Origin of the sequence: Accumulibacter sp. (assembly GCF_036625275.1) — a bacterium.
In the GTDB taxonomy this organism is placed as follows: Bacteria; Pseudomonadota; Gammaproteobacteria; order Burkholderiales; family Rhodocyclaceae; genus Accumulibacter.
Map to the genome: position 1 here is coordinate 1 of NZ_JAZKUD010000034.1, position 44,265 is coordinate 44,265.

Annotated in this window: 38 protein-coding genes; 12 read left to right on the forward strand and 26 right to left on the reverse strand. The window is 61.2% G+C overall.

Annotated features, from left to right (window positions below):
• The first annotated feature begins 888 nt into the window (after positions 1-888).
• The 3 genes from mutS (at position 889) to V5B39_RS12090 (ending at position 5,596) form a co-directional block, all read left to right on the forward strand.
• Positions 889-3,456 carry a DNA mismatch repair protein MutS gene (mutS, locus tag V5B39_RS12080; protein ID WP_332343145.1) on the forward strand — a complete coding sequence of 856 codons (2,568 nt, stop codon included), beginning with the start codon at positions 889-891 and terminating at the stop codon, positions 3,454-3,456.
• On the forward strand, positions 3,456-4,379 hold the full coding sequence (locus V5B39_RS12085; protein ID WP_332343146.1) for a metallophosphoesterase: 924 nt from the start codon (positions 3,456-3,458) through the stop codon (positions 4,377-4,379). The genes mutS and V5B39_RS12085 overlap by 1 nt, the downstream gene beginning before the upstream one ends.
• A gap of 83 nt (positions 4,380-4,462) precedes the next feature.
• Positions 4,463-5,596: an ABC transporter substrate-binding protein gene (locus V5B39_RS12090; RefSeq protein WP_332343147.1), complete on the forward strand. Its 1,134-nt coding sequence runs from the start codon at positions 4,463-4,465 to the stop codon at positions 5,594-5,596.
• Between the two features lie 202 nt (positions 5,597-5,798).
• Here the strand turns inward: V5B39_RS12090 and V5B39_RS12095 are convergent, their stop codons facing one another.
• Positions 5,799-6,305, reverse strand: a complete 507-nt coding sequence (locus V5B39_RS12095; protein ID WP_332343148.1) for an FKBP-type peptidyl-prolyl cis-trans isomerase — start codon at positions 6,303-6,305, stop codon at positions 5,799-5,801.
• Positions 6,302-6,772, reverse strand: a complete 471-nt coding sequence (locus tag V5B39_RS12100; RefSeq protein WP_332343149.1) for a peroxiredoxin — start codon at positions 6,770-6,772, stop codon at positions 6,302-6,304. Before V5B39_RS12100 ends, V5B39_RS12095 begins: the two co-directional genes overlap by 4 nt.
• Before the next feature lie 215 nt (positions 6,773-6,987).
• Here V5B39_RS12100 and V5B39_RS12105 point away from each other — a divergent pair, with 215 nt between their 5' ends.
• Positions 6,988-7,680 (forward strand): SIMPL domain-containing protein, encoded by a 693-nt coding sequence (locus V5B39_RS12105; RefSeq protein ID WP_332343150.1) that lies wholly within the window; start codon positions 6,988-6,990, stop codon positions 7,678-7,680.
• Positions 7,681-7,725: 45 nt separating this feature from the next.
• Here V5B39_RS12105 and ftsB read toward each other — a convergent pair whose 3' ends face one another.
• From ftsB to V5B39_RS12130, 5 genes are all read right to left on the reverse strand, one after another.
• Positions 7,726-8,082 carry a cell division protein FtsB gene (ftsB, locus tag V5B39_RS12110; RefSeq protein ID WP_332343151.1) on the reverse strand — a complete coding sequence of 119 codons (357 nt, stop codon included), beginning with the start codon at positions 8,080-8,082 and terminating at the stop codon, positions 7,726-7,728.
• A 26-nt stretch (positions 8,083-8,108) separates the two neighbouring features.
• On the reverse strand, positions 8,109-9,392 hold the full coding sequence (gene eno / locus V5B39_RS12115; protein WP_332343152.1) for a phosphopyruvate hydratase: 1,284 nt from the start codon (positions 9,390-9,392) through the stop codon (positions 8,109-8,111).
• Between the two features lie 57 nt (positions 9,393-9,449).
• Positions 9,450-10,334 (reverse strand): 3-deoxy-8-phosphooctulonate synthase, encoded by an 885-nt coding sequence (gene kdsA, locus V5B39_RS12120; RefSeq protein ID WP_332343153.1) that lies wholly within the window; start codon positions 10,332-10,334, stop codon positions 9,450-9,452.
• A complete protein-coding gene (locus V5B39_RS12125) occupies positions 10,331-11,974 on the reverse strand; it encodes a CTP synthase (protein WP_332343154.1) in 1,644 nt (547 codons plus the stop codon). The genes kdsA and V5B39_RS12125 overlap by 4 nt, the downstream gene beginning before the upstream one ends.
• A gap of 104 nt (positions 11,975-12,078) precedes the next feature.
• The gene (locus V5B39_RS12130; protein WP_332343155.1) at positions 12,079-12,621 is read right to left on the reverse strand and encodes an isochorismatase family protein; all 543 of its coding nucleotides are present in this window, start codon (positions 12,619-12,621) and stop codon (positions 12,079-12,081) included.
• A gap of 233 nt (positions 12,622-12,854) precedes the next feature.
• Between V5B39_RS12130 and V5B39_RS12135 the strand changes: the two genes are divergently transcribed.
• Positions 12,855-13,475 carry an ankyrin repeat domain-containing protein gene (locus V5B39_RS12135; RefSeq protein ID WP_332343156.1) on the forward strand — a complete coding sequence of 207 codons (621 nt, stop codon included), beginning with the start codon at positions 12,855-12,857 and terminating at the stop codon, positions 13,473-13,475.
• Between the two features lie 68 nt (positions 13,476-13,543).
• Here the strand turns inward: V5B39_RS12135 and fadD are convergent, their stop codons facing one another.
• The gene (fadD, locus tag V5B39_RS12140) at positions 13,544-15,220 is read right to left on the reverse strand and encodes a long-chain-fatty-acid--CoA ligase FadD (protein WP_332343157.1); all 1,677 of its coding nucleotides are present in this window, start codon (positions 15,218-15,220) and stop codon (positions 13,544-13,546) included.
• 118 nt (positions 15,221-15,338) lie between these two features.
• Positions 15,339-15,665: a ferredoxin FdxA gene (gene fdxA / locus V5B39_RS12145; protein WP_332343158.1), complete on the reverse strand. Its 327-nt coding sequence runs from the start codon at positions 15,663-15,665 to the stop codon at positions 15,339-15,341.
• Positions 15,666-15,853: 188 nt separating this feature from the next.
• Between fdxA and trxA the strand changes: the two genes are divergently transcribed.
• The 3 genes from trxA (at position 15,854) to V5B39_RS12160 (ending at position 20,062) form a co-directional block, all read left to right on the forward strand.
• Positions 15,854-16,180: a thioredoxin TrxA gene (gene trxA / locus V5B39_RS12150; RefSeq protein WP_332343159.1), complete on the forward strand. Its 327-nt coding sequence runs from the start codon at positions 15,854-15,856 to the stop codon at positions 16,178-16,180.
• A 217-nt stretch (positions 16,181-16,397) separates the two neighbouring features.
• A complete protein-coding gene (rho, locus tag V5B39_RS12155; protein WP_332343160.1) occupies positions 16,398-17,654 on the forward strand; it encodes a transcription termination factor Rho in 1,257 nt (418 codons plus the stop codon).
• Positions 17,655-17,896: 242 nt separating this feature from the next.
• Entirely contained in the window at positions 17,897-20,062 is a 2,166-nt protein-coding gene (locus V5B39_RS12160; protein ID WP_332343161.1) for a 3'-5' exonuclease, read from the forward strand.
• A gap of 137 nt (positions 20,063-20,199) precedes the next feature.
• Here the strand turns inward: V5B39_RS12160 and V5B39_RS12165 are convergent, their stop codons facing one another.
• The 3 genes from V5B39_RS12165 to V5B39_RS12175 are packed head-to-tail and all read right to left on the reverse strand — an operon-like array spanning position 20,200 to position 24,163.
• Positions 20,200-21,879 (reverse strand): hypothetical protein, encoded by a 1,680-nt coding sequence (locus tag V5B39_RS12165; RefSeq protein ID WP_332343162.1) that lies wholly within the window; start codon positions 21,877-21,879, stop codon positions 20,200-20,202.
• A 45-nt stretch (positions 21,880-21,924) separates the two neighbouring features.
• Positions 21,925-23,340, reverse strand: coding sequence for a caspase family protein (locus tag V5B39_RS12170; protein WP_332343163.1), 1,416 nt, complete (start codon positions 23,338-23,340; stop codon positions 21,925-21,927).
• Between the two features lie 58 nt (positions 23,341-23,398).
• On the reverse strand, positions 23,399-24,163 hold the full coding sequence (locus V5B39_RS12175; RefSeq protein ID WP_332343164.1) for a ParA family protein: 765 nt from the start codon (positions 24,161-24,163) through the stop codon (positions 23,399-23,401).
• 233 nt (positions 24,164-24,396) lie between these two features.
• Between V5B39_RS12175 and tagH the strand changes: the two genes are divergently transcribed.
• The 3 genes from tagH (at position 24,397) to V5B39_RS12190 (ending at position 29,397) form a co-directional block, all read left to right on the forward strand.
• Positions 24,397-26,061: a type VI secretion system-associated FHA domain protein TagH gene (tagH, locus tag V5B39_RS12180; RefSeq protein WP_332343165.1), complete on the forward strand. Its 1,665-nt coding sequence runs from the start codon at positions 24,397-24,399 to the stop codon at positions 26,059-26,061.
• 187 nt (positions 26,062-26,248) lie between these two features.
• Positions 26,249-26,722, forward strand: coding sequence for a Crp/Fnr family transcriptional regulator (locus tag V5B39_RS12185; protein ID WP_332343166.1), 474 nt, complete (start codon positions 26,249-26,251; stop codon positions 26,720-26,722).
• 23 nt (positions 26,723-26,745) lie between these two features.
• Positions 26,746-29,397 carry an FAD-dependent oxidoreductase gene (locus tag V5B39_RS12190; RefSeq protein ID WP_332343167.1) on the forward strand — a complete coding sequence of 884 codons (2,652 nt, stop codon included), beginning with the start codon at positions 26,746-26,748 and terminating at the stop codon, positions 29,395-29,397.
• A gap of 41 nt (positions 29,398-29,438) precedes the next feature.
• Here V5B39_RS12190 and truB read toward each other — a convergent pair whose 3' ends face one another.
• The 12 genes from truB to V5B39_RS12250 all read right to left on the reverse strand — a co-directional run bounded on the left by truB (position 29,439) and on the right by V5B39_RS12250 (position 42,115).
• Positions 29,439-30,332 carry a tRNA pseudouridine(55) synthase TruB gene (truB, locus tag V5B39_RS12195; protein ID WP_332343168.1) on the reverse strand — a complete coding sequence of 298 codons (894 nt, stop codon included), beginning with the start codon at positions 30,330-30,332 and terminating at the stop codon, positions 29,439-29,441.
• A 218-nt stretch (positions 30,333-30,550) separates the two neighbouring features.
• Entirely contained in the window at positions 30,551-30,937 is a 387-nt protein-coding gene (gene rbfA / locus V5B39_RS12200; RefSeq protein ID WP_332343169.1) for a 30S ribosome-binding factor RbfA, read from the reverse strand.
• Positions 30,938-33,817, reverse strand: coding sequence for a translation initiation factor IF-2 (infB, locus tag V5B39_RS12205; protein WP_332343170.1), 2,880 nt, complete (start codon positions 33,815-33,817; stop codon positions 30,938-30,940).
• Between the two features lie 20 nt (positions 33,818-33,837).
• Positions 33,838-35,310 (reverse strand): transcription termination factor NusA, encoded by a 1,473-nt coding sequence (gene nusA / locus V5B39_RS12210; RefSeq protein ID WP_332343171.1) that lies wholly within the window; start codon positions 35,308-35,310, stop codon positions 33,838-33,840.
• Between the two features lie 131 nt (positions 35,311-35,441).
• Positions 35,442-35,909 (reverse strand): ribosome maturation factor RimP, encoded by a 468-nt coding sequence (gene rimP / locus V5B39_RS12215; RefSeq protein WP_332343172.1) that lies wholly within the window; start codon positions 35,907-35,909, stop codon positions 35,442-35,444.
• A 146-nt stretch (positions 35,910-36,055) separates the two neighbouring features.
• Complete coding sequence (locus V5B39_RS12220; protein ID WP_332343173.1) at positions 36,056-37,030, reverse strand: pseudouridine synthase; 975 nt, start codon at positions 37,028-37,030, stop codon at positions 36,056-36,058.
• On the reverse strand, positions 37,020-37,607 hold the full coding sequence (gene scpB / locus V5B39_RS12225; protein WP_332343174.1) for an SMC-Scp complex subunit ScpB: 588 nt from the start codon (positions 37,605-37,607) through the stop codon (positions 37,020-37,022). Before scpB ends, V5B39_RS12220 begins: the two co-directional genes overlap by 11 nt.
• Positions 37,591-38,433, reverse strand: coding sequence for a segregation and condensation protein A (locus tag V5B39_RS12230; protein WP_332343175.1), 843 nt, complete (start codon positions 38,431-38,433; stop codon positions 37,591-37,593). The genes scpB and V5B39_RS12230 overlap by 17 nt, the downstream gene beginning before the upstream one ends.
• A 297-nt stretch (positions 38,434-38,730) precedes the next feature.
• Positions 38,731-39,933, reverse strand: coding sequence for a tryptophan--tRNA ligase (locus V5B39_RS12235; protein ID WP_332343176.1), 1,203 nt, complete (start codon positions 39,931-39,933; stop codon positions 38,731-38,733).
• A 9-nt stretch (positions 39,934-39,942) separates the two neighbouring features.
• Positions 39,943-40,596, reverse strand: a complete 654-nt coding sequence (locus V5B39_RS12240) for a site-2 protease family protein (protein ID WP_332343177.1) — start codon at positions 40,594-40,596, stop codon at positions 39,943-39,945.
• 9 nt (positions 40,597-40,605) lie between these two features.
• The gene (locus V5B39_RS12245; protein ID WP_332343178.1) at positions 40,606-41,232 is read right to left on the reverse strand and encodes an L-threonylcarbamoyladenylate synthase; all 627 of its coding nucleotides are present in this window, start codon (positions 41,230-41,232) and stop codon (positions 40,606-40,608) included.
• A 16-nt stretch (positions 41,233-41,248) separates the two neighbouring features.
• A complete protein-coding gene (locus V5B39_RS12250; RefSeq protein ID WP_434735690.1) occupies positions 41,249-42,115 on the reverse strand; it encodes a 3',5'-nucleoside bisphosphate phosphatase in 867 nt (288 codons plus the stop codon).
• A gap of 76 nt (positions 42,116-42,191) precedes the next feature.
• Here V5B39_RS12250 and V5B39_RS22195 point away from each other — a divergent pair, with 76 nt between their 5' ends.
• Positions 42,192-42,296 (forward strand): BrnA antitoxin family protein, encoded by a 105-nt coding sequence (locus V5B39_RS22195; RefSeq protein WP_434735691.1) that lies wholly within the window; start codon positions 42,192-42,194, stop codon positions 42,294-42,296.
• A 288-nt stretch (positions 42,297-42,584) separates the two neighbouring features.
• On the opposite strand, the gene V5B39_RS12255 is transcribed toward V5B39_RS22195, so the two are convergent.
• Entirely contained in the window at positions 42,585-43,139 is a 555-nt protein-coding gene (locus tag V5B39_RS12255) for a Smr/MutS family protein (protein WP_332343179.1), read from the reverse strand.
• A gap of 31 nt (positions 43,140-43,170) precedes the next feature.
• A complete protein-coding gene (gene trxB / locus V5B39_RS12260; protein ID WP_332343180.1) occupies positions 43,171-44,136 on the reverse strand; it encodes a thioredoxin-disulfide reductase in 966 nt (321 codons plus the stop codon).
• Positions 44,137-44,265: the final 129 nt, after the last annotated feature.

Sequence of the window (44,265 nt, forward strand, 5' to 3'; positions counted from 1 at the left end):
TCCGGTGGTAACAGCTTCGCTACCACCCGATCCTTCATCACTTGTCCGTATCTTGCCATTTCCTCACCTCGTTATTGCCCCCGGTTTCAGATCCTATCGAGGCGACAACTAGTCTGACACAGGGGGTTTCTTCCTGAGCACGCTGAAAGCACTATCCATTTTGTTCCTCCTTACCGCATACCATGCCGCCAGTCCCAGGGCGATACCGGGTAACCATCGGTCCACAGTCCAACATGCTTCGCCCGCGCTTCCTGCTCGGCGAATTGATACCGCCCAGCATCCTGGGGCAACTGTTACAACACATCACTTTTGTCGACCAAATTCTGATCACCCCCGTGATGGCACTTTGAACACTCCATCACTATCAATTCGCTCCCTAATGAGGCCACGAATTTTCGGCGTAATGCGGCCAGCAGAAGATACTGTTTTTCCGCTTTCGGACGGGTCCGTTTTTACCTGTTTTTTTGGGTTTTTAGCAAACCGAATGTGGATGTCTCGCACGCAATAGGGATAGTTGGGGCACAGGGGATCTCCGTGCTGGTAAGATGTTGACCTGGCTGCGGCAGCTTGATTGCCCTCGCATCGAACCCCATGGCGCCCTTGATCTGGCGGTATAGGTTCTCAAAAATACACCAAAAAACCTATACTGGAAAGCCAAGTATAGGGCATAGGCGGTCGTGAAGAAGTCTTCCGACATTCCAACAGCCAATTCATGAGGAAGGGTGGCCTCGGAATGTCGGATAACTTGTCCCAGACCGCTTAGTGGGACGTAGTTGAACCTTCAGGCATCGGCAACATGACCGATGTTACGATACAAATCAACGGCTTGACTGGAATATGCCGAAAAATCAAGACGCCAGAGAAGGCGATGTAACGGGGCACACCCCAATGATGCAGCAGTACCTGCGCATCAAGGCCGAGCATCCAGGCATCCTGTTGTTTTACCGGATGGGCGATTTCTACGAACTGTTCTTCGACGACGCGGAAAAAGCAGCGCGGCTGCTGGACATTACGCTGACGACACGCGGTCAGTCGGCAGGACAGCCGATCAAGATGGCCGGGGTACCCTACCACGCCGTCGAACAATATATGGCGAAGCTGGTCAGGCTCGGCGAATCCGTCGTGATCTGCGAGCAGATCGGCGATCCGGCGACCAGCAAGGGGCCGGTTGAGCGCGCGGTGACACGCATCGTTACGCCCGGCACGCTGACCGACGCGGCCTTGCTCGACGAAAAGCGCAACACGCTGTTGCTCGCCTTGTGCGCCAACAAGCAACTGGCCGGTCTGGCCTGGATCAACCTCGCGAGTGGCGACTTCCGCGTCTGTGAAGTGGCGCCCGGCAAGCTTGCCGCCACGCTTGAACGTGTCCGTCCCGCCGAGATCATCGTGCCGGAAAGCTTCGGCCTGGCTTCCACCACCGTCACTCCCGAGGTGGCGGTGACGCGTCAGCCGGACTGGCATTTCGACGTCGAGGCCGCCAGCCGCGAACTCTGTACGCATTTTGCCACCCGCTCGCTGGCTGGTTTCGGTGCCGGTGCGCTGCGCCCGGCCATTGCCGCTGCCGGCGCCCTGTTACGCTATGCGAAGGCCACCCAGACGCGCGCCCTGCCGCACCTGCGGGCGCTGATCGTCGAACGCGATGCCACTTTCCTCGGACTCGACACGGCGACACGACGCAATCTCGAACTCACCGAAACCCTGCGTGGCCAGCCGGCGCCGACGCTGTGCAGCCTGCTCGACAACTGCGTCACCGCGATGGGCACGCGCCTGTTGCGGCATGCGCTGCACCACCCCTGGCGTGACCCGACCATCCCGGCCGCCCGCCACGCCGCGGTGGCGATGCTGCTCGACGACGATGGCCATACCCTGCGTGCGTTGCGGCAAGCGCTACGCGGCTTTGCCGACATCGAACGTATCGCCGGCCGAATCGCACTCTGCAGTGCCCGGCCGCGCGATCTGTCGGGCCTGCGCGACAGTCTGCAGCGCCTGCACGAACTGCGCGCGCCACTGGCAGCCATGGCTCCGAACACGGCGGCAGCCCCGCTCCTCGTCGAACTGCATGCGCAACTGGCCACCCCGGACGCCGCGCTTGACCTCCTGAGTCGCGCCATCCTGCCTGAGCCGGCCGCGCTGATCCGCGACGGTGGCGTCATCGCCCACGGCTTCGACGCCGATCTCGACGAGCTGCGTGCACTCAACGACCACTGCGGCACCTTTCTGGTCGAACTCGAGGCGCGTGAACGCGAGCGCACGGGCATCAGCAACCTGAAGGTCGAGTACAACCGTGTGCACGGCTTCTACATTGAAGTCAGCCACGCCAATGCCGCCAGAGTGCCCGACGATTATCGCCGCCGGCAAACCCTGAAAAACGCCGAGCGCTACCTGACACCGGAACTCAAGGCCTTCGAGGACAAGGCCCTGTCGGCGCAGGAGCGCGGCCTGGCACGTGAAAGGCTACTCTACGAAGGCGTTCTCGCCACCCTGCAGGGCGACCTGCCGCAGTTGCAGCAGATCGCCCAGGCAGTTGCCGGCATCGACCTCCTGAGTGGATTCGCCGATACCGCACAAAGGCGCCACTACTGCCGACCCGTGTTTTCATCCGAACCGGGGCTGCTGATCGAGGGCGGTCGGCACCCGGTCGTCGAAGACCAGCTCAATGGCAGCGGCAGCTTCATTGCCAATGAGACACGCCTTGGCGACGAGCGGCGATTGTTGCTGATCACCGGCCCGAACATGGGCGGCAAATCGACCTACATGCGCCAGACTGCGCTGATCGCCCTGCTCGCGCATGTCGGCAGCTATGTGCCGGCAACGCGCACGGTCATTGGCCCGCTCGACCAGATCTTCACGCGTATCGGCGCCGCCGACGACCTCGCCGCCGGGCGCTCGACGTTCATGGTCGAAATGACCGAATCGGCAGCCATCCTGCACCACGCCACCGAAAACAGCCTGGTGCTGATGGACGAAGTGGGCCGTGGCACCTCGACCTTCGACGGCATGGCGCTGGCCTTCGCCATCTGCCGCCATCTGCTCGAAAAAAATCGTTGCCTGACGCTGTTCGCGACCCACTACTTCGAACTGACGCTGTTGGCGAACGAGTACCCGGACCTGGCCAATGTGCATCTGGACGCCATCGAGCACGGCGAACGCATCGTCTTTCTGCACGCCGTCGAGGAAGGCCCGGCCAACCAGAGTTACGGGATTCAGGTTGCCGCACTGGCGGGCATTCCCTCCGCGGTCGTGAAAGCAGCCCGGCGACAGTTGCGCGAGTTCGAGCAACGGGCCTCGATCAATCCCCTGCAACCTGATCTCTTTGCCACGGCACTGGCCGATGCCGCAGAAGCGCAGGAGCCCCCCACCCCTCCGGCCATCGAGCGGCTACGTGCGCTCGATCCTGATCGGCTGACCCCCCGCGAGGCGCTCGATGCTCTCTACGAACTCAAATCGCTGCTTTGATGACCCTACGCGCGTATGCATTGCTGCTTGCCGGCCTGTGGCTTGCCGCTTCGGTACACGCCGAAACCTGGCGTTTCGCCGTGATCGGCGATACCCCATACAACGCTTATGAGCGCAGCGAACTACCGCGCATGCTCGACGACATTGCCGACGAGCACCCCGGCTTGATTGTCCATGCTGGCGACTTCAAGGATAGCCGAACGATCTGCAGCGACGAGTTGTTCCGCGACCGGCACACGCTCTTCGCCGCGTCGCGAGTGCCGCTGCTCTACGTCGTCGGCGACAACGAATGGACCGACTGCCGGCAATTGGCTGCCGGCCACTTCGACCCGCTTGAGCGGCTGCAGAAGCTGCGCGAGCTGTTTTTCGCAGAACCGCGTTCACTGGGAAGGCAGACGCTGCCAGTCGAACAGCAGGCCAAGGCCCCGGAGCACCTGCGCTGGCGTCTTGGCCCGGTGCTCTTCCTGTCGCTCAACGTTCCTGGTCCAAACAACCATTTTGGCCTGGGGAAAACGCCCAGCGAGGAATATCTGGCACGCAATCCCATGCTCATCGACTGGCTCCGACAGGGATTTGCCGTTGCACGGCGAGAACAGGCCGCCGGCATGGTCATCGTCATGCAGGCCAACCCAGGCTTCAAACACCACGCGGCCGGCCTGACGCACGCCGGCTACCGGGATCTGCTGGAAACCCTGCGCACGGAAACCCTGGCTTTTTCTGGTCAGGTCCTGCTGGTACACGGCGACACACACTGGCAGCGCATCGACCAGCCACTGCGCGATCCGAAGACGAAGCTGCCGATCAGCCACTTCACTCGCCTGGAGACCTTTGGCTACCCAGTCATGGGCTGGGTGAAAGTCATCATCGACGACGAACTGCCGCAACTTTTCCGCTTCGAGGTTCATCCCTACCGCCGGCGCTGACTACCGCAGCGAACAAGACCGTCGACAGCAGCGCCAGCAAGTCCTACACTCGGCATGCTTAACTGCATCAGGAGGACTGGACCATGCCGCTGCTCTCCTTTATTCGCGCGACCCTGGCGATCATCTTGTTCGCTCTGGCGCTGCCCAGCGCTGCCCAAATCGTCATCGGCCAGATTGCCGCATTCAGCGGCCCTCTGGCGCCCACAGGCACACATATGCGAGCCGGGGCACAACTCTACTTCGACGCGATCAACGCCGAAGGCGGTATCCACGGGGCCAGGATTCAACTGCTCTCAAAGGATGACGGCTACAAAAGCGAGGAGACGGTTCGGCTAGCCCGCGAGATGCTCAAGGAATCGCAACCTCTGGCGTTCATCGGCTTCGTCGGCACGGGCAACATCGAGGCCATTCTCGACCAGAAGGTCCTCAGTGAAGCCGGCATTCCCCTGGTCGCCGTGCGCACCGGCACTGAATCGCTGGTGCGCAGGAACGACCCCTTTCTGTTCATGACCCGTGCCAGCTACGCGGAAGAAATCGAAAAAATCACCGACCAGTACATCACCACCGGTTACACCCGCTTTGCCATCCTCTATCAGGACGACGCCTTCGGCCAGGGCGTACTGCAGAGTGCCGAGCAGGCAATCAAGAATGCCGGCGGCACCCTGGCCGCCAAGGGCGCCTACGCCAAAAACACGACCGAGGTCGGCGCTGCCGTCAAGATCATCGCTGCGGCCAAACCACAGGCAGTGATCCTGATTGCCAATACCGCGGCTAGCGCCGAGTTCCTGAAACAGTCACGCGAGGCAGGAAATCTCGCCCAGTATGTCGCGCTGTCGACCACCGATGCGGCCCAGGTCGTACAGCGAATTGGCGCCAGCAAGGCAGAGGGATTGGCACTGACGCAGGTCGTTCCGGATCCGAACAGCCAAACCGTTCCGATGATCCGGGAAATCCAGAACAACTTCGCGAAGTTCAAACCCCGTGACGTGGCGCTCAACCATACCTTCGTCGAAGGTTACCTGGGGGCCATGGTGCTCGGCGAAGCTCTGCGCCGTAGCGGACCCAACCCAACGCGCAAGAAGCTGCGAGACACCCTTGAAGCGCTGAAAAACTATGACGCCGGCGGCGTCTTCATCAGCTTTTCGCCAAAGCGACACGCCGGCTCGCGCTTCGTCGACATCACCATCCTCAATCGCGCCGGCAAGCTGCTGCGCTAGGCCCGAAGCGCCAACGAGAGAGCCGGCAATGTTACTGTGAAAGTCGCGTCAGCGACTCACGAATCTCCCCTCCCCCTCGCGGGGGAGGGGCCGGGGGAGAGGGGAACGTTCATGACTTTCATGATCGGGGGTGCCTGGAAAAAAAGTCATGACCGTTTGGCGTAGTAACGGCTGGCAGCGCCCTGAGTACCCCGCAGAATGGTCATTCGTCGTCCTCGCAACTGTCGTCGTGCGTATGCCCGTGACTGATTTCCTCGGCCGTCGCCGGGCGAACGGCGGTGACGGTACAGGTGAACACCAGGGCCATGCCGGCCAGGGGATGGTTGGCGTCGAGAACGACCTTGTCGCCAGCGATTTCGGTCACCCGGTAAATCAGCACATCATCCTCATCGTCTTCGTCATCGACACCCTCCGGCATCCCTTCAAACTGCATGCCTACCTGTAGTTCCTGGGGAAACTGACTGCGTGACTCGAGTTGGACAAGTTCGGCATCGTACTCACCGAAGGCGTCGTCGGGCTGCATCTTGACCACCACCGACTCGCCAATCCGCTTGCCGTGCATGGCTTCTTCGATCATCGGAAAAATGTCATCGTAGCCGCCGTGCAAATAGACCAGCGGCTCCTGACCCGCATCCACCAACTGTCCGTCGACATCGGTCACGTTATAGTCCAGGGTAACTACCATATTCTTTGCAACTTGCATGTTCATTGCTTGAGTTCCTTCACCGTGCGCAGCATTTCAAGCGCGTGGCCTTTGGCATTCACTCCGTAGGATGCAAAACGGAGAACACCTTGTTTGTCGATGACAAAAGTCGAGCGAACGATGCCGTGTTTCCTGACCCCATTCACTTCTTTCGCCTGCCAGACACCGTACTGTTTGCACGCCGAACCCTCGGCATCCGAAAGGAGACGCACGGAAATACCATGCTTGTCCCGGAACTCTGCGTGTTTGATGCAGTCATCACGGCTGATGCCAATGATCAGGCAGTCCAGTCGCGCAAATTCGTCCTCATGATCGGAGAAATCAGTTGCCTGCAGCGTACAGCACGGTGCGTCATCTCTCGGATAGAAAAAGAGAATGATATTGCTCTTGCCCTGAAACTGGGCGATATCGATGAGTTCCATATCCGCATCGGGGAGGACGAACATCGGAGCTGCCTGTCCTGCTTTCAGCATGGTGCCCCCTCAAAGACCCTTCCCGATCGCACACAAGCGAGCGGGTGACGCAGATTCTAACCAAGCTTCTGCCGTCTGACTACAAGAAGCGACACTCGTACCGGCTACAATATGCCCGGCCTGTGGCAGTCACTCTCACCCCACCTTCCCTCGATTCCGGATGAGGGTCTGCAGGATACTCGCCATTTTCGAAGACAGCAAACCCGGAGACTCCCATGAAGCGATTTCGACCTCTGCTGCACACCCTGCCCCTGCTCGCCTGGCTGGTCGCCCTACCGGCACCGGCAGATCCCGGCAGTGGCACGAGTATCGACCTGACCGCCGAAGCCAGTCGGCCTGCCACCAACGACCTGGCACGTGCAACGGTCTTTGCCGAAGCGGCCGGTGCAACGCCGAGCGAATTGGCGAAACGGGTAAATGGACTGATCGCCGACGGTCTGAAGACCGCACGCGCTTACAGCAACGTCAGGACCCAGAGCGGTGCCACTTACACCTATCCGGTCTACGCCAAGGGCGGCAAGATCGAAAGCTGGCGGATGCGCTCCGATCTCACGCTGGAGTGCTCTGATCCGGCTGTGCTCTCCGAGTTGCTGGGAAAGCTCCAGGCATCGCTGGGCGTTGCCAGCCTAAGCATGCTGCCAGCGCCGGAAACCCGAAAAAAAGCCGAAAATGAGGCGATGCTCGACGCCATCACGGCCTTCAAGGCTCGCGCCAGGCTGATCGCCGATGCTTTCGGCAAGCCTTACCGGATCAGGCATCTGGCCATCAACAGCAGCGGTCGCCCACCACCGCTGCCCATGCTGCGCGCGGCATCGCTGGCTGCGGCCGAGACCGCAGCCATGCCGATCGAGGCCGGCGAGACCCTGGTCACCACCAGTGTCTCGGGCCAGATCGAACTCCCGGAATAAGGGCAAAAAGGGGTAACAGGGACTCCTGATGGGCGAGATTGACGGCTAGCGTCTTGCAGGTCTTGCCGGGGCAGTTCCGATGGCGGGTTTCTCGGCGGCCGGCGCGGCGGCTACGGCTTTTTCGTTCACAGGCTTGTCGGGGATCTGAACAAAAACTTCATCCTGCTTGACCATGCCAAGTTCGAAACGTGCGCGTTCCTCGATCGCATCGTATCCCTGCTTGAGATCGCGGACTTCGGCATCGAGCCCGGCATTGCGCATCTCCAGCCTGCCATTGCTTTCCTTCTGTTGCTGCAACTGCCGATCGACCTCCCATACCCGCAACCAGCCGCCCTTGCCGAGCCACAGCGGATGTTGCAGCAAGGCAATCAGCGACAGCAGGGCAACCGCCAGCAAGCGCACGGGAGCGGATGTCGAGACTCAGTCGGTCACGACAGATTGTAGAAGGCGTCACGACCCGGATAGCCAGCGGTGTCTCCGAGGTCCTCCTCGATGCGCAACAACTGGTTGTACTTGGCAATCCGATCGGAACGTGAGAGCGAACCGGTCTTGATTTGCAGCGCGTTCATGCCGACGGCGATGTCGGCAATGGTGCTGTCTTCGGTTTCACCGGAGCGGTGGGAAATCACCGCCGTGTAAGCAGCGCGCTTGGCCATTTCGATGGCCGCAAAGGTCTCCGAGAGCGTGCCGATCTGATTGATCTTGATCAGGATCGAATTGGCGATGCCCTGCTTGATGCCCTCTTTGAAAATCCGGGTATTGGTCACGAAAACGTCGTCGCCGACGATCTGTACGCCTTTGCCGAGACGCCCGGTGAGCATTTTCCAGCCATCCCAGTCGTTTTCGGCCATACCATCCTCGATTGAAACGATCGGGAAGCGGTCGGCCAGACTGGCCAGGTAATCGACCAGTTCGTGCGAGCTCAGCTGCAGGTTTTCGCCAGCCAGATGATAGCGGCCATCCCGGTACAGCTCTGAGGCCGCACAGTCGATACCGACCAGCACGTCATCGCCAGGACAGTAACTGGCGTTCTCGATCGCCTGGGTGATCAACTGCAAGGCTTCAGCATGGCTGCCGAGGTTGGGCGCGAATCCCCCTTCATCGCCAACGGCGGTCGAGAAGCCTTTCTTGTGCAACAGTTTCTTGAGCGCGTGAAAAACCTCGGCACCACAGCGCAATGCTTCGCGAAACGAGCTCTGACTCACCGGGAGAATCATGAACTCCTGGAAATCGAGACTGTTATTGGCATGTTCCCCACCGTTGATGATGTTCATCATCGGTACCGGCATCTGCATCGGTCCGGAACCGCCAAAATAGCGGTAAAGCGGCAGACCCGATTCCTCGGCGGCGGCCTTGGCCACCGCCATCGAAACCGCCAGCATGGCGTTGGCACCAAGACGGGCCTTGTTGTCGGTACCGTCAAGATGAATCAGTGTCTGGTCGATGAATGCCTGTTCCTGGGCATCGAGACCGATGATCGCCTCGGAGATTTCGGTATTCACATTCTCGACGGCCTGCAGCACGCCCTTACCCAGATAGCGGGCGGTATCGCCATCGCGCAGTTCGATGGCTTCACGCGATCCGGTCGAAGCGCCGGACGGCACCGCCGCACGCCCCATGACCCCGGATTCGAGCAGAACGTCACATTCGACGGTCGGATTGCCGCGCGAATCGAGCACCTCACGGGCGACGACATCAACCACAGAGCTCATGATCTTTCCTTTTTATTCATAATGTTAAATAGAGGCAAGCGGGCAATCCCCGGAGGTTCATTGCGGCCGCATGGCGGCACGTGACTCTGGCTGCCCGGGATTCGTGGACTGGAGTTCATCCAGATGGTTCGCCTTGACCAGGCGATCAAGCGCGACCAGCGTCGTCAGCAGGCCTTCCATGCGACTCAGGGGCCAACTGTTCGGCCCGTCGGAAAGCGCCATTTCCGGGCGCGGATGCGTTTCCATGAATAGCCCGGCGATGCCCACGGCCACCGCCGCGCGTGCCAGCACTGGTACAAACTCGCGCTGCCCTCCGGAAACCGCGCCCTGCCCACCTGGCAACTGCACCGAATGCGTGGCATCGAATACCACCGGCGCAGCGCTCTCACGCATGATCGCCAGACTGCGCATATCCGAGACTAGGTTGTTGTAGCCAAAGGAAGCGCCGCGCTCGCAAACCATGATTGTATCGGCACCGGCAGCGGCATCCCTGGCTTTGGCGACGACGTTTTGCATGTCGCCCGGCGCGAGAAACTGCCCTTTCTTGATATTCACCGGCTTGCCGGTGGCGGCAACGGCCTGGATGAAGTCGGTCTGACGACAGAGAAAGGCTGGTGTCTGCAACACATCGACGACCGCGGCAACGGCGGCGATGTCCTCTTCGCGATGCACATCGGTCAGAATCGGAACGCCAATCTGACGGCGCACTTCCGAGAGGAGCTGCAGGCCACGGTCGATCCCTGGACCCCGCGGAGATTGACCGGAACTGCGGTTGGCCTTGTCATAGGAAGCCTTGAAGATGTACGGCAGGGCAAGTCGGGCACAGATCTCCTGCAACTGTCCGGCGACCTCGATGCACAAGTCCAGCGACTCCGCCGTACACGGGCCGGCGATCAGAAACAGCGGCCGGTCGAGTCCGACCTCGAAGTGGCAGAGTTTCATGTCCTTGACCGGCAGGCGATGGCGGCCTGAACAAAAGACGTGAACAGCGGATGTCCTTTGCGCGGCGAGGAAGTGAATTCGGGGTGGAACTGACAGCCAAGAAACCATGGGTGCGCGTTCGGCCCTTCTTTCGGCAGCTCGATGACTTCGCAGAGATCGGTGACCGGTGCACGACCGGCGACCACCAGACCGCTCTCTTCCAGTTCTCCGAGCAGCGTATTATTGACCTCGTAACGGTGGCGATGTCGTTCGACGATCTCTGCCTGCCCATAGATCGCGCGCGCCATCGTGCCTTCATTCAGTTCGCAGCGCTGGCCACCCAGACGCATGGTGCCACCCAGGTCGGAATTTTCGTCACGTATTTCGTGTCGTCCGGAAGCGTCCCGCCATTCGGTGATCAAACCCACCACCGGATATTGCGTATCCTTGTCGAACTCGGTGCTGTGCGCCCCGCTCATGCCGGCCACGTGGCGAGCGAACTCGACGACTGCGAGTTGCATGCCGAGGCATATACCGAGAAAGGGAATACCGTTTTCGCGGGCATGACGAATCGCGGCGATCTTGCCCTCGGTCCCGCGTCGCCCGAAGCCGCCCGGAACGAGGATGGCATCCATGCCCTGCAGGGCACCACAACCGTTCTTCTCGATCTCCTCGGAATCGAGGTAACTGACCTTGACCTTGCTGCGCGTCGCAATGCCGGCATGCACCAGTGCTTCGGTCAGCGACTTGTACGATTCGGTCAGGTCGACATACTTGCCGACGAAAGCTACGTTGACCTCCCGCTCGGGGTGTTCAAGCGCGCGCACGATCGTTTTCCACACCGTCAGATCAGCCGCCTTGGCTAGAATACCGAGTTTGTGGCAAACGATCTCGTCAAGCATCTGGTCGTGCAACATCGCCGGTATCTTGTAAATCGAATCCGCATCCCGCGCTTCGATTACCGCTTCGCGCTGCACGTTGCAGAACAGGGCCATCTTCCGCTTGTCGTCTTCCGGAATCGGGCGATCGGTGCGACAGAGCAGAATGTCCGGCTGGATGCCGATCTCCCGCAGTTCCTTGACCGAGTGCTGCGTCGGCTTGGTTTTCAGCTCACCGGCCGTGGCAATATAAGGTATCAGCGTCAGATGCATGTAGCAGGCGTTGCTGCGGCCTTCCTGCAGACCCATCTGGCGGATCGCTTCCAGAAAGGGCAGCGACTCGATGTCGCCGACCGTGCCGCCCACTTCGACGATCGCCAGATCGGCGCCCTCGGCGCCGCGTCTGATATGCGCCTTGATCTCGTCGGTAATGTGCGGAATCACTTGCACCGTCTTGCCCAGATACTCGCCGCGCCGTTCCTTCTTGATCACCGAATCGTAGATCTGTCCGGTCGTGAAGTTGTTGCGCCGCTCCATCCTGGCATTGGTGAAACGTTCGTAGTGTCCGAGGTCGAGGTCGGTTTCAGCGCCATCTTCGGTGACAAAGACCTCGCCATGCTGGAACGGACTCATCGTTCCAGGATCGACGTTGATATAGGGGTCGAGCTTGAGATGGGTGACTCGGATGCCGCGCGATTCGAGGATCGCCCCCAGGGATGCGGCTGCGATACCCTTGCCCAGCGATGAAACCACGCCGCCAGTAACGAATACGTATTTGGTCATGGAGATAACTGCAGCGGGAAATTCAGATTGTAGCGGAAAACGCCGCCACGCTCAAACCGGCACGGCTGCTCACGGATTGCCGAGGCCGACAAAAGCCGCCCTGCTCAGCGGATAAACTCGTGACTGATCTGGCGAAACAGATCGCTACCGGCCTGCCGAAGCCATTCGAAAGCGACCATTTCGCGCGAAACGATGTCGGCACCGTGTGCGCGCATCCGTTCCAGTGCCAGTGTTTTGTCCGTATTTCGCCGCGATCCAACGGCCTCCTCGACAACGAATACGCTTCTGCCGACGGCAAGCAGATCGAGCACCGTCTGCTGAACGCAGACATGCGCTTCGGTGCCGGCCACCACGAACTGTGCGCGGTCGCCTCCTGGCAAACTGAACACTCCCCCCTCGGGAACCGCCGAGAACTGGATCTTTTCAACGATGCATGCGTCCGGCAGCAAAGCCCTGAGCGCAGGCATCGTCGAACCCAGTCCTTGTGGGTACTGCTCGGTGCAGATCACTGGCACCCCCAGTCGCTGGGCCACCCTGGTCAGCCACACGCTGGCATCAAGCACACGTTCGGCAGCGTCGATGGCCGGCTGCAACCGCTCCTGCAAATCAACGAGCAACAAGACTGAACGATCAGTACACATCAACATGAAAAAACTCCTCCGGATTCATGTCAAGGTCGCGTCAGCGACTGATGAATCTCCCCTCCCCCTCGCGGGGGAGGGGTTGAGGGAGAAGGAAACGGGCATGACTTCCATGATCGGGGGTGCCCGGAAAAACCATCACCGTTGGCAACTGTTCTGCGCAAGAAACTGGAGCAGCACTTTACTGGAAATTGGGATAAAGTGAGCAACGGCTTCGTCCCGGCAGGAGAATATCGCATATGAATAAACCCCCATCGTGTACCACGCTGCTTGCCATGGCAGTGCTCTTATTGTCCCTCGGCGCATGTAGCCAGGAGCCTGAGAACAGTCCCGTCGCGAAAACCGAACCGCCTACAACCCAGGTCGAAGACATCCCGACCGCAGCGTCTCCACTGGCAAAGGCTGCCATACGAGGCGACCTGGCGGAGATCAATACTTTGCTGGAAACCGGTGCCGGGATCAATGTCACCGACGCCCTGGGCAGGACGCCACTCCACATGGCAGCCTTTTACGGACGCGCCAAAGCTTCGGAACTTCTGCTCGCCAGCGGCGCGAATATCAACGCCAAGGACCGCGTCGGAATGACGCCGCTGCACGCAGCGGTACTCTCGGGTGGCAGGTACGAAGTGGAACTACTCCTCGAGAGAAAGGCCGATGTCAGTGCCACTACCGATACCGGGCAAACGCCACTCCATCTGGCCGCAGCAACCGGCCAGCCCAAGGTGGCACGCGTGCTCATCGAACGCGGCGCCAACCCGCAAGCAAAGGACAAGAACGGCAAGACGCCCCTCTTCTACGCCTCACAGAACAAGCACCCGGTAACCACCGAAGTACTTCAGCAGTACGCCGCGAAGAATTGACGTCGTGCGGATGGGCGATACCATCACCACACGACGCAGTAGACGACCCAGCCAGACCCTCTCGCCAATCAGGTCTTCTTGATCGCCTCGTCACGCAATTCGCGGCGCAGGATCTTGCCAACGTTGGTCTTCGGCAACTCGGTCCGGAACTCGACCTGACTCGGCACCTTGTAACCGGTCAGGTGCTCCCGACAATGAGCGATCAGCGCCTCGGCGGTGAGTGCCGAGTCCTTCTTGACGACGAAGATCTTGACCGCCTCTCCTGACTTGTCATGCGGCACGCCGACCGCCGCCACTTCCAGCACGCCTGGGTGCTGTGCGACGACATCCTCGACCTCGTTCGGGTACACATTGAAACCGGAGACCAGAATCATGTCCTTCTTGCGGTCGACGATGCGGACGAAGCCCGTGGGCTCCATCACCGCAATGTCACCGGTCAACAGAAAACCGTCCGGGGTAATCACCTTGGCCGTCTCTTCCGGACGATTGTAATAACCCTTCATCACCTGCGGACCACGGATGCAGAGTTCTCCACGCTCGCCCAGCGGCACATCGGCGCCGGCGTCATTGCGAATCGCCACTTCGGTGGACGATATCGGCAAGCCAATGGCGCCGTTATATGCGGGAATATCGAGCGGGTTGATGGTCGCGGCCGGCGACGTCTCGGTCAGGCCATAGGCCTCGATCAGCGGTTTGCCGGTGACCTGTTTCCACTTCTCTGCCACCGCTTTCTGTACGGCCATGCCGCCACCGAGCGTGACTTTCAGCTTGCTGAAGTCGAGCGTGCAAAAGGTGTCATTGTTCAGCAAAGCGTTGAACAGGGTGTTGACGCCGGTCACCACCGTGAATGGATACTTGCCCAGATCCGCAACGAAGCCCGGAATATCCCGCGGATTGGTAATCAGCAGATTGCTGGCGCCAATCTTGAAAAAAGTGAAACAGTTTGCCGTCAATGCAAAGATATGGTAGAGCGGCAGCGCAGTGACCACCAAATGCTGCTCGTCGCCCAGCTCAGGCTTGATCCAGGCATGTGCCTGCGCCAGATTCGCCAGGATGTTGCGATGAATCAGCATGGCCCCTTTCGAGAGACCGGTTGTTCCACCGGTATATTGCAAAAAAGCCAGGTCTTCCTGCCCGACGGGCACCGATTTCAATTCCGCCGCGGCACCTTTGGCAAGCGCAGCCCGGAAATTGACTGCTCGCGGCAAGCTCCACGCCGGCACCATCTTCTTGACATACTTGACGACGAAGTTAACGACGGCTCCTTTCGGAAAGCCGAGCATGTCGCCCAGGCGAGCCACCACGATGTGTTTGACCGGTGTTCTGGCCAGCACCTGCTCCAGCGTGACCGCGAAATTTTCGACAATCACGATCACCTCGGCTCCCGAATCCTTGAGCTGATGTTCGAGTTCTCGCGGCGTGTAAAGCGGGTTGACGTTCACCACCACGTAACCGGCACGCAAGACACCGAAAATACAAACCGGATACTGAATGATGTTCGGCATCATCAGCGCCACGCGGGCGCCTTGGGGCAACTTGAGCACCGATTGCAGATAGGCGGCAAAATCCCGTGACAACTTGTCGAGCTCACCGTAGGTGATTTCGGCGCCCATGTTGATATAGGCCACGCGGTTGCGATACTGCGCAACGCTTTTTTCGAAGAGTTCGCCCAGCGACTGAAATTCGTTTAATTCAATCTCGGCAGGAACACCCTTCTGATAGCTCTTCAGCCAGATCTTCTCCACCTGTTCTCCTCGTGAATGAAATTCTCCAGATGAAAACTCGCATTTTCATCGCCAGTCCTTTCCCGGCCAGCCGTTCGTCGATCTGCAGCACGCGCAGGCTGTGGTTCTTATTCTAAGTCTAAGATCGCTGCAGGTACTTCAGCTTGTCCGGCTTGTGGTTCCACTCATCGGCGTCGGCCGGGGGTTCCATGCGCTCGACGATGACCGGCCATTCCTTGGCCAGTTCGGCATTGATGGCGATGAATCTGCGCTGTGCTTCCGGCACATCGTCCTCGGCAAAAATGGCCTCTGCCGGGCACTCGGGGACACACAGCGTGCAATCGATGCACTCTTCGGGGTCGATCACCAGGAAATTCGGGCCTTCGTGGAAGCAATCCACAGGACAGACATCAACGCAGTCAGTAAATTTGCACTTGATACAGTTTTCGGTAACAACGTACGTCATCGTCGTGTTTTTACAAGTTTGAACGAACCAAACTATAACTGATTTGACGTCTCCGAGACAGGCCTACAGCTTCCCTTGGCGAGGTTTTTTCGCTAGCATTGGAAAAGCTGGCCGACCATCAGGGTTCGGCTTGCCATGTAACCCACTTTCACGACCTACTCCCTCCCAGATCACGCAAGAGGCTTTTAATGAGCGAACATATCCATCACGTTACGGACGACAGTTTCAGCACCGATGTACTTCAGTCGGATGAACCTGTTCTCGTTGATTACTGGGCCGAATGGTGCGGTCCGTGCAAGATGATCGCACCCATCCTTGACGATATCGCCAATGACTACGCCGGCCGCCTGAAGGTCGTCAAATTGAACATCGATGACAACCAGAAAACCCCTGCCAACTTTGGTATCCGTGGCATTCCGACTCTGATGCTGTTCAAGAATGGCAGCGTCGAAGCCACCAAGGTCGGTGCCCTGTCCAGATCGCAGCTGGTCACCTTCATTGACAGCAACCTCTAAAGTCGCTACCCTCTCGGCCTGAAGGTTCGCTGGGCGCAGCGCAGCAGCTAGCCCGCAGCAATCCACGAATCCGTATCGAATCCATACGAGCCTTCAGGCGCCCTCTCCCTTTAGCAGCAGCTCCTGCCCTGCCGGTTTCACGGCATTCCGCTTGGCGCACATTGCATTTCCGGCGGCGCGCAGCGCGTTTGATTTTTCCCCTCTTCGTCTCCAGCACATGCACCTATCCGAACTCAAAGCACTCCACGTAAGCCAGCTTCTTGACATGGCCATCACCAACAACGTCGAGGGCGCCAACCGGCTGCGCAAGCATGAACTGATCTTCGCGCTGCTCAAGAATCAGGCCAGAAAAGGTGAAAGCATCTTCGGCGACGGTACGCTGGAAACGCTCTCTGACGGTTTCGGCTTCCTGCGTTCGCCCGACACCTCGTATCTGGCCAGTACCGACGACATCTACGTCAGCCCGAGCCAGATCAGGCGCTTCAATCTGCATACCGGTGACACCATCGAGGGCGAAATCCGCACGCCGAAGGATGGGGAACGCTACTTTGCCCTGGTCAAGGTCGACAAGATCAACGGTGAAGTACCCGAGGCATCGAAGAACAAGATTCTCTTCGAAAACCTGACGCCTTTACACCCGGCAGAACATCTGCGACTCGAGCGTGACATCCGCGGCGAGGAGAACATCACCAGCCGCATCATCGACATCATCGCACCCATTGGCAAAGGGCAACGCGGTCTGCTGGTGGCCAGTCCGAAGAGCGGCAAGACGGTGATGATGCAGCATATTGCGCATGCGATCACTAGCAACCACCCCGATGTCACGGTGATCGTCCTGTTGATCGATGAGCGCCCCGAGGAAGTCACCGAGATGACTCGCTCGGTTCGCGGCGAAGTCGTTGCCTCGACTTTCGACGAGCCGGCGACGCGCCACGTACAAGTTGCCGAGATGGTCATCGAAAAGGCCAAGCGGCTGATCGAACACAAGCGGGACGTGGTCATTCTCCTGGATTCGATCACGCGCCTGGCGCGTGCCTACAACACCGTTCAGCCGGCATCCGGCAAGGTCCTGACTGGCGGCGTCGATGCCAATGCCCTGCAAAAGCCCAAACGTTTCTTTGGTGCGGCCCGCAACATTGAGGAAGGCGGTTCGCTGACGATCATCGCCACCGCGCTGATCGACACCGGCAGCCGCATGGACGACGTGATCTACGAAGAGTTCAAGGGCACCGGCAACATGGAAATTCACCTAGATCGCCGCATGGCAGAAAAACGCGTGTACCCGGCGATCAACGTTAATCGCTCCGGCACCCGTCGCGAAGAACTGCTGCTCAAGCCGGATGTTCTGCAAAAGATGTGGATCCTGCGCAAGCTGCTGTACAACATGGATGACCTTGAAGCCATGGAGTTTCTTCTCGACAAGATCAAGGCCACGAAGAACAACGCCGAGTTCTTCGACTCCATGCGCCGCTGATCGGACGGCGAACGCGCTCGGTGAGCCGGGGCCGGGTGGCCTACAGCAGCCGAGGGTGTGATTCGAAGTGATGCGCCAGCGAAATGCTCTGGTGATTCGACCTGTTTTTCGACTTCCTTCCAGGAAGCAGCCCATTCCCGGTTGGCGCGGTTGATCCGTCGGGCCGCATGGTTTCGATATTTCTAGGTGCCTACCAGACGCCGGAGAGCTTGAATCGTTCCGCAATGACATCACTCCAGAAAATGAACGCTCGCATCCGTTTCATTCTTGCGGTCATCATTCTCGGTCTGCTGATGACCGGCCCTTTCGTGGTAACGGCACTGCTGATCTGGGTGAGTGCGCAACCCGCCGAGCAAGCGTTGCTCGTCCAGTTGATCGTGCCGCACCTGTCTCTCGGCGCGATGATGACCCTCTTTGGCTTCATTGTCGGCTTGCTGGTCATCCACCAGTTGTTTCGCCAGTATGTCCAGGGCTTGCTCAAGATGGCCGAGAACCTGCACCTGATGCTGTCGGCGAACCGCGATTTCAGGGTGACGCCAGAAGGGCCACCGGAAGTCCGCTTGCTGGCGCAGGCGACGAATGACCTGGCACAGCAGCGCGATGGGCTGATGGACGATGTCGAAGCCCAGATCGCTGCTGCCAAATCCTCGGTGGAGGATGAGAAGAACCGTCTGGCGGCACTGATGTCCGAGCTGGCGCAAGCGGTGGTGGTCTGCAACCTGGATGGTCGTATCCTGCTCTATAACAGCCGTGCCAGACTGCAGTTCAAGGCCCTGGCACAAGGCAGCACGGCCGGAACGGGCGGCGCGCTGATTGGCCTGGGTCGCTCGATCTTCTCGATCCTCGAACGGAATCAGATCGACCATGCGCTCGAGGTGGTTCGTCAGCGTCTGAACAAGAGCGCTGCCGCCGCCATCGCCAACTTCATTACCGCGGCGCGGGGCGGGCAGCTCCTGCGCGTCCAGCTGGTGCCCGTATTGTCTGCCAGCACGGATTCCCGGCAGCGGCAGATGACCGGCTACGTGCTTACCGTTGAGAACATTACACGCAGCCTGGAACAGGAATCCCGTCGCGATCAGGTGCTGCAGTCGCTGACCGATGGCAGCCGTGGCAGCCTGGCCAACATCCGTGTTGCCGTCAGCAACCTGACGGACTATCCGGACATGGAAGCAGAAATACGCGAACGTTTCGTCGGCATCATCAGCGACGAAGTCCTGCGCATGAGCCAGCGTCTAGATCAGACCATGAGCGAGTTTGCCGACTCGCTGAAAACCCGCTGGCCGCTCGAAGACGTGCTCGGAGTCGATATCATCGCTGCAGCCCAGCGTCGCATCAAGGAACAGCTGAAACTATCCAGCAAGACCGAGGAAGTCGACGAAGCCCTGTGGCTGCGCGCCGAGAGCTTCTCCCTGGTGTTCTCGATCTGTTTCCTGGCATCGCGTCTGGTCGATCATTATCAGATCAAGGAGTTACGCTTTCGGCTTCTCCCTTTTGGGAAACTCGCCTACCTGGATCTCATCTGGGCCGGGCACGCGATGTCATCGGAGACTTTCTACACCTGGGAAAACGATGCCATGCAGATGAAGAAGGAGAGTTCGCCATTGTCACTGCGGGATGTCATTGACCGCCACGGCGGCGAGATCTGGTACGAGCGTGAAAAAGCTGCGCATCGGGCCTTCTTCCGCTTTGTCCTGCCGGTCGCCTCTCCGGAGACCATGGCACCTGGAGAACTGGTCGACGACAGCGGTGCTCGCCCCGAGTATTATGACTTCGACCTGTTCCATTTCAGCGATCAGAGTATCGACCTCGACCGGCCACTGGCGGATCTCAGCTATACCGTGTTCGATACCGAGACCACCGGCCTGGAGCCTGCGGCTGGCGACGAGATCATTCAGATCGGGGCAGTGCGCATCGTCAACGGCCGTCTGTTACGTCACGAGATTTTCGACCAGCTGGTGAATCCGGAGCGCTTTGTGCGACCCGACGGTATCCGCATTCACGGCCTCACCGACGACATGCTGCGTGGGCAACCGAACATCGACGTGGTTCTGCCAGCCTTCCATGATTTCTGCAGCGAAACCGTTCTGCTTGCGCACAATGCGGCTTTCGACATGCGCTTCCTGCAACTGAAGGAAGCGCGTACTGGCGTGGTTTTCAGCCAGCCGGTCCTCGATACCTTGCTGCTCTCGGGGGTGCTGCATCCCAACCAGGACTCACACCAGCTCGACAGCATCGCTACGCGCCTGGGAATCGCCATTGACGGCCGCCACAGTGGGCTTGGCGACGCCTGCGCCACCGGTGAAGTATTCCTCAAGATGCTGCCCTTGCTGGCCCGGATGGGAATCACCACGCTGCGACAGGCGCTTGAGGCTTCCGAGAAAACCTATTTCGCACGCGTCAAGTACTGAGAGGCTTTCACTCCCGGCCGGCGAATCGCAGACCGATGGCCATCCTGTCGACTGGTCAATGCCGGCAGGGCAGGCGCCAACCGCATGCTGCCCGCTGTGCCCCGTTGTCCGGTCGATGCACAGCGATACTGATTCCGTCAGGCGTGGCCGAGCCCGAACGTCGGTGAGGCATCCGGGTTGACGCCAGGCAGCGTCACCTCGACGATACCGGCAGGTGCCGCCACCACGGGCAGCAGCCCTCCACTGGCAAGATCGTCCTGCAGCAGCGCGTTCAGCCAGTCTGCGATGGCGCCCAGACTCGCGTTCGGATTGCCGTCCTCGTTGAGCACACGCCCTTTCTCAATCTCGAAGCCGAGATGGTAGAGGCCATCGGCGATGGTGTCGACCGCGTTCCGGTCATACAGCCTGGTCGTCGCACCATCTCTCTGCACCAGGTGAAATCCGGTCTCCAACGCGTCCTCATCGTCACCGTGCAGATCCTTCCATTCGACGAGGTGATTCGTCCGGATCCAGGCGTTCATCTCGCGCACCTCGTTTACGTCGATTACACCACCGTCTGCGGCGCCGGTTGCACGGATCGACTCGATGATCAGCCCGTTCATTGCGTCCGCGGCGGTAGCGCCAGCCCGAATCTCGCTGGTCGAGATCTTCATGTTCAGGCCCGGATCCGTCGTGATGATCGACACGAGCTGGTCAAGTCCGGTGCCCGTGTGCCCATTGACGTAAGGGTCGAATGACGCGTTCTTCAGCGTCCCCGCCGCCAGGTCGGTGCTCAACAGGGAGTTGAGCCACGTCGCCACCTGCGTCACCTTCACGTTGGCGTTCCCGTCTTCGTTGAGCAACTGACCGTCGCAGATCTCGAAGCCCAGATGGTAGAGGCCATCGGCAACGGTATCGACCGCCTTCTTGTCGAATAGCCTGGTGGTTGCGCCGTCGCTCTGCACCAGGTGAAAGCCGGTCTCTGTCGCGTCCTCGTCGTTACCATGCAGCGTTCTCCACTGCTCTGCATGATGGCTGCGCAGATACGCATTGAGGTCGCGCACGTCCGCAGCACTGATGTCGCTGTTGTTGGCCACGCCGGTCGCGCGGATCGCTTCGATGATCAGTGCATTCATCTGGTCGGCAGCGCTTGCGCCGGCCCGGATGTCGGCGTTCGAGATTTTCATGTTCAACCCCGGATCCGAGCTCACGATCGACACCAACTGGTCCAGCCCGGTATGTGTCGTGCCGTCGACATAGGGGTCCACCGACACGTTCTGCAAGCGGCTTCCTGACAGGTCTGTTGCCAGCAGGCTGCTCAACCAGCCCGCGACCTGAGTCAGGCGGGCATTGGCATTGCCGTCCTCGTTGAGCAACTGACCGTTGCAGATCTCAAAACCCAGGTGGTAGAGACCGTCAGCGACGGTGTCGACCGCATTGCGGTCGTACAGCCTGGTTTTCGCACCATCGTTTTGCACCAGATGGAAGCCCGTTTCGGACGAAGATTCGTCATTGCCGTGCAACACACCCCAATCGGCGAGATGCGTCAAGCGCAAATAGGCGTTCACATCGTACAGGTCGGCGGCCGTGATGTCGCCGTTGTTGGCTACGCCGGTTGCGCGGATCGCTTCGATGATCAGCGCATTCATCTGGTCGGCCGCGCTCGCGCCGGCGTCGATGTCTGCGACCGGGAGCCTGCGAATCAGCCCTGGGTCGGTGGTGATGATGTCGACCAGCAAGTCCAGCCCGGTAGCCGTCGACCCGACCGGCCTGGAAGCCAAGGGAAGGCTGTCCGTTGCAAAGCTTGCGGGTGTTTCGCTGTTGCTGTTCGTTGTCATGGCATTTCTCTCATCGATGGTGAATGGTGTGGTAAATGTCGCCGATCAGTTGGACGTCCTCGAATGCAGGCGAAAAATCCCTTGCTGAACCAGACCTGGGCTCTCGGCCTGGTATTGGCCGGAAAAACCGCTCGCCGAACACGCCCCGACCATTTTCAGCAGAAAGCCTTCGTTCATCCATCCCTGCATCATACATTGCCCTTCCTGATACTGTCCCTGCAGGACTCCGGTGGCGAACAAGGGCGGGAAAACCCGGATTGCAGCCGTCACGCCGGTGCCGAAACGACGCAATTGAAACTGCACCTGGGCGGTCGTGCCGACGGTGAGATTGGTGGCGGTTCCTTGCATCATGACGTCGAAGCCGGTCTGTTTATCGGGCACCGCGACCGGCGGCAGCGCGGGCTGGCGCTCCACGGGCGGCTCCGACCTGGCTGACTGGGATTCCTGTCGCACCGGCTGACGTTCCTTCTGCGAGGCGCTTTTCAGCGCGGCCAGACGACGCCGGGCAACGGCAGCAAACTTGCCATCCGGGTACTGTTTGAGGTAGTCCTCGAAATCGGCGGGGTCCTGGCTGGTGCGCACCGACTCCCAGAGCGACAACTGGACCGCCATCGGGTCGACGCCCGCCACCGGCGGCGGCTGGACGGCAGGCGCCGCCGGCGACTGGACGACCACCGTGGTCGGCCCAATGAAATAGAAGTCCTGGGTCAGCGACGAATGATCCCAGGGAATCTGTTTGCCGTTGGTCTGTTCCTTGACCTGCTGGCGTACACGGGTCAACATCTGCCGCACCTCCAGTCCGGGTGCTGCCAGATTTTTCAGCAAGGCTTCGGTGAACGGGCTATGGTCGGTCTGCCCGTCTTCCGCCACATTGCCTGGCTGGGTGGCGAAAACGATCAGCGATCCCTCGCCGGCAGCAATCTGGGCCAGACCGCGGCCAACGGCGGCTGAACGGGTCCCCATGCTGCGTGCCAGGGAACGAGAAAAGGGGTTGTCGCGACAAGCGTCGAGAAAAATCAGGCTGACCGGGGTCGAAGTTTCCATCTGCGTCAGGACCAGGTCGGCGTCGACGGCAGCAAAAGGCAGCGAGCGCTCGTTTTCGATCTTGGCATCTGCCGGCACCAGGTAATTCCGGCCGCTAACCTGGAGGCCATGACCCGCGTAGAAGAAAAGACCGACCTTGGCGCCCTGCAACTGGTCACCGAAGCGCTTCACCGCCTGTTCCAGGCGGGTCTTGTCCGGATCGACGGCCAGTTCCACCTGGAAACCGAGTTTCTTCAGCGAATCGGCAACGGCGCGAGCGTCCCTGGGCGGGTTGGGTAGTGCCGGGGCATTCTGATAGGCGCCGATCCCGACGACCAGTGCAACCTGGCCCTTGGCCGGGGCAGCCACCACCGCACCCCAGCCAAGCAGCATGAAAAGCGTTGCCAGCAGCCGCAGGCATGGTCGTACCGCAGGCATATCGATCTCCCGCATCAATGACAAAGGGAAATCATACACCCGGCAGAGCCGGAGACGCTCACTGCGACAGCAGGTCGTAGAGGGCAGAGAACTCACCGGTCAGCTTGTGCCGGGGATCGAGGTGGATCATCGGCAGAGCCAGATGGTGCGACTCCCGGATCTTGATCGATGCTGAAAGGAAAGCGTCGAGGATCGGCAAGCCCTCGCCACGCAGTTCGTCAACCAGGCGCAGCGGCAGATTGGCCCGTGCCTGATACTGGTTGACGACGATGCCTTCGACGCGCAGGGAACGATTGTGGTCGCTCTGAATCTCGCGCACATTGGCGATCAGCGTATACAGGGCACGGCGTGAGAAATCATCGCAATCGAAAGGGATCAGGCAGGTATCGGCGGCAATCAGAGCCGAACGAGTATAGAAATTCAGCGCCGGCGGGGTGTCGATCCAGATTTCGTCGTAAGCTGCAATTTTCTCCAGTGCCTCGCGCAGCTTGTACATCTTGTAGCGCGATTCAAGCTTGGACTGCAATTCCTCGAGCCTGGGGTCGGCGGGCAGGAGGTCGAGACCCGGGAATGGCGTATGAATCACATAGGCACTCAACGCCTCGGGAAGCAAACGGTAGCCAAGAATATCCTCGAAGAAGTGAGCCAGGGTTTTCTGCTGCTCGTCCAGCGCCTTGCCGAGCAGGTAGCGGGACGCATTGGCTTGTGCATCCAGATCAATCAGCAGCGTTCGTCGACCTCGTGCTGCAGCGATGGCAGCCAGGTTGCTCGCGATGGTGGACTTGCCCACTCCCCCTTTTTGGTTGAAGACGACCCGGCGCATGATCTTTCCCAGTCCAGTCATAAGGATTTTAGGACAGTTTAGCCAACTCCGAGGCACCCGTCGAGGAGCAGGGACAGAAACCTGGGGGCTGGTCGGCAAGGAATGCAGGAAAGCGCTTGCCCCCGACAAGCCCTTTGTCCGAGAATTCACAGGGTAAGTGGTCGCCTTCGCAGCAAGGACAGGCACAGATTTGCCGGCGTGGCGCCGCTCCGACTTCTTTCAGGGAATTTCTCATGAAGCTGCGCCTGACGCTGGAGAACGCCACGGGATTACCAGCCACCGCCACTGCGAGCATCGAGTTCGGTGCCCGCGAGAGTCTCAGCATAGGACGCTTGCCGGGACTGGACTGGACCTTGCCGGACCCCAGCCGACTGATGTCGGGCAGGCATTGCGAAATCCGCCGCTCGCCTGAGGCTTACCTGCTCTACGACCTGTCGACCAACGGAACCTTCATCGATGGCAACACAAACCGGCTGACCAGTCCGCATGCCTTGCAGGACGGCGAGCGGCTGCGGGTCGGCGCCTACCTGATCCGCGTCGAACTCAGGAACGACGGCGAGCCAGTCAGACACGACGACCTGGCCAACAGTCATTCTCCGCCGGCCACCGAACCGCTGCTGCGATTGACGATCGAGAGCAAGCCCAGCGCTGCCGACCAATATCCTTTGACGAAAACGCTGGATCACCAAGGAGTGCTCAGGATCGGCCGGGACGACAGTAACGACTGGACGCTCCCCGACCGAACCGGCGGAATTTCCCGGAACCATTGCACGATCCGCTTCACAGACGGCGCATTCGTTCTCCAGGACACCTCTTCCAATGGAACCTTCGTCAACCACAGTAGCGACCGCATCAACGACCGCGTCAGCGGCAGTTACCCACTATGCGACAAAGACCTTCTGCTGGTTGGCCCTTACCTGATTGCCGTACAGATCACTGGCCTGGGGAACACTCCCCCGGACGACACGACCACCAGCGGCGGCACCGACCAACCCGCGCCTGCCCCGGTCGCAGTCGAACCACCCCCTGCCCAGGCAGCACTCGTGCGTCCCGCCGGCGGTGCGCGGCGCGGCGGTGACCCGGCATTGCTGCTTGCCGACCTGCCGTCGCTTGCCCTGCCGCCGGCCGAGCGCGGCACCGACGGGACGCCCGCGAGCGTGCCTGCAGCCGACGACGGCATGACCCTCCTCGCGCGGGTGGCCAAGACACCGCCAATACTGTTGAGCGAACCGGTGGTCACCCGGATTGTCGCGGAAGCCGCCCCTTCGCCCTCACCCGCCGCCGCCACCGACCCCACGCCGCCAGCGCAAGCGGCGACCGGCGACTACGTACTGGCCAGCATGGCCAGAGGACTCGGGCTGTCGCCCGAAGACCTCGACCAAACCGATGCCGCCGCGCTGGGCGAACGACTGGGGCAACTGCTTCTCCTGATCACCGACGAGATCCGGCCATTGCTGGCCTTGCGCAACGCCGCCTTCGAGCAGCCGCCTGGGGTACGCCCCGGCCCGGCCCCCAGCAATCCGCTCAGCATCATGCCGACCAGCGAGGAAGCGCTACGCGTACTGTTCGGCCCGCCCCGGCGGGCCTACCTGGACAGCCATCAGTCTTTTCAGACCAGCCTCGCCGAACTGGCCGAATACTTCCGGCAGACTGATGCTGCCATTCGGGCCGCGGTACAGATACTGGCCAACGAACTGGCCCCCGAGGCCATCGAGCGGGCGGCGTCGGCCGAGAACCGCATTGGCCAATTGCTGAGCTCGCGCAAGGCCAGGCTGTGGGACCTCTACGTCGAGCGTTGGGGCAGCCGTCAATCCTTGCAGCCACACCGGCCGGTCAGATCCTTCGTCGCCACCTTCGCTGGCGAAACGGCTCGCGGCGACAAAGGGGAAGAGAATTGATCCGCTCGGCGCTTCGGCAACTCGAGATCAGCGGCCCTTGCGCGCACTCGCCTGCCGACCAGCAGCTGGCCAGGCAAGATGAGCGCGAAGCCGGCGCAGTCGACCCGGATCGGACGAGGTTCCCTTCAGGATTGGCTTTTCCTTATGGCAATGATCAGCGCCAGCACGCGGGCGCAGGAAGGCTCCGATGAAGTTTTTCAGCTATACCGATCCCGACCAGCAGGTCACCGAAAAAGTCACTCCGGCGAGCGTGCGGCCAGTTCTGCGAGAGTTCTCGGACGATGAACTCGACAGCCTCGACAGCTTCGTCGCGGGGTTGCGCTTTGCCACCGGCAGCCGGATCATCACTGCTGGCGAGCGCAGCGATGCCTTGCTGATCATCGTTTCCGGCAGCATCCGCCTCACCGCTGGCGCAAGCGGCCAGGCCGAGCGCGAGGTGGACGTTCTCGTCGAAGGCGAAGTATTCGGGATCTCGTCCTTCCTCGATGGCGAAGCCAGCGCGATCACCGCCACCGCCCTACAAAGTACCGAGCTGCTGGCCTTGCGACGGGATTCCTTCGCGCAGTTGGCGGCCTGGAAGCCGGCGCTGGCGATCGCCCTGCTCCAGGATCTGGCGGCCTATACCAGTCGGCGCCTGCGCCAACTGCAGACCGCGTTTTGAGCCTTGACCCGCGAAACCATGCCATGAGCCCAGAGCACTTCTTCGCCAATTACACCAAACGCACGTCAGCCCTGCCCAAACCGGTGTGGCAGGTGTTGCGCGTCCTCACCCTGCTCGCCACCCTCGGCTTTGCCGTCCTGCTGGCGGTCGATCCCGCCGTCGGGCTGAAGCTCTGGTGGGGTCTGGCCATTCCGGTCCTGCCAGCGGTGCTGGTGATTGCACCCGGACTTTGGCGGCAGGTCTGCCCGATGGCCTTCCTCAACCAGATTCCGCGCATGACCGGCACCAGCCGCAGCCTGCCGCTTCCTGGCAAATGGAAGGAACATGCCTTTCTCATCGCCGTCGCTATCTTTCTTGCCTGCGTTGCCGCCCGCTCACCGGTTCTCAACCATGCGGGCGGACTGGTGGCCGCCGGCATCGTCGGCGTGCTGATCGCGGCCTTGGTCGGCGGCCTGGTGTTCGCCGGGCGCAGCGGCTGGTGCGGGACCTTCTGCCCGCTGGGGCCGATCCAGCGTACCTATGGCCATGCCCCACTGATCGTCGTCCCGAACGGCTATTGCCCAACCTGCGTCGGCTGCCAGAAGAACTGCTACGACTTCAATCCGCGCGGCGCAATCTTTGCTGACCTCGTCGATTCCGACCCGCGCTACGCCAGCCAGCGCCGCCTGTTCATCGGCCTGCTGCCGGGACTGATCGGTGCCTATTTCCTGCAGGGACCGACGCAGACCTATGGCTACGGACTCTATCTGGCGATCCTGCTCGGTGCCTGCTGCGCATCCGCCGGTCTGTACGCCATCGCCACCAACTGCTTCCCGCTGTCGCCGCATCGCGTCGCGGCCACTTTCGCCGCCGTCGCGTTGGCCATCTTCTACTGGTTTGGCGGCCCCATCGTGCTCGGCACCCTCTCTTACTTCCTCTCCTTCACGGCGCCGGAATGGCTGACGGCCGCGAGTCGCGGTGTCGGCGTGGTCGGCGGACTGATCCTGCTCGGCGCCAGCCTTTACGCCGAAGGCCTGTTCGCCAAAGCCGCTGCCAAACCCGCCCAGCGCGTCCCGGATTCGAGCGGCAAGACGCAGATGCATACTCGTTTCGGTGGCAAGCAGGGAGCGGAGGTGACCGACCGGGAAACGAAGATCGCCTTCCCGGTCCCGAAAGGGGCAACCCTGCTCGATGCCATCGAGGGCGCCGGTCTCAAGATCAACTACGGTTGCCGCGCCGGCCTCTGCGGTGCGGATGCGGTGGTCGTGTGCGCAGGCAGCAAGTACCTGTCGCCAGCCGGGGACGACGAACTGGCGACGCTGCGCCGACTCGGGCTGGAAGGCAAAGCACGGTTGGCATGCATGTGCCGGGTCAGCGGCCCGGTGCTCATCGACCGCGACCCGAATGCCGCAACAGCGGAACAAACCGAGGCAACATCTGCCACGCCGGAAGTCGACCATGCGCTCGGCACAGGCGTTTCCCGGGTAGTGATCATCGGCAACGGCATCGCCGGCACCAGCACCGCGGAACAATTGCGCCGCCTGAGCGCCTCGTTACAGATCGACATGATCACCAGCGAACCGCTCCACTTCTACAACCGCATGGCCATCGGCCGGCTGATCTACGGCCGCACCGGCATGGACGGACTGCAACTGATCCCGGATAACTGGTATGCCAGGAACCGCGTCGAGGTCTGGCGCAACTCGATCGCCCGTGCAGTGGATCGACAGGGCAAGACCGTTCTCCTGGCTACCGGCGAATCCCTGCCCTACGACAAGCTGATCCTTGCCACGGGAGCCCACTGCACGACACCGGACCCCGACTTCCTGTCGTTCGACAACGCCTTTGTCCTGCGCTCGGCGGAAGACGCACAGGCACTGCGCAATTACGTACAACTGCGGCGTGCACGTCACGCGCTGGTCGTCGGCGGTGGCGTACTCGGCGTCGAAGCCGCCGACGCCCTGCACCACCTCGGGCTGCAGGTCACGCTCCTGCAGCGATCGGATCGACTGATGAACGCGCAGCTCGACCATCAGGGCGCCGCCCGACTGACCGCTTACCTCGAAGGCATCGGTATTCAGGTCCTCACCGACGTCGCCATCAGCCGCTGGGAAGGCCAGGGTGAGACACTGCGTGCCGCCTGGCTGGCGCATGGGCCGTGCGCGCGGGCGGACTTATTCGTCGCCTGTCTCGGCATTGGCACCAACGCGCAACTCGCCCGCGCCGCCGGTCTGGAAGTCGGCCGCGGCATCAAGGTGGATTCGTGCATGCGCACCAGCGACCCCGACATCTATGCCGTCGGCGACGTTGCCGAACTGCCTGGTGCCATTGGCGGCCTGTGGACCATCGGCGCTGCCCAGGCGGCAACAGCCGCCAACGCACTGCTCGGCAAAAAGCAACCGTATCAGGCGCCACGCATCGTCCTGCAGCTCAAGTGCGACGGGATCGACCTGCGCAGCTTTGGCGAGATCGCTGCCAAGCCTGGCGATGAAGAATACACGGCGGGGCCAAACGACGCGGCATGGTGGCGCCTGATCCTGCGCCAGGGCGAATTGGTCGGTGCCCTGTACGTCGGCCCGCCGCGTTCGGCCAAGGATTTCACCCGCGTCGTGCAGGCCGGCGCCGACCTGACACCGATCCGGGCGGATTTGCGGCGCGGAAATCTGTCAGGTCTCGCAAAGCTGGTGACGGATTGATCCGCTTGCCATGCTCCGGGACGTTGCTGGTGTCAAGGACCCTACGGCGTACCCAGCACGCGCCGCGGCTGCAGCCTGCCCGCGTCATCGAGTTCGCCGAGACCCAGAAGTTGCTTCCCAGAATAGACTCGGCATCGCCCTGGCGAACCGACGATGCAGACCGGATTACCATGGACAAAGCGCAAACCTGCCGCATCGTCCAGATGCACTGCCGGCAGGCTCTGGAGCAGTGTGTCCGGCGGTAGCAGCCAGTCTGCACGGGCTTCTTCGGCCAGCGTAGCCAGTTGATCGAGCGTTATCGCATCGGCAATCCGCAACGTGCCAACGGCGATCCGACGCAGAACCGTCAAATGCGCGCCGCAAGCGAGTGCCGTGCCAAGATCCTCGGCCAGGCTGCGAATATAGGTGCCCTTGCTGCAGGCCACCCGCAGACGACAGCGGTTCTGCGAGAAATCAAGCAGGCACAGTTCGTGGATCGTTACCGCGCGTGCCGCACGCTCGACTTCAATTCCCTGCCGCGCCAGTTTGTAGAGCGGTTGGCCGTCGCGCTTGAGCGCCGAGTACATCGGTGGGGTCTGGAGAATCGAACCGCGGAAACGGCTCAGTGCGGCTTCGAGTTCGGCGCCCCCGAAGGTCACCGGGAACTGCATCACGACCGTACCGTCGGCATCGCCGGTATCGGTCCGGATACCGAACAGGAGTTCCGCTTCATAGGTCTTGTCGGCCGCCAGCAGATCGACCGAGAACTTGGTCGCTTCGCCGAAACAGACCGGCAGCAGCCCGCTGGCCATGGGATCGAGTGTGCCGGAGTGCCCGGCCTTGGCTGCCGAAAACAGCCGCCTGGCCGTCTGCAGCGCAGAATTCGAGGACATCCCAGTCGGCTTGTCAAGGAGCAACACGCCATCGACACGGCGCCAGCTTTTCCTAACGGTCATGACTTTTCCAGGCACATCCGATCATGAAAGTCATGACCGTTTCCCTCTCCCCCGACCCCTCCCCCGCGAGTGGGGAGGGGAGATTCGTGAGTCGCTGACGCGACTTCCACATGAACGGTCATGACTTTTCCAGGCACCTCCGATCATGAAAGTCATGACCGTTTCCCTCACTTGCCGGGTGGATTCGGGTTGGCGCGCCAATTCAGATCAAGCCCAACTCAGGCCTGGTCCGGTTCTTCGCTGTGATCCGAGATCGCCGCTGCGTCGCTGATCAGCTTCGCGATCTGTGCGCCACGCTCCAGCGAGTCGTCGAAAACGAAATGCAGTTGCGGGATCATGTGAATGCTGATGCGCTTGCCCAGCTCGCTGCGCAGAAACCCGGAGGCCTGCTGCAGGCCGGCCTGCACCGAGTCGAGCGTCTCGCTACCCGCCATGCTGCTGAAGTACACCCTGGCATGCGCGTAGTCCGGACTGACCTCGACCTCGGTGAGGCTGATCATGCCGACGCGGGGATCCTTGAGTTCGCTCCTGATCACCTCGGCCAGCTCGCGCCGGATCTGTTCCGAAACCCGGTCTCGCCGTGAAAATCCCTTGTTCGAAGACACTTAGAGAGTCCTCGCGACTTCCGTGACGTCGTACACCTCGAGTTGGTCGCCTTCCTCGTAGGCACTGAAGTTCTTCAGCGAAAGACCGCATTCGAAGCCCGCCCGTACTTCCTTCACGTCATCCTTGAAGCGCTTCAGCGACTCGATCTCGCCATCCCAGAGGACGATATGGTTGCGCAGCAGGCGCGCGCGCGAACTGCGCTTGATGAGGCCTTCGAGTACATAACAACCGGCGATGGTACCGATCCGGGTAGCGCGGAAGACCTGTCTGATCTCGACCAGGCCGGTGACGTCTTCGCGCTTCTCGGGGGCAAGCATTCCCGACAGCGCAGCCTTCACTTCGTCTACCGCATCGTAGATGATGTTGTAGTAGCGAATATCGACCCCGGCAGCTTCGGCTGCCTTGCGTGCGCCAGCGTCGGCACGCGCGTTGAAACCGATGATGACCGCTTTCGAGGCCTGCGCAAGGTGTACGTCAGACTCGCTGATCGCGCCCACAGCGGCGTGGATGACGTTGACCTTGACTTCACCGGTCGAGAGTTTCTGCAAGGACTGAACCAGCGCCTCCTGAGAACCCTGAACATCGGCCTTGATGATCAGTGCCAGAACCTTGGCCTCGGCTTCGGTCATCTGCTCGAGAATGCTCTCGAGATTGGCGGCCTGCTTCGTAGCCAGCTTGACGTCGCGGTACTTGCCCTGGCGGAACAGGGCAATCTCGCGCGCCTTGCGTTCGTCAGCGAGCACCACGGCTTCCTGTCCGGCGGCGGGCACATCGGAGAGACCCAGGATCTCGACCGGAATCGACGGTCCAGCCTCCTTGATCACTTTGCCGTTTTCGTCGAGCATCGCCCGTACCCGACCAAATACCTGACCGGCGAGCAGGATGTCGCCCTGGCGAAGCGTTCCCGAGAGGACCAGCATCGTCGCCACGGGTCCGCGCCCGCGGTCGAGGCGTGCCTCGATGATCAGGCCCTTGGCTGGCGCATCCCTGGGCGCTTTCAGTTCGAGCACTTCCGCCTGCAGCAGAACGTTCTCGAGCAGTTCGTCGATACCGACACCGGTCTTTGCGGACACCAGGACAAAGGGTGCATCACCGCCGTACTCCTCGGGCACCACCTGTTCGGTGACCAGTTCCTGTTTCACCCGATCGGGCTGGGCACCCGGCTTGTCGATCTTGTTCACGGCCACGACAATCGGCACTGCCGCCGCCTTGGCGTGGTGAATTGCCTCCCTGGTCTGGGGCATCACCCCGTCATCGGCAGCAACCACCAGAATGACCAGATCGGTCGCCTTGGCACCGCGCGCGCGCATCGCCGTAAATGCCTCGTGACCCGGCGTGTCGAGGAAGGTCACCATGCCCCGGTCGGTCTGCACGTGATAGGCGCCAATGTGCTGGGTGATGCCGCCTGCCTCGCCACTCGCCACACGGGTACGGCGGATGTAGTCGAGCAGCGAGGTCTTGCCGTGATCGACGTGTCCCATCACTGTCACCACGGGTGCGCGCTGCTCGTGCGGTACGTCCTTCTGTTCGACGTCGCTGTCGTCGAGGAAGGCATCGGGGTCGTCAAGCTTGGCAGCAAACGCCTTGTGGCCCATCTCCTCGACGATGATCATCGCCGTCTCCTGGTCCAGCACCTGGTTGATGGTCACCATTGAACCCATCTTCATCAGGGACTTGATCACTTCGGTCGCCTTGACGGCCATCTTGTGCGCCAATTCAGCGACGGAGATCGTTTCCGGGACATAGACCTGGTGAATCACCGGTTCAATGGGCAACTGGAAAGAATGCTGCTCTTCTTCGTCGCCCACACCGCGGGCAGTTCGCTTGCCGTGCTTATTGTCCCGCCAGCCCGTGCCACCGGTGGCGCCGCGTGTCTTCAGCCCGGGACGCTTGTTGGCACCTTCGTTCTTCCATTGTCCCTTCTTGTCGGCGACCTTCTTTTCGGGCGCTTTCTTTTCGGCCACCTTCTTGTCGGCCGCCGCCGGTTTGGCCGCCGGCTTGTGCAGCGTCTTGTCTTCCGCAGGCCGCTCACTCGCGGTCTGGGCGGCAACCTGTTTGGCCACCCCGGCAGCCTTGGCCGCGACCGCCTTGTTTTCTGCATCCTGCTTCAGGCGAAGGAGGTCGGCGCTGCGTTGCTGCTTGCTTTTGAACTCGGCTTCCTGGCGGGCGCGCAACTCGGCGTTACGCCGCTCTTCCTCGGCGCGCAGGCGCTGCTGCTCCTCGCCGATGATCGAAGCACGCGTCACCACTTTCTTGGCGCTCACCTTGGCGTCGGCCACCACCGGCGCTTCTGTTTTGGCATCGACGACCGCTGCAGAAGGCGTCTCGGCGACGGGCCTGGATTTCGCTTTGGCCGGCAACGCTTCAGCCTTCACGGCCACCGGTTCTGCCTTCACGGTCACCGGCGGTACGGATTTCTTGACCCTGGCTTCGACGACGGGTTCAGCTTTTACTGCGACAAGCGGCTCGATTTTCTCGGTTTTCACCTCAACCGGCGGTGCCGATCGGGCTTCAACGACCTTCTCGGTCACCGTGATCGGCAGGACCGGCGGCACCGGCAATTCGGCGCGAACTTCGGGTGCCTCCCGCTTCACAAGAACGCGTTTCTTGCGGACTTCGACCTGCACCGTATGCGATTTTCCGTGTGAATCCTGCTGCCGGATCTCGGTCGTCTCCTTGCGCATCAGGGTAATCTTGGTCTTCGCATCCGTCTGACCATGCGCCTTGCGCAAATAATCCAGCAACCTGGACTTGTCCTGCTCGGACAGCAGGTCATCGAGATGTTTCTTGGCCACCCCGGCTTTATGCAATTGCTCGAGCAGCGAAGCAACCGGCATCTTCAGCTGTACGGCAAATTGGGCAACACTTGTTTGCGCCATGTGAATTCCTCTTTCCCCGCTTACTCGAACCAGTGCGCACGCGCCGTGGTGATCAGTTGTTTGGCCCGTTGCGCATCAATGCCGGTCATCTCCGTCAGTTCGTCGACTGCCAGATCGGCAAGATCGTCGCGCGTCTTGATATCATGACCAGCCAGTTGTCCGGCCAGTGACTTGTCCATCCCTTCAAGGCTCAGCAGATCCTCGGCGACGTTACCGATTTTTTCCTCGGTGTCAATGGCCTCAGTGAGCAGAATGTTACGCGCCCGCTCGCGCAACTCCTGCACCGTGACCTCGTCGAAGGACTCGATCTCGAGCATCTCGTGCAGTGGCACATAGGCCACTTCCTCGAGAGTCGAGAAGCCTTCGTCGATGAGGATGTTCGCCACATCCTCGTCGACATCGAGTTTCTCCATGAACAGTACGCGAATCGCCGCCGCTTCGGCCTCGACCAAGGTCTTCGATTCTTCCTCGGTCATCAGGTTGATCGTCCAGCCGGTCATTTCCGACGCCAGGCGAACATTCTGGCCACCACGGCCAATGGCGATTGCCAGGTTCTGCTCGTCGACGACCACATCCATGCTGTGCTTGTCTTCATCGACGATGATCGAGCTGACCTCGGCCGGCGCCAGCGCGCCAACCACGAACTGCGCAGGATCAGCCGACCAGAGCACGATGTCAACCCGTTCGCCAGCCAGTTCATTGGTTACCGCCGTGACCCGCGAACCACGCATGCCGACACAGGTACCGATCGGATCGATCCGCTGGTCGTTGGACTTGACGGCAATCTTGGCGCGCATGCCAGGATCACGGGCAGCCGCCTTGATCTCCAGCAGGCCATCATCGACTTCCGGAACTTCCAGCGCGAAGAGCTGAATGATGAACTCCGGAGCGGTACGCGACAGGATCAGTTGCGGACCGCGGGCGGAGCGGTCGATGCGCAGCAGATACGCCTTGACACGATCGCCGACGCGCAGGTTCTCGCGCGGAATCATCTGGTCACGCGGCAGCAGTGCCTCCATCTTGCCGGTTTCGACAATCGCATTGCCGCGCTCCATGCGCTTGATCGTTCCAGTCACCAGATGCTCCTTGCGTGCCAGGAATTCACTCAGCACCTGTTCGCGCTCGGCGTCACGAATCTTTTGCAGAATCACCTGCTTGGCCGCCTGCGCGCCGATGCGCCCAAAGTCGATGGGTTCGAGAGACTCCTCCAGACAATCCCCGATCTCGACCTCGGGGTCCTGCTTTTGGGCTTCCGACAGCGGCACCTGCTGTTCCTCGTCGAGAAAGTCTTCGTCGGCAACGACTTCCCAGCGCCGGAAGGTCTCGAAGTCACCGGTTTCGCGATCGACTGCGACACGCACATTGGCGTCGTCATGGATGCGCTTCTTGGTAGCCGATGCCAGCGCCAACTCCAGCGCGCCGAAGACGATCTCTCTGGTCACGTTCTTTTCACGTGCCAGGACATCTACCAGCAGCAAGATTTCGCGGCTCATTTCCTCATTACCTCCTAACGGTCATGACTTTTCCAGGCGCCCCCGATCATGAAAGTCATGACCGTTTCCCTCTCCCCCGGCCCCTCTCCCGCGAGGGGAGAGGGGAGATTCGTGAGTCGCTGACGCAACTTTCACACCAGCTTCTCGCCCGGTTTCATCGTGTCGAATTTTGGAACCACCCGTGCCTTGTCAAGATTGACCAGATCGAATTCCATCTCGCCTACATCGGTCTGCAGATGCACCTTGCCGTTGTGCAAGCCAAGCAGGACGCCACTGAAATTTCGCCGACCGTTCAAGGGCAGGCGCAGCTTGAAACTGATCTCCGAACCCGCGAAACGCTCGAAGTCAGAAGCTTTCTTCAATGGTCTGTCCATTCCCGGCGAAGAGATCTCAAGACGGTCATAGTCAACGTTTTCAACGGTCAACACGCGAGAAAGCTGATTGCTGACCAGTACACAGTCTTCGATATCCACGCCGCGCGGCTTCTCCGGTTTGTCGATGAAAACGCGCAGAACGCGGCCACGCGGGCTGCGTTCAACGTCCACCAGCTCATAGCCAAGGCCAGTTACCGTGATTTCAAGTAGTTCGTGCACATCCATGGCTGCAAATAAAAAATGGGCGAGAAGCCCATCCCAGAAAATTGCCCCTGCGGGGCCAATCACCCCCTCAGGGGCGAGCAGAAAACCGTTGGATTATAACGAAAATATTGGCAACGGTAAATCAGCCCGTGAGCGGGCAACGCCCCTCAAGCGGGTCGCGGTCGCCGCGGCGGGCGGCCGGAATCGGCACTTGCCATGCCGAAATCGACCAGCAGCTTCTTCACCTCGGCCTCGGTAAGCTCGTAAACCTGCCCCCGCTTCAGGCTTGGCGGCAACACGAAAGGACCATAACGAACACGCATCAGGCGACTGACAACCACGCCGACGGCTTCGAACATGCGCCGTACTTCGCGGTTGCGACCCTCAAAAAGCGATACGCGGAACCAGCGGTTGGCGCCCTCACCGCCAGCTTCCTGAAAGCTCGCGAATTTTGCCGATCCATCGTCGAGTTCGATGCCATCGAGCAGGCGCTGACGGGCATCGCCGGGCAGGTCGCCGAGGATGCGCACCGCGTACTCGCGGACCAATTGATAGCGCGGGTGCATCAGTCGATTGGCCAGGTCCCCCGAGGTGCTCAGCAGCAACAGTCCACTGGTGTTGAAGTCGAGACGGCCGACTGCCACCCAGCGTCCGGCCGACATCCGCGGCAATGAGGTAAACACATTCGGCCGATGCTCTGGGTCGTTGCGCGAAACGATCTCGCCTTCGGGCTTGTGATAGAGGATGACCCGCGGCAAGCGGTCGGAGAAGCGCAACTGCACCAGCTTGCCATTGACCTTGATCCGGTCACCCGGGCTGACCGTCTGTCCGAGGTGCGCCGGCTCGCCATTGACGTGGATGCGACCGGCGCTAATCAGCGATTCCATCTCCCGGCGTGAGCCGATGCCGCTGTTGGCCAGCAGCTTGTGCAATCGCTCCGGTTTGCCTGCAGGTTCCTGGTGACGAGTGCGCCGGGCCGACTCGCCGGCGCTCGTTCCTGGTCCCGGGCGTACGTTCCTGGTCGCAGCGGCAGACTCCGGCGCCGCCGGTGGTCGTCGCTGTGCCGCTGGCGGCGTGGCCGGCGCCGCCGGACGTGGCGAACGAGGGGATTCGGTTGGAGTGCGGCGTTTGTTATTGGGCATCAGCAAGGTCCAGTGTGGAATTGATTGGTTCGAGTGCAGGCAACTCGGCGAGACTGCAGAGACCCAGGTCGTCAAGAAATTTTTTGGTCGTCGCCAGCAGTGCTGGTCGACCGGGCGTATCGCGATGACCAACGACTTCAACCCAGCCACGCTCTTCGAGCACCCGAATCACCTGTGTGGCAACCGTCACACCGCGGATGTCCTCGATGTCGCCACGCGTCACGGGCTGACGATAGGCGATGATGGCCAGCGTTTCCAGCACTGCACGTGAATAGCGCGGTGGTTTTTCCGGGTGCAGCCGCTCCAGATAGGGCATGTACTCGGCACGCGTCCGGAAACGCCAGCCGCTCGCTACCGGCAGCAGTTCGAGCGGTCGCTCGCGCCACTCGCTGTGCAGCTCGTCGAGCAGCCCGCGCAGGACCTCGGCAGTGACCTGGTCGGCGAACACCCTGCGCAGATCGGCCAGCGTCAAGGGTTCCCGAGTGCTCAGCAACACTGCTTCCAGCACCCGCTTGACTGCCGCACGATCGAGGGGCAGCGCGGCCGGCAGCGCCGTCGCCTTACCGGGAGTCACCATGGGTATCGGCCAGGCGCAGATAGATGGGAGCGAATGCTTCCATCTGGGTCATTTCGAGCAGACGCTCACGCGCCAGCTCCAGCAGGGCAAGAAAGTTCACAACCAGCACCGGCGCACCCAGGGTCGGATCGAAAAGATCGACAAACTCGACAAAACCGCCTGCATCGCGCAGGCGGCGCAGGATCAGCGCCATGTGCTCGCGCACCGACAGTTCCTCGCGCTGCACCAGGTGCCGGGTATGCAGTCTGGCCTGCCGCAGGATGCCGCACCAGGCGTTCTGCAGATCCAGCACCGTCACTTCCGGCAACCGACGCAGCAAGGTTTTCTCGACCCAGACCTCGACCCAGTCGAAATCACGCTCGGCTTGCGGCAGTTGATTGAGGGCCTGCGCGGCCAGCTTCATCTGCTCATATTCAATCAGTCGTCGTACCAGTTCGGCGCGCGGGTCTTCTGCATCGTCGCCGACAGCAGCTTTCGGTCTCGGCAACAGCATCCGCGACTTGATCTCGATCAGCATTGCGGCCATCACCAGATAGTCAGCGGCCAGTTCGAGGTTCTGTGAGCGCATCGCTTCGACGTAGACCAGATACTGCTCGGTCAGTGGCGCCATCGGAATGTCGAGAACATTCACATTGGCCCTGCGAATCAGGTACAGCAGCAGATCGAGCGGCCCCTCGAAGGCGTCGAGCATGACCGCCATCGCATCGGGAGGGATGTAGAGGTCGTGCGGCATCTGCACCAGCGGCTCGCCGTAAATCCTGGCCAGCGGACTGACCGCAGCCTCGACCGGTGACACTGCCACAGCGATGGTCGCACTAGTGCTCATCGCGGATCGACGAACTGCACATCATTCAATGTGAAAGTCGCGTCAGCGACTCAAGAATCTCCCCTCCCCCCTCGCGGGGGGCGGAGGCGGGGTTTCGCGGAGCACGGCTCCGCGCCGCCGTAGCCGGCCCGCAATGCTGCGCGGGCCGTGGGAGGGGTCGGGAGGCGAGAGGGGGAATTCGCGGAGCCTCCTCCGTGCCCATCGAGCGACTCCGGCGTGCCAGCCGGAATGCGTCCTGCAAGAGAGGAAAACGGTCATGACTGGCCTGATCGGAGGTGCCTGAATAAGTCATGACCGTTAACGGTAATCCATTCCCATCGCCTGGCGCACGTCGCGCATCGTTTCGCGCGCGAGATGGCGCGCCTTGCTGTTGCCGTCGGCAATGATCGATCGCACCAACTGCGGATCATCCAGAAAGGGTTGTGCGCGCTCGCGCATGGGCGCCTGCTCGCGCAGGATGGCGTCGATCACCGGCTGCTTGCAGTCCAGGCAACCCATGCCGGCGCTGCGGCAACCTTGCTGCACCCAGGCCTGACAGGCCGCGTCCGAGTACACCTGATGCAGTTGCCAAACCGGACATTTGTCCGGATCACCGGCATCGGTGCGGCGAATCCGCGCCGGGTCGGTCGGCATGCGCCGGATTTTTTGCGTCACCGAGACGGCATCCTCGCGCAGCGTGATCGTATTGCCGTAGGACTTCGACATCTTCTGGCCATCGACCCCCGGCATCCGCGAAGCCTCGGTCAGCAGCGCACCCGGCTCGACGAGAATCATCTTGCCGGTGCCTTCGAGGTAGCCACGGAGGCGCTCGCGGTCGGCGTGTGACAGGTCATGAACTTCGTCGAGCAACGCATGCGCCTGCTCGACCGCCGCCTGCTCACCTCTTTCCTGAAAACGTGTGCGCAATTCTTCATAACGGCGAGCCCGCTTCGATCCGAGCTTCTTGACCGCCTCCCTGGCCTTGTCCGCGAAACCCGGCTCGCGCCCATAGAGATGATTGAAGCGGCGCGCCACCTCACGCGAAAACTCGATGTGCGGCACCTGATCCTCGCCTACCGGCACCTTGTCGGCTCGGTAGATCAGGATGTCGGCCGACTGCAGCAAGGGATAGCCGAGAAAGCCATAGGTCGACAGATCCTTGTTCTCGAGTTTTTCCTGCTGATCCTTGTAGGTCGGCACCCGCTCCAGCCAGCCCAGCGGCGCCATCATCGACAGCAGCAGGTGCAGCTCGGCATGTTCGGGTACTTGCGACTGAATGAACAGGGTCGCCCGTGCGGGGTCAACGCCGGCCGCCAGCCAGTCGACGACCATCTCCCAGGTAGAATCGACGATGCCTTGTGGGTCATCGTACTGGGTGGTGAGAGCGTGCCAGTCGGCAACGAAAAAGAGGCAAGGATACTCATACTGGAGCCGCACCCAGTTCTTCAGCACCCCGTGGTAGTGGCCGAGATGCAGGCTGCCGGTCGGGCGCATCCCGGAGAGGACTCGTTCTGCGTACATGTTCTGGATTCAGGATGGTAATTGAAAAAGGGCATCGATCAGTCCGCCAACGAGTTGCATCACCGGTGTCAGAAGCGAACCCAGCACCCCGGTAAACAGCAGCAGCAGCAGGATCGGAAAGCCAAAGCGCTCAATTTGCGCAAAGCGCCAGGCGGCTTCTGGCGGCAGCAGGCTGACGGCAATCCGCCCACCATCGAGCGGCGGCAAGGGAAACAGGTTGAGCACCATCAGCGCGATATTGATCGAAATACCGACCTCTGCCATGCGTGCCATCGGCAGGCTGAAGAAGTTGAGCGGTAGCAGCAAGGCCAGCTTGAACAACGCGGCCCAGAATAGCAACATCGCGAAATTGGCTGCCGGGCCGGCGGCAGCCACCCACAACATGTCGCTCTTCGGATGATGCAGGCGACCGAAATTCACCGGCACCGGCTTGGCCCAGCCGAACAGGATGCCTCCCGTCGACAGCAGCAGAATGATCGCCGGTACCAGAATCGTTCCCACCAGGTCGACATGCTTGAGTGGATTGGCCGTGATCCGCCCGGCCTGCCAGGCGGTCGGATCACCGAAGTGGCGGGCGGCATAACCATGCGCGGCTTCGTGCAGGGTAATCGCGAGGATGACCGGCAGCGCGGCAATGGCAATCGTCTGGATCAGCGCCTGCATGCAAGTTCCTCAGTCAAGTCCCACCGGCGCCAGCGCACCGAGTCCGGCGCGCACCAGTACCGGCAGCGCAGCGGTCAGATCAACCACCGTCGTCGGCTCGGTCCCGCAAAAGCCGCCGTCGAGGATCAGTTCGAGCTGGCTGTCGAGCCGCTCACGGATTTCCCAGCCTTCGGTCAGCGGGTCTTCGTCACCGGCGACGATCAGGGTCGAGGTTAACAATGGCTCGCCAAGCGCTTCGAGCAGGGCCAGTGTGACCGTATGTGCCGGAATGCGCAGCCCGATGGTCTTGCGCCTGGGGTGCAGGACACGCCGTGGCAGCTCGCGGGTTCCCTCGAGAATGAAGGTATAGCTGCCCGGCGTCGTCGCCCTGAGCAGGCGATAGCGAGCATTGTCGACGCGCGCGAACTGGCCGATCTGCGATAGGTCGCGGCACATCAGCGTCAGGTGGTGCCGGTCATCGACACCGCGCAGACTGCGGATTCGTTCGACTGCGGCCTTGTCGCCGAGATGGCAACCAAGAGCGTAACTCGAGTCTGTCGGCAACGCGATGACCCCACCCTGGCGGACGACTTCGGCCGCCTTCTGCAGCAGCCTTGCCTGCGGATTGTCGGGATGAATCGTGAGGTACTGAGCCATGACACGTTCCTGCAGCTCAGAACCACTGCCAGACGGGCTTCAAGCCCTCCGGCAATGGTGCCAGTTTGCCCAGATCGACATGACTCTCGCCCGGCCCGTGAAAATCGGAGCCGCGCGACGCCAGAAAATCGTATTCCCTGGCCAGGCGACCGAAAACCTCCACATGCTCCTGCGTATGACTCCCCGACATGACCTCGATTGCCTGCCCGCCCAAGGCCTTGAAGTCGCCGAGAAAGCGCCGCATCTCGGTGCGCGACAGCTTGTAGCGCCCAGGGTGCGCCACCGCCGCAATCCCGCCGGCGCCAAGAATCCAGCGCACGGCATCGGCCAGCGTCGCCCAGCGATGATCAACATAACCCGGCCGACCAGGAACCAGGTACGATTCGAAGACGCTGCGCAGGTCCTTGCAGACGCCACTTTCAACGAGATAGCGACCGAAATGCGCGCGGCTGACCAGGCTCGGGTTGGCCGCATAACGCATCGCGCCTTCGAAAGCGCCGGCGATGCCGACCTTCTCGAGCGCCGCCGACATGCGCCGCGCACGCTCGATCCGGCCCGAGCGGATCGTGGCCAGACCGTCGTTCAATACCGGATCGGCGCTGTCGAAAGCGAAACCCAGGATATGAATCTGCAGCGCCTCCCACTCGATCGAGATCTCGACGCCGTTAACGAAGGCCATCCCCAGTTCTTCCGCCATCGCCTGTGCCGACGGTAGGCCATCGAGGTCATCGTGGTCGGTCAACGCCAGCATGTCCACGCCATTCGCCGCCGCACGACGGACCAGGTCGTCCGCAGAAAGGAGACCATCCGAGCAGGTGGAATGACAATGGAGATCGCAGTTGAACACGTGGATAGACCCATGGGGGCAGCCGGAAACCGGCAACTGCCCATGATAACACAGGCGAAGGTCTGCTCCCGGTCACATGTGCCGCTCGCGCCACGGTAAATTTGTTTTCCCAATGAGCCGTCGACTGTCCATTCTTGAATGGTTCAAGTCTCAAGGCTCTGGCTATCAGACACGAATCAACGCGGTCCTGCGCGCATTCCAAGAGGCGTCAGCTTAACGTCATGACTTTTCCCCGCTCCTCGGACCTTCCGACGGCCCGCGCCGCATCGCGGGCCGGCTGCGGCAGCGCGGAGCAGTGTTCGGCGAAATCCTGCCTTCGCCCCGCGAGAGGAGGGGCGATTCGTGAGTTGCATACGCGAATTTCATATTAACGGTCATGACTTTTCCAGGCACCCCCGATCATGAAAGTCATGACCGTTTCCCTCTCCCCCAACCCCTCCCCCGCGAGGGGGGAGGGGAGGCTCGTGAGTCGCATACGCGACTTTCACATTAATGGTCACGACCGTTAGCGGGATTTGCCGCCGCCCTTCAGCAAAACCCACAGGGCGCCATCACCGCCGTCGCTGGGCGGCGCGTGGCAGAAGGCCTGGACATCCTTGTAGTGACTCAGCCAGGCCTTGACCAGGTGGCGCAGAACCCCTTCCCGCCCCGGCGAACCGTGGCCGCGGCCGTGCACGATGCGCAGACAGCGCTTGCCGGCAGCCAGAGCTTCGGCAACGAACAGCGACACCTGCGCGTGCGCCTCGTGGCGATTCATGCCATGGAGATCGAGATGATCCTGGATGCTCCAACGACCGCGGCGCAAGTCACGCAGCAGGGTGCGCGGCAGCCCGCTGCGCAGAAACGAGTCGGCACCGCCAAGGTCGAGCCAGTCGTCGATCGCCAAGGGGGCATGCAGCAGTTGTACCAGAACCGCCGCTTCGTCGAGTTCGCGCTGCCGTGGCCACGGACTCGGCTTTGGCGCATCCAGACTGACCCGATCGAGCTTGCGCAAGGGCGTCGCGCCGTCGACAGCGGCACGAAAAGCGGCCAGATCTTCCGGGCTGGGTCGCGGCGTCATCGCAGACATCGCTCCTCACATCGGCAATGCCTCAGCCAGCCAGGCCAAGGCTATCAAGGTAACGTTCGGCATCGAGTGCCGCCATACAGCCGCTGCCTGCCGAAGTACAAGCCTGCCGGTAGATGTAATCCTGCACATCGCCGGCAGCGAAGACACCGGCAACCGACGTGGCCGTGGCATTGCCGTTTTGCCCGCACTGAGTCAGCAGATAGCCACCCTGCATGGCCAACTGGCCGACAAACAAGTCGGTGTTGGGTTTGTGGCCAATGGCGATGAAAACCCCCGTCAGCGACAGGTCTTCGGTCTTGCCGGTCAGCTTGTCGCGGATGCGCATGCCGGTCACGCCGGACGGGTCACCAAGCACTTCGTCAAGCGTGCAGTTCCAGCGGATCGTGACTTTGCCGGCCTTTTCCTTGGCAAACAGCTTGTCGTGCAGTATTTTTTCACCGCGCAGCTTGTCGCGGCGATGCACGAGGGTGACGTGACTGGCGATGTTCGCCAGGTACAGCGCCTCTTCGACCGCAGTATTGCCACCGCCGATGACGGCGACCGGTTGGTCACGATAGAAGAAGCCGTCACAGGTCGCGCAGGCGGAGACGCCGCGGCCAGCAAAGGTTTCTTCGGACGGCAGGCCCAGATACTGGGCTGAAGCACCGGTGGCGATGATCAGTGCATCACAGGTGTAGGTACCCGAATCGCCGATCAGCACAAACGGCTTTTCGGTCAATCGGGCGGTATGGATATGGTCGAACAGAATCTCGGTTTCGAAGCGGCGGGCATGCTCTTCGAAACGCTGCATCAGCGCTGGCCCCTGCACGCCCGGTGCGTCGGCCGGCCAGTTGTCCACGTCGGTCGTGGTCATCAACTGCCCACCCTGGGCCATGCCGGTGATCAGCACTGGTTTGAGGTTGGCGCGCGCCGCATAGATGGCGGCAGTATAGCCGGCGGGTCCGGATCCAAGGATCAGCAGACGGCAATGGCGGGTGGCTTGGGTCATTTCGATGGGCTCTGGTCGTGGGTCACAGAAAAATTATAACCGGCAACGCTGGCCCCTTCGCGGCCAAGTTCATTGCGGCAGTGCTTCGAAAATCTTCCAAGTGCCTTATAATCGCGGCGCAAGCCCTTG

Bases quoted from the DNA above. Each gene is read 5' to 3' on its own strand.
- V5B39_RS12165 (WP_332343162.1), bottom strand. From the start codon at position 21,879: ATGACAACGAACAGCAACAGCGAAACACCCGCAAGCTTTGCAACGGAC.
- V5B39_RS12175 (WP_332343164.1), bottom strand. From the start codon at position 24,163: ATGCGCCGGGTCGTCTTCAACCAAAAAGGGGGAGTGGGCAAGTCCACC.
- V5B39_RS12135 (WP_332343156.1), top strand. From the start codon at position 12,855: ATGAATAAACCCCCATCGTGTACCACGCTGCTTGCCATGGCAGTGCTC.
- V5B39_RS12235 (WP_332343176.1), bottom strand. From the start codon at position 39,933: ATGTACGCAGAACGAGTCCTCTCCGGGATGCGCCCGACCGGCAGCCTG.
- V5B39_RS12130 (WP_332343155.1), bottom strand. From the start codon at position 12,621: ATGTTGATGTGTACTGATCGTTCAGTCTTGTTGCTCGTTGATTTGCAG.
- V5B39_RS12105 (WP_332343150.1), top strand. From the start codon at position 6,988: ATGAAGCGATTTCGACCTCTGCTGCACACCCTGCCCCTGCTCGCCTGG.
- fdxA (WP_332343158.1), bottom strand. From the start codon at position 15,665: ATGACGTACGTTGTTACCGAAAACTGTATCAAGTGCAAATTTACTGAC.
- V5B39_RS12100 (WP_332343149.1), bottom strand. From the start codon at position 6,772: ATGCTGAAAGCAGGACAGGCAGCTCCGATGTTCGTCCTCCCCGATGCG.
- infB (WP_332343170.1), bottom strand. From the start codon at position 33,817: ATGGCGCAAACAAGTGTTGCCCAATTTGCCGTACAGCTGAAGATGCCG.
- nusA (WP_332343171.1), bottom strand. From the start codon at position 35,310: ATGAGCCGCGAAATCTTGCTGCTGGTAGATGTCCTGGCACGTGAAAAG.
- tagH (WP_332343165.1), top strand. From the start codon at position 24,397: ATGAAGCTGCGCCTGACGCTGGAGAACGCCACGGGATTACCAGCCACC.
- rimP (WP_332343172.1), bottom strand. From the start codon at position 35,909: ATGGATGTGCACGAACTACTTGAAATCACGGTAACTGGCCTTGGCTAT.
- V5B39_RS12190 (WP_332343167.1), top strand. From the start codon at position 26,746: ATGAGCCCAGAGCACTTCTTCGCCAATTACACCAAACGCACGTCAGCC.
- rho (WP_332343160.1), top strand. From the start codon at position 16,398: ATGCACCTATCCGAACTCAAAGCACTCCACGTAAGCCAGCTTCTTGAC.
- V5B39_RS12170 (WP_332343163.1), bottom strand. From the start codon at position 23,340: ATGCCTGCGGTACGACCATGCCTGCGGCTGCTGGCAACGCTTTTCATG.
- V5B39_RS12185 (WP_332343166.1), top strand. From the start codon at position 26,249: ATGAAGTTTTTCAGCTATACCGATCCCGACCAGCAGGTCACCGAAAAA.
- mutS (WP_332343145.1), top strand. From the start codon at position 889: ATGATGCAGCAGTACCTGCGCATCAAGGCCGAGCATCCAGGCATCCTG.
- V5B39_RS12090 (WP_332343147.1), top strand. From the start codon at position 4,463: ATGCCGCTGCTCTCCTTTATTCGCGCGACCCTGGCGATCATCTTGTTC.
- scpB (WP_332343174.1), bottom strand. From the start codon at position 37,607: ATGGTGACTCCCGGTAAGGCGACGGCGCTGCCGGCCGCGCTGCCCCTC.
- V5B39_RS22195 (WP_434735691.1), top strand. From the start codon at position 42,192: ATGAGCCGTCGACTGTCCATTCTTGAATGGTTCAAGTCTCAAGGCTCT.
- kdsA (WP_332343153.1), bottom strand. From the start codon at position 10,334: ATGAAACTCTGCCACTTCGAGGTCGGACTCGACCGGCCGCTGTTTCTG.
- V5B39_RS12255 (WP_332343179.1), bottom strand. From the start codon at position 43,139: ATGACGCCGCGACCCAGCCCGGAAGATCTGGCCGCTTTTCGTGCCGCT.
- V5B39_RS12230 (WP_332343175.1), bottom strand. From the start codon at position 38,433: ATGAGCACTAGTGCGACCATCGCTGTGGCAGTGTCACCGGTCGAGGCT.
- V5B39_RS12160 (WP_332343161.1), top strand. From the start codon at position 17,897: ATGAACGCTCGCATCCGTTTCATTCTTGCGGTCATCATTCTCGGTCTG.
- truB (WP_332343168.1), bottom strand. From the start codon at position 30,332: ATGACCGTTAGGAAAAGCTGGCGCCGTGTCGATGGCGTGTTGCTCCTT.
- V5B39_RS12085 (WP_332343146.1), top strand. From the start codon at position 3,456: ATGACCCTACGCGCGTATGCATTGCTGCTTGCCGGCCTGTGGCTTGCC.
- V5B39_RS12220 (WP_332343173.1), bottom strand. From the start codon at position 37,030: ATGCCCAATAACAAACGCCGCACTCCAACCGAATCCCCTCGTTCGCCA.
- V5B39_RS12245 (WP_332343178.1), bottom strand. From the start codon at position 41,232: ATGGCTCAGTACCTCACGATTCATCCCGACAATCCGCAGGCAAGGCTG.
- trxA (WP_332343159.1), top strand. From the start codon at position 15,854: ATGAGCGAACATATCCATCACGTTACGGACGACAGTTTCAGCACCGAT.
- V5B39_RS12240 (WP_332343177.1), bottom strand. From the start codon at position 40,596: ATGCAGGCGCTGATCCAGACGATTGCCATTGCCGCGCTGCCGGTCATC.
- V5B39_RS12125 (WP_332343154.1), bottom strand. From the start codon at position 11,974: ATGACCAAATACGTATTCGTTACTGGCGGCGTGGTTTCATCGCTGGGC.
- trxB (WP_332343180.1), bottom strand. From the start codon at position 44,136: ATGACCCAAGCCACCCGCCATTGCCGTCTGCTGATCCTTGGATCCGGA.
- V5B39_RS12095 (WP_332343148.1), bottom strand. From the start codon at position 6,305: ATGAACATGCAAGTTGCAAAGAATATGGTAGTTACCCTGGACTATAAC.
- eno (WP_332343152.1), bottom strand. From the start codon at position 9,392: ATGAGCTCTGTGGTTGATGTCGTCGCCCGTGAGGTGCTCGATTCGCGC.